Origin of the sequence: Nocardiopsis sp. NPDC006832 (assembly GCF_040635885.1) — a bacterium.
GTDB lineage: Bacteria > Actinomycetota > Actinomycetes > Streptosporangiales > Streptosporangiaceae > Nocardiopsis.
In genome coordinates this window covers 1-56185 of sequence record NZ_JBEYLC010000044.1, presented here as the reverse complement: position 1 = coordinate 56185, position 56185 = coordinate 1, and the positions used below count along the sequence as shown (strand labels likewise).

General features: G+C 69.3%; 56 protein-coding genes. 29 read left to right on the top strand and 27 right to left on the bottom strand.

The genetic code is table 11. The features are described from left to right. Positions 1-988: Gfo/Idh/MocA family oxidoreductase (locus ABZ717_RS20055; RefSeq protein ID WP_358512749.1), on the bottom strand; the 988-nt coding region annotated here is incomplete at its 3' end. Further along, entirely contained in the window at positions 985-2298 is a 1314-nt protein-coding gene (locus ABZ717_RS20050) for a Gfo/Idh/MocA family oxidoreductase (protein ID WP_358512746.1), read from the bottom strand. The genes ABZ717_RS20055 and ABZ717_RS20050, both read right to left, overlap by 4 nt. Positions 2299-2715: 417 nt before the next feature. On the opposite strand from ABZ717_RS20050, the gene ABZ717_RS20045 reads away from it, so the two are divergent. The 4 genes from ABZ717_RS20045 to ABZ717_RS20030 all read left to right on the top strand — a co-directional run bounded on the left by ABZ717_RS20045 (position 2716) and on the right by ABZ717_RS20030 (position 7281). Continuing rightward, positions 2716-3684, top strand: coding sequence for a sugar ABC transporter permease (locus ABZ717_RS20045; protein ID WP_358512744.1), 969 nt, complete (start codon positions 2716-2718; stop codon positions 3682-3684). After that, complete coding sequence (locus tag ABZ717_RS20040; protein ID WP_358512741.1) at positions 3674-4549, top strand: carbohydrate ABC transporter permease; 876 nt, start codon at positions 3674-3676, stop codon at positions 4547-4549. Before ABZ717_RS20045 ends, ABZ717_RS20040 begins: the two co-directional genes overlap by 11 nt. A 78-nt stretch (positions 4550-4627) precedes the next feature. After that, the gene (locus tag ABZ717_RS20035) at positions 4628-5893 is read left to right on the top strand and encodes an ABC transporter substrate-binding protein (protein WP_358512761.1); all 1266 of its coding nucleotides are present in this window, start codon (positions 4628-4630) and stop codon (positions 5891-5893) included. A 74-nt stretch (positions 5894-5967) separates the two neighbouring features. After that, positions 5968-7281 carry an extracellular solute-binding protein gene (locus ABZ717_RS20030; RefSeq protein ID WP_358512738.1) on the top strand — a complete coding sequence of 438 codons (1314 nt, stop codon included), beginning with the start codon at positions 5968-5970 and terminating at the stop codon, positions 7279-7281. A gap of 141 nt (positions 7282-7422) precedes the next feature. Here ABZ717_RS20030 and ABZ717_RS20025 read toward each other — a convergent pair whose 3' ends face one another. Further along, positions 7423-8553: a hypothetical protein gene (locus ABZ717_RS20025; protein WP_358512735.1), complete on the bottom strand. Its 1131-nt coding sequence runs from the start codon at positions 8551-8553 to the stop codon at positions 7423-7425. Between the two features lie 160 nt (positions 8554-8713). Continuing rightward, on the bottom strand, positions 8714-10003 hold the full coding sequence (locus tag ABZ717_RS20020) for an MFS transporter (protein WP_358512732.1): 1290 nt from the start codon (positions 10001-10003) through the stop codon (positions 8714-8716). Positions 10004-10189: 186 nt separating this feature from the next. Here ABZ717_RS20020 and ABZ717_RS20015 point away from each other — a divergent pair, with 186 nt between their 5' ends. After that, positions 10190-11062, top strand: a complete 873-nt coding sequence (locus ABZ717_RS20015) for a helix-turn-helix domain-containing protein (protein ID WP_358512729.1) — start codon at positions 10190-10192, stop codon at positions 11060-11062. Between the two features lie 66 nt (positions 11063-11128). Here ABZ717_RS20015 and ABZ717_RS20010 read toward each other — a convergent pair whose 3' ends face one another. The 3 genes from ABZ717_RS20010 to ABZ717_RS20000 all read right to left on the bottom strand — a co-directional run bounded on the left by ABZ717_RS20010 (position 11129) and on the right by ABZ717_RS20000 (position 14275). Beyond that, the gene (locus ABZ717_RS20010; protein WP_358512726.1) at positions 11129-11980 is read right to left on the bottom strand and encodes an alpha/beta fold hydrolase; all 852 of its coding nucleotides are present in this window, start codon (positions 11978-11980) and stop codon (positions 11129-11131) included. 280 nt (positions 11981-12260) lie between these two features. Then, positions 12261-13448 carry an MFS transporter gene (locus ABZ717_RS20005; protein ID WP_358512723.1) on the bottom strand — a complete coding sequence of 396 codons (1188 nt, stop codon included), beginning with the start codon at positions 13446-13448 and terminating at the stop codon, positions 12261-12263. 188 nt (positions 13449-13636) lie between these two features. Continuing rightward, positions 13637-14275, bottom strand: a complete 639-nt coding sequence (locus tag ABZ717_RS20000; RefSeq protein ID WP_358512720.1) for a helix-turn-helix domain-containing protein — start codon at positions 14273-14275, stop codon at positions 13637-13639. Between the two features lie 111 nt (positions 14276-14386). On the opposite strand from ABZ717_RS20000, the gene ABZ717_RS19995 reads away from it, so the two are divergent. Then, positions 14387-15328 carry an NAD(P)-dependent alcohol dehydrogenase gene (locus ABZ717_RS19995; RefSeq protein ID WP_358512759.1) on the top strand — a complete coding sequence of 314 codons (942 nt, stop codon included), beginning with the start codon at positions 14387-14389 and terminating at the stop codon, positions 15326-15328. 6 nt (positions 15329-15334) lie between these two features. On the opposite strand, the gene ABZ717_RS19990 is transcribed toward ABZ717_RS19995, so the two are convergent. Further along, positions 15335-15817: a hypothetical protein gene (locus ABZ717_RS19990; protein WP_358512717.1), complete on the bottom strand. Its 483-nt coding sequence runs from the start codon at positions 15815-15817 to the stop codon at positions 15335-15337. Positions 15818-15997: 180 nt separating this feature from the next. Between ABZ717_RS19990 and ABZ717_RS19985 the strand changes: the two genes are divergently transcribed. Further along, a complete protein-coding gene (locus ABZ717_RS19985) occupies positions 15998-17602 on the top strand; it encodes an alkaline phosphatase D family protein (RefSeq protein ID WP_358512715.1) in 1605 nt (534 codons plus the stop codon). 99 nt (positions 17603-17701) lie between these two features. On the opposite strand, the gene ABZ717_RS19980 is transcribed toward ABZ717_RS19985, so the two are convergent. Together ABZ717_RS19980 and ABZ717_RS19975 are read right to left on the bottom strand one after the other, a co-directional pair. Then, positions 17702-18502, bottom strand: a complete 801-nt coding sequence (locus tag ABZ717_RS19980; RefSeq protein WP_358512712.1) for a class I SAM-dependent methyltransferase — start codon at positions 18500-18502, stop codon at positions 17702-17704. 122 nt (positions 18503-18624) lie between these two features. Further along, entirely contained in the window at positions 18625-19320 is a 696-nt protein-coding gene (locus ABZ717_RS19975; protein WP_358512709.1) for a metal-dependent transcriptional regulator, read from the bottom strand. A 536-nt stretch (positions 19321-19856) separates the two neighbouring features. On the opposite strand from ABZ717_RS19975, the gene ABZ717_RS19970 reads away from it, so the two are divergent. After that, positions 19857-20795 (top strand): bacteriocin fulvocin C-related protein, encoded by a 939-nt coding sequence (locus ABZ717_RS19970; RefSeq protein ID WP_358512706.1) that lies wholly within the window; start codon positions 19857-19859, stop codon positions 20793-20795. 144 nt (positions 20796-20939) lie between these two features. Here the strand turns inward: ABZ717_RS19970 and ABZ717_RS19965 are convergent, their stop codons facing one another. Then, positions 20940-21641, bottom strand: coding sequence for a type 1 glutamine amidotransferase domain-containing protein (locus ABZ717_RS19965; protein WP_358512703.1), 702 nt, complete (start codon positions 21639-21641; stop codon positions 20940-20942). 184 nt (positions 21642-21825) lie between these two features. Between ABZ717_RS19965 and ABZ717_RS19960 the strand changes: the two genes are divergently transcribed. Next, on the top strand, positions 21826-22764 hold the full coding sequence (locus tag ABZ717_RS19960) for an NADP-dependent oxidoreductase (RefSeq protein ID WP_358512757.1): 939 nt from the start codon (positions 21826-21828) through the stop codon (positions 22762-22764). Positions 22765-23068: 304 nt separating this feature from the next. Here ABZ717_RS19960 and pabB read toward each other — a convergent pair whose 3' ends face one another. After that, entirely contained in the window at positions 23069-25090 is a 2022-nt protein-coding gene (gene pabB, locus ABZ717_RS19955) for an aminodeoxychorismate synthase component I (RefSeq protein WP_358512700.1), read from the bottom strand. Positions 25091-25316: 226 nt separating this feature from the next. On the opposite strand from pabB, the gene ABZ717_RS19950 reads away from it, so the two are divergent. Together ABZ717_RS19950 and ABZ717_RS19945 are read left to right on the top strand one after the other, a co-directional pair. Continuing rightward, on the top strand, positions 25317-25565 hold the full coding sequence (locus ABZ717_RS19950) for an SHOCT domain-containing protein (RefSeq protein WP_358512697.1): 249 nt from the start codon (positions 25317-25319) through the stop codon (positions 25563-25565). A gap of 276 nt (positions 25566-25841) precedes the next feature. Continuing rightward, positions 25842-27509, top strand: a complete 1668-nt coding sequence (locus ABZ717_RS19945) for an ABC-F family ATP-binding cassette domain-containing protein (protein ID WP_358512694.1) — start codon at positions 25842-25844, stop codon at positions 27507-27509. A gap of 75 nt (positions 27510-27584) precedes the next feature. Here ABZ717_RS19945 and ABZ717_RS19940 read toward each other — a convergent pair whose 3' ends face one another. From ABZ717_RS19940 to ABZ717_RS19920, 5 genes are all read right to left on the bottom strand, one after another. Further along, complete coding sequence (locus tag ABZ717_RS19940; protein WP_358512691.1) at positions 27585-27983, bottom strand: VOC family protein; 399 nt, start codon at positions 27981-27983, stop codon at positions 27585-27587. Beyond that, positions 27980-28855 (bottom strand): helix-turn-helix domain-containing protein, encoded by an 876-nt coding sequence (locus ABZ717_RS19935; protein ID WP_358512688.1) that lies wholly within the window; start codon positions 28853-28855, stop codon positions 27980-27982. Before ABZ717_RS19935 ends, ABZ717_RS19940 begins: the two co-directional genes overlap by 4 nt. Before the next feature lie 103 nt (positions 28856-28958). Beyond that, positions 28959-30383, bottom strand: a complete 1425-nt coding sequence (locus tag ABZ717_RS19930; protein WP_358512685.1) for a sugar porter family MFS transporter — start codon at positions 30381-30383, stop codon at positions 28959-28961. Positions 30384-30663: 280 nt separating this feature from the next. Continuing rightward, entirely contained in the window at positions 30664-30951 is a 288-nt protein-coding gene (locus tag ABZ717_RS19925; RefSeq protein ID WP_358512683.1) for a YiaA/YiaB family inner membrane protein, read from the bottom strand. Between the two features lie 119 nt (positions 30952-31070). Next, complete coding sequence (locus ABZ717_RS19920; protein ID WP_358512680.1) at positions 31071-32189, bottom strand: FAD-dependent oxidoreductase; 1119 nt, start codon at positions 32187-32189, stop codon at positions 31071-31073. A 145-nt stretch (positions 32190-32334) separates the two neighbouring features. On the opposite strand from ABZ717_RS19920, the gene ddaH reads away from it, so the two are divergent. Next, complete coding sequence (gene ddaH, locus ABZ717_RS19915) at positions 32335-33129, top strand: dimethylargininase (protein ID WP_358512677.1); 795 nt, start codon at positions 32335-32337, stop codon at positions 33127-33129. Here ddaH and ABZ717_RS19910 read toward each other — a convergent pair. Next, the gene (locus tag ABZ717_RS19910) at positions 33126-33668 is read right to left on the bottom strand and encodes a CGNR zinc finger domain-containing protein (protein WP_358512674.1); all 543 of its coding nucleotides are present in this window, start codon (positions 33666-33668) and stop codon (positions 33126-33128) included. The genes ddaH and ABZ717_RS19910 overlap by 4 nt on opposite strands. Before the next feature lie 55 nt (positions 33669-33723). On the opposite strand from ABZ717_RS19910, the gene ABZ717_RS19905 reads away from it, so the two are divergent. The 5 genes from ABZ717_RS19905 (at position 33724) to ABZ717_RS19885 (ending at position 37950) form a co-directional block, all read left to right on the top strand. Continuing rightward, positions 33724-34923 carry an MFS transporter gene (locus ABZ717_RS19905; RefSeq protein ID WP_358512671.1) on the top strand — a complete coding sequence of 400 codons (1200 nt, stop codon included), beginning with the start codon at positions 33724-33726 and terminating at the stop codon, positions 34921-34923. A gap of 25 nt (positions 34924-34948) precedes the next feature. Continuing rightward, positions 34949-35923 (top strand): YafY family protein, encoded by a 975-nt coding sequence (locus ABZ717_RS19900; RefSeq protein WP_358512668.1) that lies wholly within the window; start codon positions 34949-34951, stop codon positions 35921-35923. A 75-nt stretch (positions 35924-35998) separates the two neighbouring features. Then, the gene (locus tag ABZ717_RS19895; protein WP_358512665.1) at positions 35999-36457 is read left to right on the top strand and encodes a Clp protease N-terminal domain-containing protein; all 459 of its coding nucleotides are present in this window, start codon (positions 35999-36001) and stop codon (positions 36455-36457) included. A gap of 79 nt (positions 36458-36536) precedes the next feature. Continuing rightward, positions 36537-36932, top strand: coding sequence for a DUF2784 domain-containing protein (locus tag ABZ717_RS19890; protein ID WP_358512662.1), 396 nt, complete (start codon positions 36537-36539; stop codon positions 36930-36932). A gap of 103 nt (positions 36933-37035) precedes the next feature. Then, entirely contained in the window at positions 37036-37950 is a 915-nt protein-coding gene (locus ABZ717_RS19885) for a GNAT family N-acetyltransferase (protein WP_358512659.1), read from the top strand. On the opposite strand, the gene ABZ717_RS19880 is transcribed toward ABZ717_RS19885, so the two are convergent. Then, complete coding sequence (locus tag ABZ717_RS19880; RefSeq protein ID WP_358512656.1) at positions 37928-38944, bottom strand: Gfo/Idh/MocA family oxidoreductase; 1017 nt, start codon at positions 38942-38944, stop codon at positions 37928-37930. The two genes, ABZ717_RS19885 and ABZ717_RS19880, sit on opposite strands and share 23 nt — an antisense overlap. Positions 38945-39053: 109 nt before the next feature. Between ABZ717_RS19880 and ABZ717_RS19875 the strand changes: the two genes are divergently transcribed. After that, on the top strand, positions 39054-39440 hold the full coding sequence (locus ABZ717_RS19875; RefSeq protein WP_358512653.1) for a hypothetical protein: 387 nt from the start codon (positions 39054-39056) through the stop codon (positions 39438-39440). A gap of 83 nt (positions 39441-39523) precedes the next feature. Here the strand turns inward: ABZ717_RS19875 and ABZ717_RS19870 are convergent, their stop codons facing one another. Genes ABZ717_RS19870 through ABZ717_RS19860 form a run of 3 tightly spaced genes read right to left on the bottom strand, consistent with a single transcriptional unit; the run spans position 39524 to position 42485 of the window. Continuing rightward, entirely contained in the window at positions 39524-40495 is a 972-nt protein-coding gene (locus tag ABZ717_RS19870) for a DUF4097 family beta strand repeat-containing protein (RefSeq protein WP_358512650.1), read from the bottom strand. Between the two features lie 44 nt (positions 40496-40539). Beyond that, entirely contained in the window at positions 40540-41241 is a 702-nt protein-coding gene (locus ABZ717_RS19865; protein WP_358512647.1) for a response regulator transcription factor, read from the bottom strand. After that, entirely contained in the window at positions 41229-42485 is a 1257-nt protein-coding gene (locus ABZ717_RS19860) for a histidine kinase (protein WP_358512755.1), read from the bottom strand. Before ABZ717_RS19860 ends, ABZ717_RS19865 begins: the two co-directional genes overlap by 13 nt. A 281-nt stretch (positions 42486-42766) precedes the next feature. Here ABZ717_RS19860 and ABZ717_RS19855 point away from each other — a divergent pair, with 281 nt between their 5' ends. The 6 genes from ABZ717_RS19855 to ABZ717_RS19830 all read left to right on the top strand — a co-directional run bounded on the left by ABZ717_RS19855 (position 42767) and on the right by ABZ717_RS19830 (position 47054). Beyond that, positions 42767-43528 (top strand): (2Fe-2S)-binding protein, encoded by a 762-nt coding sequence (locus ABZ717_RS19855; protein WP_358512644.1) that lies wholly within the window; start codon positions 42767-42769, stop codon positions 43526-43528. 66 nt (positions 43529-43594) lie between these two features. Continuing rightward, positions 43595-44050 carry a hypothetical protein gene (locus tag ABZ717_RS19850; RefSeq protein WP_358512641.1) on the top strand — a complete coding sequence of 152 codons (456 nt, stop codon included), beginning with the start codon at positions 43595-43597 and terminating at the stop codon, positions 44048-44050. Positions 44051-44143: 93 nt separating this feature from the next. Continuing rightward, entirely contained in the window at positions 44144-44578 is a 435-nt protein-coding gene (locus tag ABZ717_RS19845; protein ID WP_358512638.1) for a helix-turn-helix domain-containing protein, read from the top strand. A 65-nt stretch (positions 44579-44643) separates the two neighbouring features. Further along, positions 44644-45474 carry a class I SAM-dependent methyltransferase gene (locus ABZ717_RS19840; protein WP_358512635.1) on the top strand — a complete coding sequence of 277 codons (831 nt, stop codon included), beginning with the start codon at positions 44644-44646 and terminating at the stop codon, positions 45472-45474. Positions 45475-45536: 62 nt separating this feature from the next. Then, complete coding sequence (locus ABZ717_RS19835) at positions 45537-46508, top strand: pyridoxal-phosphate dependent enzyme (RefSeq protein ID WP_358512632.1); 972 nt, start codon at positions 45537-45539, stop codon at positions 46506-46508. A 138-nt stretch (positions 46509-46646) separates the two neighbouring features. Beyond that, positions 46647-47054: a MarR family transcriptional regulator gene (locus ABZ717_RS19830; RefSeq protein ID WP_358512629.1), complete on the top strand. Its 408-nt coding sequence runs from the start codon at positions 46647-46649 to the stop codon at positions 47052-47054. Between the two features lie 19 nt (positions 47055-47073). Here ABZ717_RS19830 and ABZ717_RS19825 read toward each other — a convergent pair whose 3' ends face one another. Together ABZ717_RS19825 and ABZ717_RS19820 are read right to left on the bottom strand one after the other, a co-directional pair. Continuing rightward, positions 47074-47643: a GNAT family N-acetyltransferase gene (locus ABZ717_RS19825; RefSeq protein WP_358512626.1), complete on the bottom strand. Its 570-nt coding sequence runs from the start codon at positions 47641-47643 to the stop codon at positions 47074-47076. Between the two features lie 46 nt (positions 47644-47689). Beyond that, positions 47690-48343: a TetR family transcriptional regulator C-terminal domain-containing protein gene (locus ABZ717_RS19820; RefSeq protein WP_358512623.1), complete on the bottom strand. Its 654-nt coding sequence runs from the start codon at positions 48341-48343 to the stop codon at positions 47690-47692. A gap of 62 nt (positions 48344-48405) precedes the next feature. Here ABZ717_RS19820 and ABZ717_RS19815 point away from each other — a divergent pair, with 62 nt between their 5' ends. Both ABZ717_RS19815 and ABZ717_RS19810 read left to right on the top strand, forming a co-directional pair. Continuing rightward, positions 48406-49089, top strand: a complete 684-nt coding sequence (locus tag ABZ717_RS19815) for a GAP family protein (protein ID WP_358512620.1) — start codon at positions 48406-48408, stop codon at positions 49087-49089. A gap of 120 nt (positions 49090-49209) precedes the next feature. Further along, positions 49210-49914: a sensor domain-containing protein gene (locus ABZ717_RS19810; RefSeq protein ID WP_358512617.1), complete on the top strand. Its 705-nt coding sequence runs from the start codon at positions 49210-49212 to the stop codon at positions 49912-49914. A gap of 101 nt (positions 49915-50015) precedes the next feature. On the opposite strand, the gene ABZ717_RS19805 is transcribed toward ABZ717_RS19810, so the two are convergent. Next, entirely contained in the window at positions 50016-50441 is a 426-nt protein-coding gene (locus ABZ717_RS19805; RefSeq protein ID WP_358512614.1) for a MerR family transcriptional regulator, read from the bottom strand. A gap of 125 nt (positions 50442-50566) precedes the next feature. Between ABZ717_RS19805 and ABZ717_RS19800 the strand changes: the two genes are divergently transcribed. Then, positions 50567-51472: an NADP-dependent oxidoreductase gene (locus ABZ717_RS19800; protein WP_358512611.1), complete on the top strand. Its 906-nt coding sequence runs from the start codon at positions 50567-50569 to the stop codon at positions 51470-51472. 17 nt (positions 51473-51489) lie between these two features. Here the strand turns inward: ABZ717_RS19800 and ABZ717_RS19795 are convergent, their stop codons facing one another. Further along, entirely contained in the window at positions 51490-52329 is an 840-nt protein-coding gene (locus tag ABZ717_RS19795; RefSeq protein WP_358512608.1) for an alpha/beta fold hydrolase, read from the bottom strand. A 155-nt stretch (positions 52330-52484) separates the two neighbouring features. Between ABZ717_RS19795 and ABZ717_RS19790 the strand changes: the two genes are divergently transcribed. Next, a complete protein-coding gene (locus ABZ717_RS19790) occupies positions 52485-54389 on the top strand; it encodes an ABC transporter ATP-binding protein (RefSeq protein WP_358512605.1) in 1905 nt (634 codons plus the stop codon). A 226-nt stretch (positions 54390-54615) separates the two neighbouring features. Here ABZ717_RS19790 and ABZ717_RS19785 read toward each other — a convergent pair whose 3' ends face one another. Next, positions 54616-55146, bottom strand: a complete 531-nt coding sequence (locus ABZ717_RS19785; protein ID WP_358512752.1) for a sugar O-acetyltransferase — start codon at positions 55144-55146, stop codon at positions 54616-54618. A gap of 86 nt (positions 55147-55232) precedes the next feature. On the opposite strand from ABZ717_RS19785, the gene ABZ717_RS19780 reads away from it, so the two are divergent. Continuing rightward, the gene (locus ABZ717_RS19780; protein ID WP_358512602.1) at positions 55233-55937 is read left to right on the top strand and encodes an SDR family NAD(P)-dependent oxidoreductase; all 705 of its coding nucleotides are present in this window, start codon (positions 55233-55235) and stop codon (positions 55935-55937) included. The last annotated feature ends 248 nt before the right edge of the window (positions 55938-56185 follow it).

Sequence of the window (56185 nt, the reverse complement as noted above, 5' to 3'; positions counted from 1 at the left end):
GCCCGGCATGATGGAGACCGTCCTCAACATCGGCCTCAACGACGAGTCCGTCGTCGGACTGGCCATCCAGGGCGGCGACGAGCGCTTCGCCTGGGCCGGTGCGCGGGTGGGTGGTGGTGTGCGGGTCCTGTCCGGGCAGGTGCACCGTGACCCGGTCCAGGGTGTATTCGAAGGTGATGTGCCCGTGTTCGCCGTGCAGGTGGAGTGTGGGGGGCAGACTGCGCGGCGAGCACAGGGTCACGGCCAGACAGACCGGGGTGCCCTGGTGGGTGCGCAGCCGCAGGCAGGAGGTGTCGTCGGCCTCGATGGGGTGGGCGTGGAAGAGCTCGGGGACGATCTCGTTCGGGACGTGGTCGCCGCCGTCGGCCAGGGCCAGGGCGGTGGCGACCATGTGCGCGAAGGGGTTGGTCAGTGCCCCGTCGATCACGTCGTGTCCGGCCATGCGGCGGCGGCCGGCCCAGGGGGCGCGGTCGTAGTAGGCCGAGGTGCGTTTCCAGGTGCCCGCGCCCCCGATGCCGCGCAGCCGGCCCACGACGCCTTGGGCCAGTAGTCCACGGACGTGGTCGATGGCGGTCGATCCCAGGCTCTGGAAGCCCACCTGGCAGACCATGCCGGAGGCGGTGACGGCGTCGGTGAGTTCGTGGAGTTCGGCCAGGGTCGCGGTGGTGGGCTTCTCCAACAGCAGGTGGGAGCCGTGGGCGAGCACGGTGCGGGCCAGGGGCAGGTGGGTGTGGATGGGGGTGACCAGGACGGTGATTCGGGCTCCGGTCTCCTCCAAGGCCCGGGACAGGTCGTCGAAGTGGGGCAGGGGGCCCTGCCCCTCCAGGTCGTCGTCGGGGGCCGGCGGGCGGGGGTCGCACACACCGACCAGGCGCACCAGCCCCTGTTCGACCATGGGGCGCAGTGCGCGCAGGTGGGAGCGCCCGTGCCCGTGCAGGCCCACCAGGAGCACGGGCACGGGCCCCTCGGGCAGTGGGCGGGCGCTCACCGGTCCTCCCGCGCCAGTAGTTCGGCCACGCGCACGGGGCGCCCCGAGGCGATGGAGGCGTTGGCGCACAGTCCGGTGATCAGGGCGTTGCCGCCGTCGGCGTGATCGGGACGGACACCGTCGTCGACCCGGCCGAACAGGGCGGTGAGCATGGCGACGTCACCGCCGCCGTGTCCGCCCCCGCCCACGGTCACGGGGATCTCCTCGGGTTCTTGCCAGTGACGGCGCAGCCACAGCCGGGCGACGCTGTTCTCCTTGGGGGCGGGCATGCCGCGGACGGGGTGTTGCTCGTCCTGTTCGGGCGAGGTGTGCGCGAACTCGGTCATGTCCAGCTCCAGGCGCCCCTTGCTGCCGGTGATGGAGATCCGGTAGCCCTCCCAGGGCGCGTAGGCCACCAGGTGGTAGCTGAGCCGTACCCCGCTGTCGTAGCGCACCAGCACCGACATGTCGTCCTCGATGGTGATGCCCTCACCGAAGACGTTGAGGTCGCGCCGGTAGCCGTCCTCGTGTTCGGCCTCCAGGTACAGGGCCGTCAGGTCGGGGCTGTCGGCCATGTGCAGGGCGAAGGGGTCCTGAGCGGCCTGGGGTGAGGAGTGCCCGCGCGCGTAGTCACCGGCCACACCGTGGCGGTGGCCGTTCTCGGCGCCGTAGAAGAACAACCGGCCCGAGGCGTAGACCTCCTCGGGGCGAGCACCGATCCACCAGTTGACCAGGTCGAAGTGGTGACTGGCCTTGTGTACCAGCAGACCACCGGAGTTGGCCTTGTCGCGGTGCCAGCGGCGGAAGTAGTCGGCTCCGTGGCGCAGGTCGAGCAGCCACTCGAAGTGCACCGAACCGACCTCGCCGATGACGCCGGAGGCGATGAGTTCGCGCAGCTTGAGGTGGACGGGGTTGTAGCGGTAGTTGAACCCGACGGTGACGCGACGGCCGGTACGGGCCTGGGCCGCGTTGATGCGCTTGAGCCCGTCCAGGTCCGCGGTGAGGGGTTTTTCGGTGATGGCGTCGACGCCGGCCTCCAGGGCGGCCACGACGTAGTCGGCGTGGGTGTGGTCGACCGTGCACACGATGACCTCGTCCACCTTCTGCTCGTGGAGCATGCTGCCGAAGGACTCGGCCGCATAGGTGGGGACGGGGTCCAGCCCCGCCTCGGTGACGATCCGGTTGTGCACGGCCATGCGAGTGGCGTTGGTGTCGCACAGGGCCACCAGGAGGCCCAGGTCCCGATGGGTGTCGGTGAGGGCGCGGGTGTACATGCGCGCCCTGGACCCGGTGCCGACGATGGCGAACCTGCGTGGAGAGGTGTCGTTCACGCCGCCAGGGTAAACGCTTTCCAGAGTGAAACTCAATGTTCGCCCATGGTTTTCCCTTGGGCGCGAAGGCGGGAAAAGCGGCTCGGACCGGCCGGAACGCGGGTTCCGGAGTTGTTTTTTCGGCTTCGCGAGGCCGCCGGGGGCGAAGATAACGATCCGGAGAGGGGGTTTCCCGTGGGGCGATCGTCTGTTGACACCCATCTGGCCCGGTGCTAGAAACTGAACATCTTAAACTATGGATAGCGCTTACCAGGCCATAACCTGCGAGTTCGCCACGTGTTCTCGGCCACGTCAGCGAAGACGGCCCCACGTCCTCCGCATCCGCCCTGACCAGATTGGTGGTCCCCCGACCATGAGCCCCCTCAGTCGCCGCCTGTGCCCGGCACGGTCTCAGGTGTGCCCCGGGAGTGGTGCGCCGTGAGCGCACTGCTCCAGCGAAGCCCCAAGAAGGTCGATCCCGCCCCGTCCAAGGCCCGCGTCGCCAAGGGGTCCGCGGGACGCGGCACCGGCCGGCGCCGCCAAGAGAACCTGGCCGCCTACGCCTTCCTGGCGCCCTGGTTCCTGGGCCTGATCGTCATCACCGCGGGCCCATTGCTGGCCTCGTTGTACTTCTCCTTCACCGACTACAACCTCATCGGTGACCACCAGTGGGTGGGACTGGAGAACTACGAACGCATGCTGAGCGACGATCGTCTGTTCAGCGCGCTCCGGGTCACCTTCGTGTACGTGTTCGTGTCGGTCCCGCTCCAGTTGGCGTTGGCGCTGGCGCTGGCGATGGTCCTGGACCGAGGGGTGCGCGGCCTGCCCCTGTACCGTTCGGTGTACTACCTGCCCTCGCTGCTGGGCGGCAGCGTGGCCGTCGCCATCCTGTGGCGGCAGGTCTTCGGCGCCGAGGGGTTGGTCAACCAGGTCCTGGCCTTCTTCGGGGTGCAGGGGTACGGCTGGGTGTCCCACCCCGACTACGCCCTGGGCACGCTCATCGTGCTCAACGTGTGGACCTTCGGCGCCCCCATGGTCATCTTCCTGGCCGGGCTGCGCCAAGTCCCCCGCATGTACTACGAGGCCGCCGCCGTGGACGGGGCCGGTCCCCTCCATCGGTTCTGGAACATCACCGTTCCGATGCTCACGCCCATCATCTTCTTCAACCTGGTGCTGCAGATCATCAACGCCTTCCAGACCTTCACCCAGGCGTTCATCGTCAGTGGCGGCACGGGCGGCCCCTCGGACTCCACCCTCTTCTACACGCTCTACCTGTACCAACGCGGTTTCGGGTCGTTCGACATGGGCTACGCCTCGGCGATGGCCTGGCTGCTCCTGATGATCATCGGGGGGTTCACGGCCGTGAACTTCCTGGCCTCCAAGTACTGGGTTTTCTATGGCGACTGAGACCAAGGCACCGGCTCCCACCCCCACTCGGACCCGGTCCGCGCGCACACGACGACTGCTCACCCACATCGGCTTGATCGGCTTCGGCCTGATCATGCTCTACCCGCTGTTGTGGATGCTCTCCAGCTCCTTCAAGCCCACCGCGGAGATCTTCCGCGAACCCGGGCTCATCCCTTGGAGCTTCACCCCGAGCAACTACACCGAGGGTTGGGGCGCCCTGCAGTTCCCCTTCCACCACTACCTGCTCAACTCCGCGATGGTGGTGGCCGGCTCCATCATCGGCAACCTCATCGGGTGCTCCATGGCGGCCTACGCCTTCGCCCGCCTGGAGTTTCGGGGCAAGCGCCTGTTCTTCGCGATCATGCTGGCCACGATCATGTTGCCCATCCACGTGGTGATCGTGCCGCAGTACATCCTGTTCGCGCAGCTGGACTGGATCAACACCTTCTACCCGCTGATCGTTCCCAAGCTGCTGGCCACCGACGCCTTCTTCATCTTCTTGATGGTCCAGTTCATCCGCGGGCTGCCCCGTGACCTGGACGAGGCGGCGCGTATCGACGGATGCGGGCACGTGCGGATCTTCTGTCAGATCATCCTGCCGCTGTCGTTGCCGGCTCTGGCCACCACCGCGATCTTCACCTTCATCTGGACCTGGAACGACTTCTTCAGTCAGCTGATCTTCCTGACCAGTCCCGACATGTACACCGTTCCGGTGGCGCTGCGCACCTTCGTCGACTCCAGCTCCCAGACCTCCTGGGGGCCGCTGTTCGCGATGTCGGTGGTGGCCCTGGGGCCGGTGTTCGGTTTCTTCCTCGCGGGTCAGCGTTACCTCGTCAAGGGCATCGCCACCACCGGCATCAAGTAGAGCCGCACCACAGAAGGGATCCCCCCCGTGCCGCCCCTCACCCGCGTCCGTTCCACACGACGACACCCGCGTCCGAGCATGGTCGCCGCGGCCACCGGTGCCTTGGTCCTGGCCCTGGCCTCCTGTTCCGGATCCGGCGACTCCGGGGACGTTGTGGAGTTGCGGTTCTCCTGGTGGGGGTCGGACGAGAGGCACGCCAACCTGCAGGAGGTCATCGAGGTCTTCGAGGCCGACAACCCCGATGTGCGGATCAGCCCCGACTACACCGACTGGGACGCCTACTGGGACCGGTTGGCCACCGGCGTCGCCGCCAACGACGCCCCCGACGTGATCATGCAGGACGAGTCCTACCTGAGCGAGTACGCGGAGCGGGGCGCCATGGCCGATCTGAGCACCTTGGAGGGGTTGGATCTGTCGGGCCTGGACCCGTTGGTGGCCCAGAGCGGGGTGGTGGACGGGGCGGTCTACGCCGCTCCCACCGGCGTCAACGCCTCGGCGATGCTCGCCGATCCGGAGGCCTTCGCCGAGGCCGGGGTGGAGATGCCCGACGACACCACGTGGACCTGGGACGACTACGTGGAGATCTCCATCGAGATCAGTGCGGCCACCGACGGTGAGATCGTGGGAACCCAGGGCTTGACCAACGAGAACGCCTTCCACATCTTCGTCCGCCAGCACGGGGAGAACCTCTTCGACGAGGACGGTGAGGTCGCCTTCTCCGAACAGACCCTGCGGGCCTGGTACGAGCTCACCGATCGGCTCTTGGAGGGCGGTGGGCAACCGGACGCCTCCCAGAGCGTGGAGATCGCCGCCGGTGGCCCCGACCAGTCGGTGCTGGCCACCAACACAGGTGCCACCGCGCACTTTTGGAGCAACCAGCTGGGCGCCATCGTCCAGGCCTCCGGGCGCGACATCGAGCTGTTGCGTTTTCCCGGAGAGACCGAGAACGAGCGCACCGGCACCTACTTCAAGCCCGCCATGTACTACGCGGTCTCGGCCGGGACCGACCACCCGCAGGAGTCGGCCCGGTTCGTCGACTTCCTGCTCAACAGTGATGCGGCGGGCGAGATCGTACTGGCCGACCTGGGGCTGCCGGCCAACACCGAGGTGCGTGAGCACATCATGTCCGACCTACCCGAGGCCGAGACCCGGGGTGCCGACTTCCTCGCCGACATCGAGGACGAGGTCGTCGATGGCAACCCGCCCCCGCCTGTGGGCTCGGGCGAGATCGTCGACATCAACCGGCGCGCCTACCAGGAATTCAGCTTCGGCAATCTCACCGCGAGTGAGGCGGCCGAGCAGTTCGTGTCCGAACTGCGCAGCGCGGTCGGTTCGGGCACCTGACCCGAACGACCCCCGGCGTGGCCCCGCCCGCGCAACCCTGCCCACCCGATCAACGAGACCTTGAGGACCCCCCGATGAACATCCCCTCCGGCGGCGTACGCACACGCCGCACGGCCGCTCCCCTGGCCTTGGCCGCCGCCGTCACACTGCTCGCCTCCGCCTGCGGGAGCGGCTCCTCCGCCGAGGACGGTGTGGTGGAACTGCGCTTCTCCTGGTGGGGAGCGGACGATCGACACTCGAACATGCAGCAGGTCATCGAGATCTTCGAGGCCGACAACCCCGACATCCGGATCAGCCCCGACTACACCGACTGGGGCTCGTACTGGGACCGGTTGGCCACCAGCACCGCAGCCGACGACGCCCCCGACATCATGATGCAGGAGGAGCGGTACCTGCGTGAGTACGGTGACCGGGGTGCGCTGGCCGACCTCAACGAGTTCTCCGATGAGCTGGACCTGGCCAAGATCGACCCACTGATCGCCGACAGCGGTGACCTGGACGGTCAGACCTACGGGGTGGCCTCCGGTGTGAACGTCTACGCCATCCTCGCCGACCCGGAGGCCTTCGCCGAGGCCGGGGTGGAGATGCCCGACGACACCACGTGGACCTGGGACGACTACGTCGAGATCGCCACGCAGATCACCGAGGCCACCGACGGCGAGGTCGTTGGGACCCAGAGCATGTCCTACAACGAGAGCGGTTTCCAGATCTTCGCCCGTCAGCACGGGGAGAACCTCTACGGCGAGGACGGTGAGCTCGCGTTCTCCTCCGAGACCCTCGCCGAGTGGTTCCAGATCACCGAGGACCTGCTGGAGAGCGGCGGGCAGCCGGGCGCCTCTCAGAGCGTGGAGATCGAGGCGGGTGGCCCCGACCAGTCGGTGCTGGCCACCAACACCGGCGCGATGGCGCACTTTTGGAGCAACCAGCTGGGCGGGCTGACCGCGTCCTCCGACCGTGACCTCGAACTGCTGCGCTACCCGGGTGAGAGCGATGGCGAGCGTACCGGCATGTACTTCAAGCCGGCGATGTTCTACTCGGTCTCGGCCGGGAGCGAGCACCCGCAGGAGGCGGCCCGGTTCGTCGACTTCATGATCAACGACAACCAGGCGGCCGAGCTGATCCTGGCCGACCTGGGGCTGCCCGCCAACATCGACGTGCGGGCGCACATCCTGAGCTCGCTGCCCGAGGCGGACGAGCGCAGCGCTATCTTCCTGACGGACGTGGAGGGCGACATCGTCGACGGCAACCCGCCGCCGCCGATCGGCGCCGGTGAGGTCGTGGAGATCACCAAGCGGGTGTCCGATGAGCTGGCCTTCGGCAACCTCACGCCCGAGGACGCGGCGGAGCAGTTCATCACCGAGGTGGAGTCCGCCACCGGTTCCTCCTGAGGTGGTACTCGATCCGCATGACGTGGGCCGGGCCCGGTGGGAGCGTTCCCCCGGGTCTGGCCCCTCTCCTTTGTCGGAGCGCACATGAAGGTGCCCCGCTCCCCTTGGGTGGGAGCGGGGCACGGTGTCGGTCGGTGGCGGTTACTTGGGGAATCGCAGGGTGGCCCCGGCCTCGCCGCTGGGTTCGCCCTCCTCCAGCAGCTCACTGAACCGGGCGTCCGACATCACCGCCGAGCGCAGCATCAGGGCGCTGGCCGGCGCCTGGAAACCGGAGTTCGGATCGTCCAGGCCCCGGGGTGAGGTGTCCACCAGGATCGGGGAGGTGGTCGAGCCCCACAGGTGTGGTTCGTCCTCCCTGTCGGCTCCCAGTAGCAGGGTGTCCACCCGGCCCTCCGACAGCATCGGCAGGGTGGGGGTGGTGCCGCGAACCGCCTGGTCGTGGGCGAGTTTGCGGTGGTAGTCGTCGATGGTCTGTTCCTGTTCCTGCTGCACCAGTTCGCGCAGGCATTCCTCAGCGCTCTCCTGCAGGCGCTCCTCCGCGTCGATTCCTCCGCGGCCACCGGCCACCACCCTGATGGGGATGGTGAGTTGCCGCGGGCCGAGGTTGTCGCGCAGGTAGGCGATGGCCTCGTCGTCTCCGCCCACGATGATGGCCTGGGCCCCGACCTTGGCCACGGCCTTGCGGACCAGTTCGGCGACCCCTACGGCGTTCTCACGCCAGATGTCCTGAGCGGTGCCGGTGTCGGCTCGGCGTCCACCCGCGTCCCCGCGCTGACCGGGGAAGATCCGGGTGGCCCCGTCGATGTTCTGCATGTTCTCGCCGACGTTCTCGGATTCGAGGACGGGCCCTTCGGTGGGATGGCCGGCGTAGGCGTACACCTTGGCCTTGACCCGGTCCAGGGCCACCAGGACGTAGGGCCGCCGGCGGCCGCGGTCGATGGCCAGTGGAAGGGCGTCGGGGACCGGAAGGAACGAGGCGCGGTCCTGCCCGGGTGGCGAGGTCAGCGTGTACTCGCCCAAGAGTCGTCCTTGGGAGGCGTAGGCCGCCTGGCCGTGGTCGCCGTAGGCGCGGGAGTTTCCCTCCCCGATGGCCTCTTCCAGGACGTCGAGGGTGGCCTCGTCGGTGCCCAGCGCCGCCAGTTCCTCGCGTAGGTGGCGCCAGCGCAGATCGATCTTCTTGTCGGCGTCGGTGGTGTCCCGGCTGGTGTCCAGGTGCACCGATGCCACGGGGCCGTCGCTCTCGTACAGAGGTCGCAGAAAACCAAGATCCATCAAGTTCGCGGGACGCGTGTACCCCCGCCCCGCCCACCTCCTTCTCGGGGTCGGCCTGTCGACGATCCTGAAGGTCCATGGTGGTTTCCGAAAGGGCGCCACGTCGAATCAGACACGGAAGTTGCCCGGAGATTTCCAGTCTTTTCCTGTTCGTCCTAAGTCAGGCCGGTTCGACTTCGTCCAGCGCTCGGTCGATCACTCCCCGTGTGAGCCTCAGAATGGCGACCACGGCCAGGATCAGACCGATCGTTCCCGCCACCAGGTAGGGGACTGCCAGGGCCCATTCGCGACCCAACGTCCCTTCCAGGGCGGAGGCGAGTGCGCCGCCCAGGGCCATGCCGATCGAGAGCATCCCCCACGACAGGGTCCGGTGGGCGCTGAAGGCCCGTGAACGCAGCCGGTCGGGGGTCAGACGTTGGAAGAGGCTGATCAGCGTGATGTTCCACCAAGTGGCGGCGAACCCGGTGAACAGGTAGCAGAGCACGAACATCGGAACGTCGCGCGTGAGCCCCACGGTCAGAGCGGTCGTGCCCAGGATCACCAGGACCACGGCCAGGGCGGTGGCCGGGTGTACCCGGTGGGAGAAGGAGGGCACCACCAGTGCGCCCAGGACGGCGCCCACCGCGGTCACGGTCATCAACAACCCGTAGCCCTGGGGCCCCACCCCCAGCACGTCCTGGGCGAAGAGCACCAGGACCGCCGCCATCATCGCCGCGGCCAGGTTGGAGGCCCCACTGACCAGGGCTGTCAAGCGCAGCACCGGGTGGTGCCACAACCACGACAGTCCTTCGCCCAGCATGACGCGAATTCCGGGGCGTCGCCGTCCGTCCGTCGCCGGGCGGTGATCGCCGCTCAGACCCAGCAGACAGACCAGGGCCGACAGGATGAGCGCGGCCTGCGCGCCGAAGGCCCAGGCGGTGGAAGCGGCCAGCAGCATGCCGGCGATCGGGGCGCCCAGGAACTTGTTGAGCACCCGCTCCACTCCCTGCAGGTGGCCGTTGGCCCGCTCCAACCGTTGATGGGGGACCAGGGTGGGCACCATGGCCTGCGCGGTGTTGTCGAAGAACACTTCGCAGGTACCCACCAGCAGCGCGACGCCGACCAGCAACGGGATCGAGCCCGCACCCAGGGCGATCGTGGTGGTCAGTCCCACCAGCAGTACCGTCTTGACGCCCGCCGCGGCCACCATCAGTCGGCGGCGGTCGACCCGGTCGCCCACCACCCCGGCGATCAGGGCGAACAACAGCCAGGGCAGGCGGGTGGCGGCACCCACCAGCGCCACCTGGAAGGGGTCGTCGGTGAGGGTGGCGGCGTACCAGGGCAGCGCCACCACCGCGATCCCATCGCCCAGGTTGCCCAGGCCCATGGCGCCCAGGAGCATGCCGAATCGGCGGCCCAGGGGTTGGCGGGGGGAATGTTCGGCACCGGTTCGGATCGGCTTTTCGGTCATGGAGTCCTTCGATGAGGGGGTCGCCGATCAGACTGGCACAGGGTCGGTGGGCCGGACAGGTCCTTTTCCCGTGGGCGGAAACGGCGGTGCGGAGCGTGCCTCGACCCGATCGAAGCCGCACCGCAACTGTCGGGTCGGAGTGGGTGGGGCGTCCGTAACTTGGGGGTGCGAGCAAGGGAGGAACCGATGCTGGACCGGTTGAACGAGGCGCTGGAGCGGGTCGAAAGAGACCTGGGCGAGCCCGTGGACGTGGCCGCGATGGCGCGTTCGGTGTTCGTCTCCGAGCAGCACTTCCGACGGATGTTCTCGGCGCTGTCGGGGATGCCGATCTCGGAGTACGTGCGCCGGCGACGCCTGACCCTGGCCGGGGCCGAGGTGATCCAGGGCAGGGACACCTTGCTCGACATCGCGGTGCGTTACGGCTACGGCTCGGCCGAGGCGTTCGGTCGGGCGTTCCGGTCCGTGCACGGGGTCGGCCCTGGCGAGGTTCGCCGCGGCGGCGCCGTGCTCGGCTCCCAATCGCGATTGACCTTCCACCTGACCATCGAAGGGAACACCATCATGCGCTATCGGATCGTCGACAAGGACGCGTTCGCCGTCACCGGACCAAGGGCACGGGTACCGCTGGTCTCCGAGGGGCCCAACGAGGCCATGATCGAGTTCGTCAAGGGCATCGACGAGGCCACCCACGAGAGGATCGAGGAACTGTCCGACCAGGAACCGAGCGGGACGCTGGGTGTGACCCACGCTCTGGAGCCGGGTCGTGGGGAGGGAAGCGCCATCGACTACTACCAGGGAGCCGCCACCTTCGCCACGGAGGTTCCCGAGGGGATGGAGTCACTGCGGGTGCCGGCGGGCACCTGGGTGGTCTTCCCCTTCGAGCGGTACACCTTCCCCGAGCAGATCCAGCGGATCTGGTTGTACGCCTTCTCCGAGTGGTTCCCCTCCAACCCCGCCTACCAGCACGGGCAGGGGCCGGACATGCTGAAGCTGGACTACGACGAGCAGGAGGAGGGCCTGGTCTCCGGGGAGCTGTGGATGCCGGTGGAGAAGGTCTGATCCGGGCGTGTACATGTGTGCGCCCGCTCTGGGGTGGTCTTCCGTCCGGGGTGGTCGGGGACGCGCTCAGCCGACCCCGGAGGGGCGAGGGCGCAGGCGGTTCTGTTCGAGGAAGCGCCGCAGTACCTCGTTGAAGCGGCCGGCGCGCTCCAGGTTGGGAAGGTGACCGGCCCCTTCGATGATCTCCATGATCGAGTCCGGGACGCGCACGTGCATGAGTTCGGCGCCCTTGGGCGGGGTGAATCCGTCGTGTTGGCCCACCACGAGCAGGGTGGGGGCGGAGATGTGCCTGAGCAGCGGGGTGTGGTCGGGGCGCCGGGCCCGACCCAGTTGGGCGGCGGCCACGCCCTCGGGAGGTGCGGCGCACATCATGTCGCGCACGTGGTCGGCGACCGCGGGCAGGTCACGGACGTTGTCGGCGGTCATCATGCCCACGAGCATGTCGTCGGCGTAGCCGCGCATGCCCTCCTCGCGCAGCCGTGCGGCCAGCCGCTCACGGGCCAGGCGGCCCTGTTCGGTCTCGGGCAGGGGGTTGGTGGCCACCAGGGTCAGGGAGTCGACCCGGTCGGGGAAGAGGCGGCACATCTCCAAGGCGACCTGGCCGCCCATGGACACACCCACGACGTTGACCACGTCCAACCCCAGGTGGTCGAGCAGCGCGGCCATGTCCCGCGCGAAGACGTCCAGGGGGGTGACCCCCGGCACGACCGTGGAGCTGCCGTAGCCACGCAGGTCGGGAACGATGGTTCGATAACCACGTCCGGCCAGCGCTCGGACCTGGGGTTCCCACATCGTCCGATCGAAGGGGTGCCCGTGCAGGAACAGCACGGGGCATCCCGCCCCACGATCGGTGTAACCGACGCTGATTCCGCGCACGGACGCGGTGTCCAGGTCGTCCTGGTTCGCGGTGTTCGTCATCTGGTGAGCCACAACAATCGATGTTATTCATCGGGTCAAGGGGAGCAATAGGGTGCACCTTGAAAAACGGCGGGCCGTAGGTGGTCCCTCGACACCTACGGCCCGTGCACCACGGCCCGCCGTCCTCGGGCATGGTGCGGCACGGTGGGCCTTGCCACTCGTACCGGTGACCGGAGCGCGAACGCCCCGGCACCTGGGGAGACGCTCGTCGGAGCGTTCGAGTTCGGACGGAAGTCCCAAGGAACGGGAAAATCTGTACAGAACTTCGTAGGATCGGCTTTCAGTCGTCTCGACGGGCCAGGAGCAGGGCGGCGAGCAGGTGGTGCACGGCGAAAAGGGCGAAGGCCGCGCCGTGACCCATGGCGGTGAACACCCCCGCGTACACCAGGAACGTGGTGATGCCGAGGGTCTCGGTGCCAAGGTCCGCCAACGAGGTGACCGTGGCTCGGCCGGGGCCGGTGATGCTCTCTTGTAGACGGGCATCGGCCACCACCATCATCGCCTGGCACACCCCGAATCCGAAACCGAGCAGCGCCCAACCCGCCGGGCCGGTGAACAGGGCTCCGGCCGCGATGGCCACCGAGGCCAGGGTCATCAGCGCGGCCAGAGCCCGGCCGGGGAGTCGGGAGAGGGGGCCGGCGGAGAGACCTCCCAGGGTCACCCCGACCCACACCACCAGCACCACCAACGGCACCGATTGCGCGGGGACCCCCGCGTCACGGGCCAGCAGTGGAACGTACTCCTCCAAAGCCCCCCAAAAGGCGCTGACCAGCACCACCAACAGCAATGCCGGACGCACCCCAGGGTTGTGGCGTACCTCGGCCAGGCCTGAGCGCAGGGTCTGGAGGTAGCCCGGTTCGTCGCCGGGGTCGCGCTCACGCACGCGATGTTCGGGCAGGGCCAAAGCGCACACCGAACACAGCAGACAGGCGGCCACGCTGGCCAGGCCGATGACCATGTAGCCGCCATGGGTCATGGCGGGAACGGCCACCAGGGTGGCCACGCCCACCGCGGCCACACCCAGGGCCCGGGTCAGGCCCATCACGCGGGGATAGGCGTCGGTCCCCCCGCGGTGGTCGAGTTCGGTGTACACCAGTGCCTCGAAGGCGCCGGAGGACAAGGCTCCGGCCGCGCCCCAGAGCACGAACCCCAGGGCGAACGCCCACGGGGAGGGTAGGAGCAACCACAGCGCGAACGCGGATCCGGTCAGAAGCGGGGCGGTCGCCAGCAGGTGGCGGCGCGGCACCAGATCGGCCAGGGCACCGGCCGGCACGGTCAACAGCACCGAGGTCAGGGACCACAGCACGAACAGCGCGCTGATGTGGGTGACCGTCAGGCCGTTCTCGGCGAACAGCAGGGCGTAGAGCGGGTAGAGGAGGATGAACTCCTCGAAGAAGGCGTAGCCGTAGACCGGCCAGGTCAGCCGGATCAGACGCGTGCGGGGCACACGTGGGTTCACGGTGGTCATGGAGGCCTTTTCCGTCGAACGGGTCGGGGACACCGGATGCGTTCGGTGCGTCCGGCGGTCCTCGGACGTTCGCCGCGGATCGACCTCTGGCTATGACTTAACATCGCTTGCGCATGTCACCAGGCTAGAACAGTGGATCGGTTCGGCGCGAGTGGATTCTCGACCCGTGGGCCAAGGCCCTTGCGACGTCAGCGGCCGGTGGGCAGGTCCGGGTGCGGCCCCAGACGTGGCACCGGAGGCAGGGGCGCTCGCCCGGGTCGGGCCTCGAAGGCCTGGATCAGGTAGGTGCTCAGCCGGCGAGAGGCGGCCATGGCCTGGGCTTCGGTGGCGGCCGTGATCCCCCTGTTGGCCATCATGACCAGGGTGAGGTCGTCCCGGACGAAGTCGGGGCGCAGCCGCCCGGCGTCCTTGGCCCGGCGGGCGAGTTCGGCGAAGCCGTTCTCGGCGCGGATCCGCTCGGCCTCGAAGAGCGCCGGGTCGGGCAGGACCTCCAGGAAGATCGCGCTCAAGCCGCGGTCCGTGGCCTGCATGACGCATGTCTTCTCGATCACGGTGGTGAAGCCCCGCCAGGGATCGGGGTCGGCCAAGGCGTCGTCGATCACCGCCACGCATTCGGCGACCTGGTCGCGGGAGACCTCGGCGAGCAGTTCCGACTTGGTGGGGAAGTGCCGGTAGAGCGTGGCGACGCCGACCCCGGCCCGGCGGGCGATGGCGGTCATGGACGCTTCCATGCCCTGCTCGGCGAAGATCGTGTGCGCGCTGTCCAGGACACGGCGGCGGTTGTGCAGCGCGTCGGTACGAGGTTTCCGAGAGGATCCGGTCGTCATGTCTCCCACTTTAGCGTTAACCGGAGGGCCTACTCCATTTCGGTCGTTACCTTTGACGACGGCGGTGCGAGCCGCCCGCCGCAAGAGGAAACGGGGACGATCTTGGAACGCATGCGCATGGCCCGCTACGACCGTTACGGCCCTCCGGAGGTGCTGTACGTGACCACCGTGCCACGGCCCGAACCGTCCCCGCACCAGGTCCTGGTGCGGGTGCGTGCGACGAGTGTCAACGGTGGTGAGCTGCGCATGCGATCGGGTGAGCTCGCCCTCCTGGGCGGTCGACGGTTCCCCAAGACCCTCGGGATCGACTTCGTCGGCGAGGTCGTCGCCAGGGGCGCGAAGATCTCCACCGTGACCGTGGGGGAACGGGTGTGGGGTGCCCTGCCGCGCCTGGCCACCGAGTCCAACGCCGAGTACGTGGTGGTCGATCCGGGCCGACTCTCCCCCGCCCCGGCCGATCTGGATCCGGTCGAGGCGGTCACCCTGCTCGCGGGTGGCACCACCGGCATTACCGCGCTACGCGACCACGCGCGCCTACGCGCGAATGAGCGTGTGCTGGTGCGCGGCGCCGCGGGAGGGGTCGGGAGCGTGGTGGTGCAGTTGGCCAAGGCCCGGGGCGCGCACGTCACGGCCCTGGCTCGGGAGGCCAACCTGGACTTCGTGCGTGGACTGGGCGCCGACGTCGCCTTGGACCATCATGCGCACGGCCCCGCCGACCTGGGCTCCTTCGACGTGATCATCGACTGTGTGGGCACCGACGTGCCCGCCTACCGGGCCCTGCTCGCTCCGCGTGGGCGGATGGTGGCCATCGTTTTCGGTGCGGTGCGCGACCTGGGCCACATCGTGGGTTCGATCGTGTACGGGCGTGGGAGGGTGCGCTTCTTCAGCGGCAACCCCAAGCGGCCGTTGCTGAGCGAACTCGCGGGCTTGGTCGAGGGAGGACGGGTGCGTCCGGTGGTGGACACCGTGTACGAACTCGACGACGTCGCCGCCGCCCATCGGGCGTTGGAGGCCGGGGGCGTGCGGGGCAAGCACGTCATCCGCGTCGACTGACCCGGCTCAGTCGGAGGCGTGTTCGGCCCAGTCCTCGGTGTGGCGGTGGGCGCCCAACCCCACGGCGGTGAACTCGTCCCGGTCGTGGGGGCCCACGATCACGCCCAATCGGCGCAGAGTGCGGGAGAGCAGGAATCCGTCGGCGGGAGCCGGTTCGTCCGCGCCCACGCGCAACGGTCCCAGGGTGAGCTCGCCGTGCTCCCACACGGCGGCCGCCTGGGTCATGGCTCCGCCGAAGGAGTCGATCTCCACATAGGCGAGGGGCCCGCCACGCGACCACTCGGTCGCCCATCGTGACAGCCACGCGGGCAACAGGTGGAACTCGCGAAAGGGACGCTCGCCCAAAGGCCCGGAATCGTGTAGCGCGTCGGTCAACGGAACCAGGGCCAACCCCTGCAATAGTCCGAATCGTTGGGCTCGGGGTAGGTCGACCGTCGCCTCGCGTATCAGCGCGGCATCGGCGATGACGGCTTCGAGCGTGTATCCCACGAAAGGGCTCCCATGAGGACGAGGGGCATTGAGGATCCTGCGGACCAAGATCGTTACTTTAAGTCACATGATGAATACGGAAGGTCGCCAGATGTTCATTCTCCGGTGGTGGGAACCTTCCCGGACTCGTGGCGAGATGGTCAACGGTCCTTTTCCCCCGATGCCCCCAGGAGCCCTCGCATGCCGGATACCCCCCACTTCAGTACCCCTTCCGTTTCCTCCCCCGAACCAGGTGTGATGGCGACCCGACGGCAGGCGCTCATGGGAGCCGTCACGTTGGGTGCCGCGGCGCTGGGTACGACCCTCGGTGCGTCATCCGCGTCAGCGGCCACCTCGACCCCCCGAGGCCCCATGATCTCCGACCCCTTCACCCTGGGAGTCGCCTCCGGCGACCCCTTCCACGACAGCGTCGTCCTATGGACTCGACTGGCCCCCGACCCCCTGGCCGAGGACGGCCTGGGCGGCATGCCCGACCGTGTGGTCGAGGTCCAATGGCAGATCTCCCAGGACGAGAACTTCTCTCGTACGGTCGCCGCCGGAACGGTGGAGACCGGCCCCGATCAGGCCCACTCCGTGCACGTGGAGGCACAGGGCCTGCGTCCTCGCGCCGACTACTTCTACCGGTTCCGCGTCGGCGGTGAGATCAGCCCCGTGGGACGCACCCGCACCGCCCCGGCCCCGGGCGCTCGCCTGAACCACTTCGCGTTCGCCATCGCCAGCTGCCAGAGCTACGCACAAGGGCACTACACGGCCCAGGCCCATCTGGCCCAGGAGGACCTGGACCTGGTGGCCTTCCTCGGCGACTACATCTACGAGACCGAGGACCAGGGCGATATCGGTCGCGGCCACCTGCCCCCGGTGGAGGTGCGTTCCCTGGCCGAGTACCGTCTGCGGCACGCCCAGTACAAGACCGACCACGACCTTCAGGCCGCACACGCGGCCTTCCCCTGGGCGGTGGTCTTCGACGACCACGAACTCGAGAACAACTGGGCCGACGACACCTCCTACGGGGAGGACGTCCCGCCCGAGGAGTTCATGCGGCGCCGAGAGAACGCGCTGAAGGCCTACTATGAGCACATGCCCCTGCGCGCAGCCCAACGCCCTGCTGGACCCGACCTGCACCTGTACCGCCGGCTCGTGTTCGGAAACCTGGTCGACATGCACCTGCTGGACACCCGCCAGTACCGGGACGTGCAGGTGGCGGATGAGGAGCGCGGGGACCCCGACCGCAGCATGCTGGGCGCCGACCAGCGACGTTGGCTCTCCCAGGGGCTGGGCGATTCCACCGCCACCTGGAACGTGTTGGCCCAGCAGGTGTTCTTCTCCCAGCGCGACTTCGCCGAGGGCGCGCTCACCGACTTCAGCGACGACGCCTGGGACAATTACCGGTTCGAACGCGACGCGGTGCGCGATGAACTGGCCGAGGTGGGCAACGCCGTGGTGCTCACCGGGGACGTGCACGCCAATTACGTGGTCGACGTCAAAGCCGACTTCGACGACCCCGACTCGGCGACGGTGGCCACCGAACTGGTGGGGACGTCCTTCACCAGCGGCCGCGACGGCGTCGAACAGAACAACCCGGGTGACGCGGTCCAGCTGCGGGAGAACCCCCACATCAAGTTCATCAACCGCAAACGCGGATACGTGCGCAACACCGTCACCCCCACCGAGTGGACGGCCGACTACCGGGTGGTGGACCGGGTGAGTGAACCGGATGCCCCGATCCGTGACCGGGCACGGTTCGTCATCGAGTCCGGCGAACCCGGCGCCCACCCCCTGGCCTAGATCGCACCCGATCCGGGGTCGGGCGGGATCTTGCGTCCGACCCCGTGCGCTCCGGCGGTCTGGGCCGGGACGGCCCCGGCTCCGTCGGCGATCGCCCGTTCAGAACCTGTAATGGGACACACGCATCGACGCACGTGTGGGACCCCAGGCGTTGAACGCCCGGTACATGGTTCGGTAACCCCACTCGGGGACGTCGGCGTACTCGGCCACGAGCGGATACTCCCCCACCAAGCGCAACCCGGGGTTCCACCGTTCGGGGGTGCGGGGGTCGTTCATGCCGAACATGGCCACGCCGTGGGCACGGGCCGTCGCACTCACCCACCCGGGGACCGTGTCGAAGACGATCTCCCCACCCAGGGGGAAGTGCTCGACCAACCGGTCGAGCAACTGTCGTGTCCGGTCCGGTGGCAGGTATTCGATCAGGCCCTCGGCGATGATCAGCACCGGTGCGTCGGAGGGGACATCACCCGCCCAGTCGGGCTCGGTGACCGAACCGGACAGCAGGTGATAGCCCTGGGGTTCGGGCAGTAGCCCTTGCCGTAGTTCGACCACGTTGGGCAGGTCCAGGTCGAACCAGCGGCCGCCCGTCGGCACCCCCAGGCGCAGGGCCCGCGCGTCCAGGCCACAGGCCAGGTGCAGCACGGTGCCCCCGGGGTTCTCGGCCATCCAGCGGCGTGCCCGTTCGTCGATGCGTCGGGCCCTGAGGAGTACGAGGTTGCGGTCTCCGCCCACACCCCACAAGACGCGCCGGTCGAACTCCAGGCGGTCGAAGACGTCCACTGCCCAGACGTCGCCCAGCAACGGTGGGTCGTTCCGAAAGTCCAGGACCTTGATGTAGACGGTCCACAACAGCGTCTTCTCGATCGCGCCCAATCGGACCCCGTGTGTCTGTCCGCCCATCGCGTCCCCTTCACTCGTGTGGGCGGGTTCCTACCCCGACGATCGTTCGACGGACCGGGGTTTCTCGCGCTTCGCGGGTCGTCGAGGACGAAACGATCGGGGCGCGACGGAGTTCGGTGCGGTCAGTCCTCGGGACTGATCCACAGGGCTTCGGCCGCGACCAGCCCCAGGGCCTGGTCGCGTTCCTGGCCGCCCTTCTCCGGGCGCACCGAGATCTGGATCGAGCCGGCGAAGGGTTGGCGCTCGACCACGGTGACGCGCATGCCGATGCCGAGGTCGATGTCGGCCAGGTAGCGCAGCAGTTCGGGGTCGATGTCGTTGACCCGCACGATCACCCCTTGGGTGTCGGCCTCGGCCTCCGACAACAACACCGTCTCGCGCTGGACGATGGTGCCCTCGCGGGTGGGGATGGGGTCACCGTGCGGGTCCACCACCGGATCTCCCAGGTGGGAGGCGATGCGGTCGACGAACTTGTCCGAGACCACGTGTTCGAGGATTTCGGCCTCGTCGTGCACCTCGTCCCAGGAGTAGCCCAGCTCGGCCACCAGGTAGGTCTCCAGCAGTCGGTGCCGGCGCAGTACCGCCAAGGCGGCCTTGGTTCCGACCTCGGTCAGGCTCACGTTGCCGTAGCGCTGGTGTTGGACGAACCCGAGTTCGTTGAGCTTGCGCAGCATCCCCGAAACCGAGGAGTTGGACACCGCCAGCCGCTCGGCCATCCCGGAGATGGTCACCGGTCCGGTGCCGCGCTCCTGGAGGTCGTAGATGACCTTCACGTAGTCCTCGGCCGATGTGGACGGCCGTGCCGGTGTGTGCCCCATGCCCGTAACCGTATCGTGTACCGCTTCGGCGCCACGATTTCCGCGCCGTCGCCCGTGGACGACGCCGTTCCGTTCATAAGACGGCGCGGGGCGGATTCCGCGGGTGCGGGCGGTGCCTCCTCGGGTCAGGATCTCGGGCTCCGGAGATGCCGGTGCTTCGGGTGCGGTTGGACGGAGTCGGAACGTCCGGCGTTTCCCCGTGGTGGCATGACCGGTCCCGCCCTCGACCCGATTAGCCCGCCTCCACGAACCCGGGGCCCGGCGACCTCCCCGACGGTTCAGGTGAGGTGTGCGCCCGAGGTGGGTGCGGGGCACGTTCGGGCGCCACTGGATTTCGCACTGTGCCGGTCGGGGATCCAGGGACCGACCGTAACTCGGAAAATCATTCTCTCGAGAACAGAACGAGCGCGAATTGGTCCGAGTTCGCGCCGTTTTGCACTTGAGGCGTTATCGATTGTCGAAGTCGAGTTCCGAAAACCTGCACCAAGCGGCCTTCCTGGCCACAAGACTGTGAGGTGACGCTAGGAAGGGAGCAGATGGACGACGTTCGGGTTCGGTACGTGTTGGCGTTCGACTCCTCGTGTGAGCGGTGCGCGAGTATCTCCACCGCGGTGGCGAGGGCCTCGGCGGGCAGGTTGGAGACCCTGCCGCTCACCCACACCGACGTGCGGGCCTGGCGGGCCAGGCAGTGGGGACCGACGGCCCCGTGGGTGCCCACACTGATCTGCAGGTACGGGCGGCGGGTGCGCTGTTGGCGCGGGGCGGCGATGATCGCGCCGCTGGTGCGCGGGCTGGGTGCGCGGGCGAGCCTGCGGGTCGTGGAGGTCCTGGGCGAACTCGGTCGCAGCCGGCGGGCGCCCCATGAGGACCACCACCGGTGGGGGCGGGTGGTCGCCGGACTGCGCGCCGTGTGGGATCTGACCCTGGCCCGGCGTACTCCGGACCTGGCCCGCTCGGACCAGGCGCTGGCCCGCGAGTGGGTGGAGGAGCACCGTTCCCGGCTGCCCACCGACTTCGACGAGTTCGCCGTCCATCCCCTGGTGCGACGCAGGTTGATCTTCGCCGAACTCTCCCCCGAACAACGACGCGACCTGTGGGCCGAACACCTGCGCCGTTTCGACCTGGCCAACCCGGACCTGACGCGGGATCAGCGCGCCGCCCTGGACCTGGCCGTGGTGACCTTCTCCGAGGAACAGGTCTTTCGGGACGGGCTGGGCCCGGTGCTGGAACAACGGTTGCGCGACCGTGCGGTGGCCGCATTCGGCTCCTACCGGGCACACGCGCTGCTGGCGACCCTGGGCCCGGTCGAGACCGACCCCGAATGCGTGGCCGCCCAACCGTTGGTCCCCCGCCGTCGTTCCTGGGCGCCCTGCCTGTCCAAGGGGTGTGTGGAGATGCCCTTCACCTGCGGGGTGGCCTGGGTGTCCACGCACGATCGCAGTGCCTCTCTGGCCATCACACGGGCCCATCCTTGACCCTTCCTCCTGGCCTGGCCCGTCCTCCCACGTCGATCGGCGCTTCGTGGGTGGATGGACCGGGCCGATGCCCTGGCCGCCGGGCGTGGGCGCGCCAGGGCATCCTCTTGGCTTCCCGTTCCGCTTCGGCGCGGGTGGGCGCCCTCAGCTCAGGCGTTCGAGCAGCTTTCGGGCCAAGGGCGCGGAGGAGGCCGGGTTCTGGCCGGTGACCAGGGTGCGGTCGACCACGACGTGGGGCGCCCACGGTTCACCCTCCTCGACCTGGACGCCGGCCTCGGTGAGGCGGTCCTGCAACAACCAGCGAGCCTTGTCCGCCAGGCCGGCCTGGGTCTCCTCGGCGTTGGTGAAGGCCGCCGCCCGGTAGCCGGCGAAGGTGTTGGTGCCATCGGGGCGCTCGGCGGCCAAGAACGCGGCCGGGGCGTGGCAGACCACGCCCAGCGGTTTGCCCGACTCCAGGGCGGCGGTGAGCAGGTCACCGGAGACCGAGTCGACCGCCAGGTCCTCCATGGGTCCGTGCCCACCGGGGTAGTAGACGGCGTCGTAGTCGTCCAGGTCGACCTCCTCCAGTCGGATCGGTGCGCCCAACTCCGTCATGGACGCCAGGGTGGAGGCGACGCGCTCGGCGCCCTCCACGCCACCGTTGGCGTCGGCGGTCAGACTGGCCTCATCGACGGTGGGTTCGACCCCTCCGGGGGTGGCCACGACGACCTGGTATCCGGCCTCGGTGAGGATCTCGTAGGGGGCCACGGCCTCCTCGGCCCAGAAACCGGTGGGGTGTCGGGTTCCGTCGGCCAGGGTCCAGTGGTCGACGCCGGTCATCACGAACAGGATCTTGGACTTGGGCATGGTTGCTCGCACTCTTCCGAACGTGTGTTCTGGTGTGTGGTTCGGGCGGTTGTGCCACGGATTCCCGAACGTAGCGGTGCGGGCCCATCGATGGCCAATGGGATCGCCGGAGATCAAGGTCATGGTGTTCGCGCGGGTGCGTTCGGGCAGTCTGGGGAACATGAGCGAGCACACCACGGCGACCATGTTCGCCAACAGACAGAGCATCTATGGCGGCCCCGAGGTGCTGGAGTGGACCAGGGTGCCTCGGCCCGACCCCGGGCCGGGGCAGATCCTGGTCGCGGTCCGGGCCGCCGGGGTCAATCCCACCGACTGGAAGCATCGCGCCCAAGGCGTGTTCTTGAACCGGCTTCCCCTCGTCCTGGGTTGGGACGTCTCCGGTGTGGTCGAACGGGTGGGCTATGGCGTCACCCTGTTCGAGCCCGGTGAGGAGGTCTTCGGGATGTTGCCCTACCCGCACGGGGTGGGTTCGCACGCCGAGTACGCGCTGGGTCCGGCGCGTGCCTTCACCCACAAGCCCTCCGAGATCGACCATGTCCGGGCCGGGGCGCTGCCGTTGGCCGCGTTGACCGCCCACCAGGCATTGGTCGACACCGCCCGCGTCGGTGCCGGGCAGCGGGTGCTGGTGCACGCGGCCGCCGGCGGGGTGGGCCATTTGGGCGTACAGATCGCCAAGGCGCACGGGGCGCACGTCATCGGCACCGCGAGCGCGCCCAAGCACGACTTCCTGCGCGAGTTGGGCGCGGACGAGGTCGTGGACTATCGCGAGGTCGACTTCGCCGAGGTGGTCGAGGAGGTGGACGTGGTCCTGGACCCGGTTTCGGGCCAGACCCGAGCCCGTTCCCTGGACCTGCTGCGCCCGGGTGGAGTCCTGGTCTCGCTGCTGCCCGGCCAGGACCCCGACGAGGCGGCCAAGGTCGAAAGGCTGGGCGTGCGGGCGAAGACGATGTTGGTGGAGGCCGACCACGAGGGGATGCGCGCCATCGCCGACCTGGTGGCGCGGGGCGCCCTGCGACCGCACGTGGAGGCGACCTTCCCGATGGACCAGGCGGCCAAGGCGCACGCCCTGGGCGAGAAGGGGCACACCACCGGCAAGATCGTCCTGGTCGCCGAGAACGCCTGAACGTCCTGGGCCGGACCGAGGTCTCCCCCGCGTGGGGGAGGTGTCCACGCATGATCCCCTGTCTGCGGGAGGCGTGCTCGGGGTGCCCGGCGAAGACCGGGGTGTATGGACACACCACCCGGTGTCGAACGCACCGAACCCCACCACCGAACACGTGCGCGATGGGCCTGGGCTGCCGCGGTCCTTACGACGCTGCTTCGTCGGAGGAGTTGAGCGAGGCGGGCAAGGGCACCCCGGTGGGACGGCGGCGGGCGGCCCGGGGCGGGCCTGTTCCGGCCGGGCGGCCAGGCGCGGCAGCGTGTCCTCACTGGCCGCGGGCCGGGACCCGGGCCTTCAACAGCATCTCCTCGTACTCCTCCTCCGGATCCGAGTCCAATACGATCGCCCCGCCCGCCCCGATGGTCAGTTCCCCGCCGGCGCGCACGGCCGTGCGGATGACGATGCTCAGATCCGCCTCACCGGAGTGCGACACATACCCCAGCGCCCCGGAGTACACCCCGCGCGCCGAGGACTCCAGCCGGTCGATGATCCGCATGGTGCGCACCTTGGGCGCGCCCGTCATCGAGCCGCCGGGGAAGCAGGCGCGCACCGCCGCCATCGTCGACACCTCCGGCCGGAGTCGGCCCTCGATGGTGGAGACGAGCTGGTGCACGGTGGTGTGGGACTCGGTGTACATGAACGCCGGCACCCGCACCGAACCCACCTCGCACACCCGCCCCAGGTCGTTGCGGAGCAGGTCCACGATCATCAGGTTCTCGGCACGGGTCTTGGCGTCGGTGCGCAGCCGCTCGACGACACGCGCGTCGACCCGCGGGTCGGGGTGACGCGGCGCGGTGCCCTTGATGGGTCGGCTCTCGGCCACACGGTCGGAGTCGACACGCAGGAAGCGTTCGGGGGAGGCGCTGAGCACGCTCACCTCGCCCAGGCGCAGGTAGGCGGCGTAGGGGGCGGGGTTGGCCGCGCGCAGCCTTCGGTAGAAGTCCAGGTCCTCGCCCTGGTCGGGCAGGCGGACCCGGTTGGTCAGACAGATCTCGTAGCTTTCGCCCTGGGTGAGGTGGGCCAGGCACTCCTTGACATCGTCGACGTATCCGGCGTGGGGGCGCTCCAGCAGGGCGGGCAGGTCCACGGGGTCGGCGGACGGCGAGGGTCGGGGCGGGTCTGGAAGGTCGAGCAGCTCCGTGCGGGTGCGCTCCACCCAGGAGCGGGCGTCGGGTGCCCCGTCGGCGCACACCACGTAGGTGCGTCCCCGGTGGTGGTCCACTGCCACGAAACGATCGCAGCGCATCCACACCGCGTCCGGGGTGGGTGCGCTGTGGGTGCGTTCTCCCCCGGTGTGTGCCTTGAGTTCGTAGCCCAGGTAGCCCACGTAGCCGCCGGTGAAGTCGAAGGGCAGTCCGTGCTGGGAGGGGGCGGCTCCGGTGCGGCGCTCCAGGGCCTCGAAGACGGTGCCCGGTTCGGTGCGGGTTCCGTGGGCGTCGCGCACACGGACGCCCTCCCTTCCCACGTCGTAGGTGAGCACCTCGGCGGTGGGGCCTTGGGGTGCGCCCAGGAAGGAGAACCGGGCCGCCCCCTCGGGCCGGGAGCTGTCCAGCCAGAACGCGTACTCGGCGTCGGCGTACAGGTGGACGAAGGCCTTTTCGGTGTCGACCGCCCGATTGACTTCGGCCACCACGTGTTCGACGCCATGGGTGGGCCGTCGAGGCTCAAGCGCGGGTGACGGCGGTATGGGGAGGGTTCGCGAGCGTGTGTACGGGCGGGCCAGGTCCAGGAAGTTGGCCACCAACTCCGCGCCGTGTTCACCGGCCACCGACTCGGGATGGAACTGCACCCCCCACCGAGGCAGTTCACGGTGCGCCAGCCCCATGATCACGCCGTCTTCGGCCCGCGCGGTGACCCTCAACGTGGTCGGCGGGGGGTCGGCCACGGCCAGGGAGTGGTAGCGCACGGCGGTGAAGTCCTGCGCGATGCCGCTGAAGAGCCCGTGGCCGTCGTGTCGGACCCGGCTCAGATGACCATGTCGGGGCTGGGGCGCGGAATCGACCGAGGCTCCGGCCAGGTGGGCGATGGCCTGATGACCCAGGCACACCCCCAACACCGGCAGGTGGGAGTGGGCCAAAAGGTCGGGGACCCGGCCCAGGTCACGGGTGGTCTGCGGGCGCCCGGGGCCCGGTGAGACGACCACGGCGTCCACCGTGCCCGGGTCGAACCCGGCCCAGTCGGGGTCGTCGTTGGTCAACACCAGCGGCTCTTGGCCCAGGACACGGGCCAGGAGCTGGAAGACGTTGAATGTGTAGGAGTCGTGGTTGTCCACGAGGAGGACCCGCATCCCGCCCTTTCGTTCTCAGTAGGCGCGGCGTTCTCAATCGGCGCGGTGTTCGCGGCCGGTGCGGCCGGATTGCGACATTCCAGGTTACGGCGGTCGATGTCGTCACCTGCGCGCGGTGTCGGTTGTCCACAGATCCCGCCGACCCCTGGTGCGCCGCCCCCTGTCCGGGTACACAGGAAGAAGAGGACGAGGGGTCCGGCCCCTCGTGCGGACCAGGGAGTGGCACATGGCCGTCTTCACCGCGATGATCATGATCCTGATCATCCTGCCGCTGGCCTTCTTCTTCGTACTCACCGTCGGAGAGGTCGGGCGGGTCACCCAACATCACCAGTCCAGGCGGGCCGCGCGCACGCGTCCGCACCCGCCCGCTCCCCCACCCTTGGACGCGGCCGAGAACGAGCTGCGGTTGCGCTACGCCAGGGGCGAGATCGATCGTGAGGAGTTCCTACAGCGCAAGATCGACCTGGAACGCTGAGGACCCATCCGCCACCGCGAAAACGGTTGACACCCACCGGCGGATGGGTAAGGTACGAACGTCCTGTCGTCGACGAATGAGGTGGACGTTGCGCATCTGAGGTTCGCGATCATCACGCGGTACGGCCCTTGGCCGTCTATTCAGCGTGGTTGCAACCTCGGTGCATGAGCCGTCCCCGTTCCACAGGACCTCTTCCACCTTCTGCCCGGCCCCAGGCCGCGTGGTGCTCGCATACGAAGCCCTTTTCCACAACGCTTCCGACTGCGAGAGAAAACCATGTCTCAACCCGTCACCACCGACGTCTCGGTGGCCTGTTCCGACCTGACCTTCGGCTGGCCGGAGGGCACCACCGTCTTCGACGGATTGTCCCTGTCCACGGGCCGAGGGCGCATCGGCCTGGTCGGTGCCAATGGTTCGGGCAAGTCCACCCTGCTCAAGCTCCTGGCCGGACACCTGCGCCCGGCCCGCGGCTCGGTGACCGTCCACGGTCGCCTGGCCTACCTGCCGCAGAACATCACGCTCGACACCGAACCGACCGTCGACCACGCCCTGGGCATCGCGGACAAACGCGCCGCGCTCAACGCCATCGAGTCCGGCGACGCCTCCGAAGCCAACTTCGAGGTCATCGGTGAGGACTGGGACGTGGAGGAGCGCGCACTGGCCACCCTGGGAACGCTGGGGTTGGACGGCATCGGTCTGGACCGCACCGTCGGCGAACTCTCCGGTGGGGAGACCGTCCTGCTGCGCCTGGCCGCACTCCTCATGGAACGCCCCGACGTGTTGTTGCTGGACGAGCCCACCAACAACCTGGACCTGTTCGCCCGCCGGCGCTTGTACGAGGCCGTGGACTCTTGGCGCTCGGGAACCCTGATCGTGGTCAGCCACGACCTGGACCTGCTGGAGCGCGTGGACCGCACCGCCGAACTGCGCAAGGGCGAGGTCACCTGGTACGGCGGCGGATGGTCGGCCTACCAGGAGGCCCTGGGCGTCCAACAGGAGGCCGCCGAGCGGACCCTGCGCGCGGCCGAGTCCGACGTGCGCAAACAGAAGAAGGAGCTCGCCCAGACCCAGATCAAGCTGGCACGACGTCAACGCACCGCGAAGAAGGCCGCCGCGGAGAAGGGGATCCCCAAGATCGTCCAAGGTGCTCTGAAGCGGGCCGCCCAGGAGTCGGCGGGAAAACTCAAGGGGACGCACGAGGACCGCCTCCAAGAGGCACGCGAACGCAAGGATGAGGCCGCCGAAGCGGTCCGCGACGACGCCGAGATCAGGGTGGAGTTGCCGCACACCGCCGTACCCAACGGGCGAGACGTGGTGCGCGTCAGGGGGTTGCGTCCGGCCCATGGCCGGTTGCGCGGCGCGGACCTGTTGGTGAGCGGCCCCGAACGGATCGCCCTGGTGGGCCGCAACGGTGCGGGCAAGACCTCCCTGTTGCGCACCCTGGCCGGGCTGCTCGACCCGTTGGAGGGTGAGGCGAAGGTGATGGTGCCGCTGCGATTCCTGCCCCAGCGCCTGGACCTGTTGGACGAGGAACGGTCGGTGGTCGACAACGTCGCCGAGGCCGCACCCGGTGTGTCGGGGCAGCACATCCGCGCCCGGTTGGCCAAGTTCCTCTTCCGGGGGGCGCGTGCCGCGCAACCGGCCGGCACACTCTCGGGCGGGGAACGCTTCCGGGCGAGCCTGGCCATGACCATGCTGGCCGCTCCGGCCCCACAACTGTTGATGTTGGACGAGCCCACCAACAACCTGGACGTGTCCAGTGTCCGGCAGCTGACCGGTGCCCTGTCCGCCTACGAGGGCGCCCTGTTGGTGGCCTCGCACGACCTGCCGTTCCTGGAGTCGGTGGGGATCACCCGCTGGCTGTTCCTGGACGAGGAACTACACGAGACCACCGCCGAGCAGGTCCACGACCTGTTGGAGGGCCGTGAGCCCGAACAGGGCTGACGGTGAGGCCGGCGCTCACACGCCCGAGTGTCGCGGTGCCCGGTCAGGACACCGCGACACTCGGGCGGTGTTGGGTCAGGGCACGGGCTCGCCCGGGTAGGTGCCGAAGGACCACAGGTTGCCCTCGGGGTCGCGAACCGTGAACTCGCGGGATCCGTAGTCGGTGTCGGCCAGGGGCCTCGTGACGTCGGCGCCCCGCGCCCTCACCCGCTCGAAGAGGGCGTCGGGGTCGGTGGTGACGACGTAGGCGCCCATGGTCCCGGGCTCGCGGGTGTACTCCCTGCCGGGCTGGTGACTGCCCAGCATCAACCCGCCCCGGCCCTCGGGCCAGTTGAGCTGTGCGTGGTGGACGATCTCGCCTTCGCCGTACCGGGCGGCGACCACGAAACCGAAGGTCTCGACGTAGTAGTCGATCAGCTTGGGTGCGTCGGTGGCCTGTAGGGTCACCCACACGCTCGGATTGTTCTCGCTCATGGGGCCCACTGTGCTCCAGGCGTGTGGGCTCCGTCTTGAATGTTTCGGAACTCCCCGGCCGACCAGGCACCCGGGGACAGGCCGGTGAAACCAACGAACTCCCTGCTCAGGTGGGCCTGGTCACTGAAACCGGCCTGGGCGGCGACCTCGGCGAGGGAGGCGCGCCCGGTGGTCTTGACGCTTTCGGCGATCCTGGCCCGGGCGTGTTCGAAGCGCATCAACCGGGCCACCGTCTTCGGGGAACGTCCGCACTCGTTGTGGAAGAGGTTGCCCAGGTGACGTGTGCTCACCCCGACCTGCCGGGCGAGCGCGCCGATGGGGATCCTCCCCCGGGTACGTTCCAGCAACGTCCAGGCGTGCACGAGCGCGGCGGGCGGGGCGGCCACCTCCAGGTCGCGGTAGCGCCGGACCAGGTGGTGGCGCACCAGCGTGAAGGCCTCGTCCCAGCCCCGGCTCCCGGACAGCCGGTCCAGGACCTGTGATCCTTCACGGCCCAGGAAGTCGGCCCCGTCGAAGTCGTGTACGTCCAGCTCCGCGCTGGGGACACCGAACAGTGCCCGGGAGCTCAGTGGGTGCACCGCGATCTGGACCCCGGCCTGGCCGGGGCGTTGGCGAACATGGCCGGCCCTCACATGCAGCCCACCGAGGATCACCGGGTTGGGGCGGGCCTTGGCCAGTCCCTCCGGGGTTCGGGCGGCCTCCACCCCCTCGTCCAGGCTCAGGATGAACGTGAGCGTCGCGGAGGGAAGACCGAGGTGGACGGTGTCGGGCACGTCGAGCCCTCGGTAGCCGACCATCGAGGCCACCCCTGGAGCGCTGTTTGGTGCGGCCGTGGCGAAGTCCCAGGCCGCGGGTGGTTCCGTACTGCCCACGGCACCCACGCTAACAGTCCGGGGGTCGCCGTTTCGAGTGATGCGCGAGGGGGTGACCGATGTTCGGTCACCCCCGTCATCGCACCGGATCGGGCCGCGCGCCTCAGCCCCGCATCTCCTCCAGGGTCTTGCCCTTGGTCTCTTCGACGAACTTGAGCACCAGGAAGAACGAGATCAGCGCGAACGCCGCGTACATCAGGTACGCCCCCGACAGGTTCCAGTCGCGCAGCGAGGGGAAGCTGACGGTGACCAGCCAGTTGGCCAACCACTGGGTGGCGGTGGCCACGCCCATGGCGGCCGCGCGGATGCGCAGCGGGAACATCTCCCCCAACAGCACCCACACCACCACACCCCATGACAGGGCGAAGAAGAGCACGAACGAACTCGCGGCGACCAGCGCCGTCGCGGCCCACCCGAAGGCCAAGGTGACCTCGTCGCCCTCCACCCGGGCGTTGCTGAAGGCGAAGGCCGCACTGGCCAGCGCCACCGTCATACCGGCCGAACCGGTCAGCAACAACGGCTTGCGGCCGATCTTGTCCACCAGCATGATCGCGATCACGGTGCCCACGATGTTGACGATCGAGGTGAACAGGCTCAACAACAGGGAGTCGGACTCCGCCACACCGACCGACTGCCACAGCGAGCTGGAGTAGTAGAAGATGACGTTGATGCCCACCAGCTGTTGGAAGGCGGAGACCGCCATGCCGATCCACACGATGGGCAGCAGGCCATAGCGTCCGGTCAGGTCGCGCAGTTTGGGCCGCACCTCCGAGCCCAACGCCTCACGGATCTCGTTGATGCGCCCGTCGATGCGGTCGTCTCCACCGCCCTCGACCTCGGCCAGGATCTTGCGGGCCTGGTCGGTCTTGCCGACCCGCACCAGGTATCGGGGCGATTCTGGGATGACCAGGCTCAGCCCCAGGTAGACCAGGGCCGGCAGTGCCTCCACGGCCAGCATCCACTGCCAGGCCTGGATCGGTCCGATCGGGTTGTGCGCGCTGCCACCGGCTCCCGCGGCGATGGCGTAGTTGACCAGTTGGGAGGCGGCGATGCCCAGCACGATGGCCAGCTGTTGCAGTGAGGCCAGACGACCGCGGTAGGCCGCGGGGGAGACCTCGGCGATGTAGGTGGGCGCGATCACCGAGGCCATGCCGATGGCCACACCGCCCACGATCCGCCAGGCGGTCAGGTCCCACACACTGAAGGGCAGCGCCGAGCCGATCGCGCTGATCGCGAAGAGGACGCCGGCGATCTGCATGACGCGGATACGGCCGAGACGGTCGGCGATGTTGCCGGCCGTGCCCGCGCCCACCACGCATCCGAGCAGAGCTGCGGCGATGGTGAAGCCGAGGACCCCCGGACCCACCTGGAAGCGTTCCTGGATGGCGTCGACGGCGCCGTTGATGACGGCGCTGTCGTAACCGAACAGGAAACCGCCCATCGCGGCGGCCGCCGCGATCATGGTCACGTGGGCGAGGTTGGCACCACCGTCCTGGTGGCCCACCCCTCCCGTGCTGGCATGGCTCACTTGGAGCTCCTTCCCCGGGCACACCTGAGTGCCCGTTGGGCACCACGGTGCCCAACGGGTCCAGGGCATGCGAGAGCGCAACGCTGACGTGGCCGAACACGCTCCGATGTTTGGCCTTCAGCAGACTGCGGGGATTTACTACGAATACTTTCCATAACCGTGCAGAGGGTGGTCCTGACCTGCCTGATGGTGATCTCACCGGCGGTCCTTGTGGGTGCCCCCTCCCAGGACACACAGGTGGGCACCGCGGTTTCCCCACGGTGCCCACCACTCGGACCTCTCAACCACGCTGCTGGGCGGGGTCCGGCTGCCAGATCGGCATCTGCTGGTACAGCTGCGCCTGCTCGGCCGCGATCTCGTCGTCCTGGCGGTCCCGTACGCACTTGGCCAGGGTGAACGCGGACGTGATCACGAACAGCACGCTCATGCCCAGGAAAGCGCGCATCCACAGGTCGACGGGCAAGAAGATGATTCCGGCGCCGACACCGACGGTGGACACCGCGAAGGCGACGATCGACTGGAGGTAGAACTGGGAGGTGGACCGGGGTGGGGGCGGGGGTGTGTTCATGCCTTCCATGGTGTGTGAACACCCGACCGTCGGGCTTGAGTACACCTACTCAAAACCCGGCCCCGTTGATTTCCTCCCCACGGCTGAAGCCGGGGGCTGCGCCGCTAAGAAATGATCACTCAGCCCGGTTGTTGCGTCCGGTCGGGAACGAAGTCCGACAGGTCCAGGCCCGGGTCCTCCCCCATCGCCAGCCGGGCGGCGACCGTCCCCTGGAACGGCCCGAAGGTCAGCCCCTGCGAACCCAGGCCGGTGGCCACCAGCACCCCGGGTAGCCCTTCGATCGGCCCCAACAGCTGCGCGCCGTCGTGGGTGCCCGGACGGAACCCCACCCGGGTCTCGACCACGGTCGCCTCGGCCAACTCCGGCAGGACCTCCAGGGCAGTGGACAGGTTGCCCAGCAGCCCCGAGGCCGTCACCCGATGGTCGAACCCCGCCTCGGGCTCCCAGGTGCCGGCGGTGATCACTCGGTCGGGGGCGGCGGCGCTCACGAAGTAGTCGCGTTCTCCGAACCGCACCACCGGCCAGGAGCGGGTGCGGTGCCCGGGAAGGGCGAAGTGCGTCGACTGTCCGCGCACCGGACGCACGCCCACCCCTACCCCGACCCCCGCCAGCAGGTCCGCCGACCACGCCCCGGCCGCTACGATCACCGTGTTCGCCGTCAACTCCTCGGAGCCCACCCCCACACCCGTCACCCGCTCACCGTTCCACAGCAGGCGCGCGTCGCCCTTGTAGTGACGCAGGCCCCGCTCCTCGGCTGCGTCGAACAGCGCCGACCTCGCGGAGTGGCCGTTCACCCGGGCCATGCCCTCGATGTGGACCCCGCCGTAGTCGGCCGGTATCAGGGGGAAACGCTCGCGCGGCTCCCCCGCGGCCAGGCGCTCCACCCGTCCCATGGTGGCGAACTCCGAGCGTTGCGAGAGCGTGCTGAACAGCTTGAATCCGGCGTCGTCGCCCTCTCGGTCTACCGACAACCCACCGACCACCTCGAAGCCGGGGTCGTGTCCATCCTCGACCAGTTCGGTCATCAAGCGTGGGTAGTGCGCCGCCGCGGCGGCCTTGAACGCCTGCTCGGCGGGTGAGTCCCAGGGGAAGGGCCAGGGGAAGACGATGCCCGTCCCCGCTGCGGTGGCCTGCCCCGGGTGGGAGGCGTCCACCAGCGCCGTGGACACGCCCTTCTTCGTCAGGTGGAACGCCGCGCCGGCCCCCACGATGCCGCCGCCGACCACGATCACGTCCATGGCCCCCACCCTGCCCCGACCACCGGCCGGGCACAAGCCGTTGGACCCGCGTGCCGCTCACCTGATCCGGGTAAGGGCGCGCGATAGGCTGCGGCTCCTCCCAGGAAGCCCGGCTCCCTCACCCATTCCTACGCAGGAGGTCGAATTGAACGGATACACCACCCACGGGGTCGCTCTGACCCGGCCGCCCGGACCGCACCTGGCCGATGGGATCGTCACCCACATCGCCCGCTCGGCGGTGGATCCGGTGCTGGCCGCCCGCCAGTACACGATCTACCAGGAGACGCTGGCCTCGGCGGGGTGGCGGGTCGTGGAGGTGGACGCGGCGCCCGAGCTTCCGGACTCGGTCTTCGTGGAGGACACCCTGGTGGTGTGCGAGGACCTGGCCGTGGTGACCCGGCCCGGCGCCCGGGAGCGTCGCGGGGAGATCGAGGGCGCCGAACGGGCCGCGCGTTCCCTGGGGCTGCGGGTGGCCCGGATCGAGGAACCCGCGACCTTGGAGGGCGGGGACGTCCTGCAGGTGGGGTCCACCGTCTATGTGGGGGTGGGCGGGCGCACCGATGTGGAGGGTGCCGAACAGCTCCAGCGGTTGCTCGCCCCCTTGGACCGCAAGGTGTGTCAGGTGCCCTTGGGGCGGGTGCTGCACCTGAAGTCCGCGGTGACGGCGCTGCCCGACGGCTCTCTCGTGGGTCTGCCCGATCTGGTGGAGACCTCCGGTCTGCCACCGATCCGTCGTGCCCCCGAGGAACCGGGAGCGCACGTGGTGCCCCTGGGCGGGCGGGACGTGCTGGTCAGCGCCGCTGCGCGGGAGACCGTGCAGCTGTTGGCCGCCGAACACTGGCGGGTGCTGCCGGTGGACATCTCCGAGTTCGAGAAACTGGAGGGCTGTGTGACCTGCTTGAGCGTTCTGGTGCGGGATCGCACCGAAGGTGCCTCCTAGGCGTGGGCGCGGCGGTGGGCGGCCACCCGCGAGCGGGTGGCGCAGCGGCGGGAACAGAATCGTCGTGCGCCGCCGTGGGCGGTGTCGACGAACACTCGCTCGCACGCGTGCGCGGCGCACACCCCGCCGGGGTGGCGTTGGCGTTCGCTGATCAGGCGGGCCAGGAACAGGCCGGTGGAGGCCACGAACCATTCGTCCCAAGGTGCCTCGTCGTCGCTGTCCACGTGCAGGTGCCAGGGGTGGGTGCCGGCGTGGTCGGTCAGCCGGGGCGGGTGTGTCTCCCGGGCGAGTAGGACGTTGACGCGCCTGGCGGCCTGGTCCAGGGTCGGGGCGGCCAGGACGTCGCGCAGTTCGACGGCGACCTCGCGCAGGGCCCTGACGTCCTCAGGGGTCAGGGCCGGGTCGGTCTCGCCGTGTTCGGTGAACAGGTCGGAGATCCGCCTTGTGTCCACGTCCTCCTCGGCGAGGGCGTTGAGCAGGTCGGTGGTGCGTTCGGCCAGTGCGCGGGTGGAACCCACCGGGTGCGGTGCTGTGGTCATACCTCCAAGGTAACGCCCATGGTGTGTTCACTGGTTACTTTGTAGCGTCTTGTGGATGAATGACCGTTACTCTCTGGTGCGTTACCTGTGCGGTGCGGCCGCCGCCCGCACCGGGGATGAGGCCTCCGGGCCGGCCCTTCTGCTGTTGGGGGTGGCCGTCACGGGGAGCGCCGCCACCGGTTCGGCCCTACTGGCGGGGGTCACCGCCACCGCGGCGATCGGCGGGCCCACGGTGGGGGTGCTGCTGGACCGTGCCGTGCGCCCGGGTCGACTGCTCTGCGGCATCTTGGTGTTGAACGCGTTGGGTCTGGCCGCCGTCGCCCTGTTGCTGGAGCCCCTGCCGTTGGCTCCGGTGCTGGCCTTGGCGTTGGCCGTGGGGCTGCTGGGCCCGGCCCTGTCGGGTGGGTGGACCGCCCAGCTGCCGCGCCTGGTCGCCCCCACCCACCTGAGGCGGGTGAGCGCGTTGGACGCGATGACCTTCAGTACCGCCTCCCTGCTCGGGCCGGCGCTGGCCGGAGCGGTGGCACTGGGGGCGGGTGGCGGCGCCGCGGTCGTGGTCGCGGTGGCCCTCATCGTCTTGGCCGCCCCGGTGGCCTGGTCCCTGCCCGCCCGGAGCACACCACCCCCACCATCCCCGGTGCTCACCGATCTGGTCGCGGGGACGCGCATGGTTCTGGGCAACCGGGCGTTGCTGCGCGTCACCGTGGTCTCCACGGTCTCCATCGCCGGGACCGGGGTGTTGGTGGTGGCCGCTCCGGCGCTGGGGGAACGGTCGCTGGGCGGGGCGGCCCAGGGCACGATGTTGTTGTCGGTGATGGCGGTGTGCGCACTGGTCGCCAACCTGGTGTTGGCCCGCCGCCCGGCCCGACTCCCCCCGGACTCGATGGTGCCGCTGTGCGTGCTGGCACAGGCGGTCGGCGTGACGGGCGCCCTGGTGGCTCCCTCCGCGTCGTGGCTGCTGATCGCGGTGGCGGTGGTGGGCGCCGCGGAGGGGCCCCAGTTGACCGCCCTGTTCACGGTCCGCCACCGGGAGGCCCCCGAGCGTCTGCGCACCCAGGTGTTCACCACCGCGGCGAGCCTGAAGGTGAGCGCCTTCGCCGCCGGCGCCGCGTCGGCCGGCCCCTTGGCCGACCACTCACTGACACTTTGTCTGGCCCTGGCGGTGGCGCTACAGGTCACCGCGGCCCTGGCCCATCTGTTCCTGCCCGGGCCCCGTCCCACACCGAATCAACCGGCGGTGAAGGACCGTTCCTGACCGCCACTGCCGGCACACTCACATCATGAAGTCGACCTCGGCCCGACTGCTCCAACTCCTGTCCCTGCTCCAGACCCGCAAGGACTGGCCCGGCAACGACCTGGCCGAACGCCTGGCGGTGAGTCCGCGGACCGTGCGCCGCGACGTGGACCGCCTGCGCGAGCTGGGTTATCCCATCCACGCCATCATGGGCACCGGCGGCGGATACCAGCTCGGTGCCGGCGCCTCCCTTCCCCCGCTGCTGCTGGACGACGACGAGGCCGTGGCGGTCGCGGTGGGGTTGCGCACCGCCGCCCAGGGCGGTGTCTCGGGGATCGAGGAGACCTCGGTGCGCGCCCTGGCCAAGCTCTTGCAGGTGTTGCCCTCCCGGCTGCGTCGCCGGGTGGACGCGCTGGGCACCTTCACCGTGCCGATGCCCTCCGAAGGACCCACCGTGGACGCCGACACCCTGGCCTTGGTGGCGGCCACCTGCCGGGACAGCGAACGACTGCGGTTCGACTACGAGAGCCACCAGGGCGCTCCGAGTCGACGGATCGTGGAACCGCACCGCCTGGTCTCCCATGGGCGGCGCTGGTACCTGGTGGCCTGGGACACCGCGCGGGAGGACTGGCGGACCTTCCGGGTGGACCGGATGCGCCCCCTGACCCCCACCGGCCCCAGAGTGCCCCCGCGCGACCCACCCGGGCGAGGGGTGGCCGCCTACCTGGCCGAACGGATGAACCTGCACATGTGGCCGATCAAGGCGAGGGTGCGACTGGCGATGTCGGCACAGGAGGCCCTGCGCGGTCGGGCCGCCCACTACGGCCCCATCGAGGCCGTGGACGAACACTCCTGTGTACTGCTGTGCGCCGGTGAGGACATGGGCGCCATGGCCTGCTACCTGGCGATGTTGGACGTGGACATGGAGGTGGAGGAGCCCGCCGAGCTACGCGAGGCGATGGCCCACCTGGGCGGGCGTCTGCTGCGCACCGCCGGAGAGGACCGAGCACCGAGGAACTGAGCCCTTCGGCCCGCGGGCTAGGGCCCATCGCGGTGTGTTATCGCTGAGGATCCGACCCTCGACGTGGAGGCGCCCGTGTCCGAGAACCCACCCGATCGACCCGAACCCTCCCCCGCCGCGCTGCGGGCCGTGGAACTGGCCGGGCGTGAGGCCATGGCCCTGCGTCACCCGTTCCTTGGCACCGAACACCTGGTCATCGGAGTGGCCGGTCAGGCGGAGGAGACGGGGCGGCGCATCGCCTTGGAACCGGCCCCGCACCTGCTGCGACGCGAGGTCGTGCGCGTCATCGCACCCGGTGGCGCCCCTCGCGCGCAGGCCCCGACCTTCACCCCTCGGGTGCGCACGGTGCTGCGCCTGGCCCGAGAGGAGGCCCGGCGCCGAGAAGGACCACATCTGGGCCTGCACCACCTGGTGTGGGCTCTGGTCCGGGTCGAGGAGGGGACGGCCCTGCGGGTGCTGCGGGCACTGGACGTGGACCTGCCCGACGCACGCGAGCGCGCCCGCGCCTTCCTGGACCGGGAGACGCTCGATTGAGTCCCTGAGTACTCCTACTCACCGATACCGGGTAGGAACACGGATGTAGGGCCCTACCATCCATCCCTAGGTTCTGAGAATGGACCACTTCGGCATCCTCCTCATCGGCCACACCGCCATGGTCGTGCACTACCTGTTCTTCGCCTACGTCGTCTTCGGCGGCTTCCTGTCGCTGCGGTGGCCGCGCGTGTTCTGGCCGCACCTGTTCGTGGCCGCCTACGCCCTGGGCATCGTCACCATCGGCTGGCCGTGCTTCCTGACCGACATCGAGAACCGGTCAAGGGAGGCCACCGGGCGCGAGGTGATGGAGAACGGGTTCATCGATCACCACCTGACCGGGGTGATCTACCCCGAGGACCACCTGATGACCTCGCGGTTCGTCATCGCGGGCATCGTCGCGCTGTCCTACGCCGCCTTGGCCTGGAAGCTGTACCGTGCGCGCGTCGAGCGTGACCGGGGAGCCCTGTCCCGATAGCCGGGGAAACCTCCGAATGAGGGAACCCGACCCCCGAAACCCCCCGAGGCGCTACGTTAAGGAGTCGTTCACTTTCGAAGAGTAATGAAAGTAGGGCTTCCGCGTGCCCGAACAGACCCGAACCCTCAGCCCGGACCTGCGTGACCTCGGTGCTCCCCCCACCGTTCGACCCCTGGTCAACGGCTACCAGGTCGCCCGCTGGGACACCCCGGCCGCGCTCACCGGGCCCGGTCGCCAGAGGATGCTGACGCTCCTGCGCGACCTGGCCGCCCGGTCCTTCGGCGCCGACCACTCCGACTACTGGCATACCCGGGTCGACTCCGGGTTCTTCGACCACATCTCCTGCCTGGCCCTGATCCTGGACCCGGCCGGCACTCCCGTGGGCTGGGGCGGCTACCACCGGCACCGTTTCGCCTCGCGCCGAGCCCTGTACCTGGACGCCGCGGGCGTGGTCCCCGCCCACCGCAGGTTCGGGCTCTCCAGCGCTCTGATGACCCACTTCCTGACCCGTGAGCTCATCGCCCGTCCCTGGGGCAACACCTACGTCGTCCTGCGCACCCGCCACCCGGCCGTCTACTCCGGTTGGCGCAAGGGGTTGGGGCGGACCCGTGTGCACCCCCGACGCGACCGACCCGTGCCCGCCATGATCGCCCGCATCGCCACCGACGCCGCCCACTGGCTCGGTGACGGTCCCCGCCTGGACCCGCGCACCCTGCTCGTGCGCGACGCCTACCGCATGTTCGAAGGTCGCGTCTACGGTGTCACCCCGCGTAGCGGCCACATCGACCTGGACACCTACTTCGCCGAACAGGTGGGGCCCAAGGACGCCGTGTTGATGGTGGTGCGCATGAGCGCCCTGCCCCTGGCCCGCATTCTGCTGGGCCGCTACCTGGGCGGCCCCTCCCCCGCCCCTACGGGTGGCCGGCCCCCACGTGGGGCGGTCCCGGTGAGGTCGACCGTTCAGGCCGCCCCCACCGGGGCCGGAGCCTCCGGACTCATCCCAGGGGAACGGCCTTGACCGTGGGTCGGGTGTAGGCCAGGGCGCCCATGTCACGGACCTGGTCCATGACCCCGGCCAGGCTCAGGCTCTCCGACCAAGGCATTCGTGGACTCTCCCGCTCCTTCGAGGCGATTCTGCGCGCGACCTCCTCGGCCTCGTACTCATAGCCGTTGGCGCGGAAGGGCCGGTGGAACCGTTCGGGTTCGTGACCATCCCGGTGCAAGACCAGGTCGGTTCCGGCCCAGAACCGTTCGATCTCAAGCCATCCACCCGTACCGGAGAGCACGGCCCGGCCCGGCAGGGCGGTACGCGAGGCGCATTCCACCGTGGCGCTCACCCCGTTCTCGCCACGCACCAACAAGGTCGTGTGCACGTCCACCATGCGATCCGGTGACAGCCGTCGGGTCGCCCCCACCACGGTCAGCTCTCCCAGGTATTGGGAGGCCAGCGCCAGCGGGTAGATCCCCAGGTCGAGTAGGGCACCACCGCCCAGGTCGGCGTTGAACAAGCGGTGATCGGGGTCGTAGGGGACGTTGATGCCGAAGTCCGCCGAGAGCGCGCCCAGCTCCCCGATGGCGCCCTCGGCCACCAGAGTGCGCGCCAACTCGTGCACGGGCAGGTAGCGCGTCCACATCGCCTCCATCAGGAAGCGGTCGTTGGTTTTCGCGGCGGCCACCATCTCGGTGACCTGCAGGGCGTTCATCGCCATCGGCTTTTCCACCAGCACGTGCTTGCCGGCGTGGAGCATCTGCAACGTGACCGTGTGGTGCCAGGGGTGGGGGGTGGCCACGTAGACCACGTCGACCTCGGGGTCCTCGGCCAATGACTCATAGCTCGCGTGGCGGTGGGGGATGTCCCAGGCGGCCCCGAACTCCTCGGCGCGTTCGGCGGTCCGGGAACCCACCGCCACGACCCTTGCGGAGGGGACGGCCCGCAGGCCCTCCAGGAAGGCGTGGGCGATGCCTCCGGTACCGACCACGCCCCAGCGTGGTCCACCGTTGTGTTGTGTCATGAAGACATCCTAAAAACACGGTCTTCTCCGGGACCAGGCGGGGAAGGTACTCGGTTTCCGTGTCCGGAAAACATACGGTGGCCGGGCAAGGAACGTGAACGGAGGAGGAATGTCGTCCACACTCGCCCAGAGGTTGGGGGTAGGGGCCGGAGACCGGTTGCTCGTCCTCAACGCGCCCGAACGCTATCTGCGTCTGCTGGAACCCCCGCCCGACGTCCACATCGACCTGGGGGTGATCGAGGGCGTGGACTACGATCACGTGCACCTGTTCGCCCTCGATCGGGGCACGGTGGACCGTGAGGGGCCGGCGGTGTCGAACCTGGTGGGACCCGCCACCCGGTGGTGGGTGTGCTTCCCCCAACGCGGCGGCACCATCATCACCGACCTGACCGTGGACAAGGGTTGGGACTCCCTCACCGACGCCGGGTGGCGCTCCACCGCCCAGGAGCCCATCGACTCGGACTGGGCGGCGTTGCGCTTCGAACGCGAAAGCTGAGGAGTGAGCCGCCCCTGGCCCGGGCCAGGGGCCCGGGCCTGCCGGGGCGCCGCGCGACAGGGAACGTATTCGCCGAACACGCCCTAGCGTCCCACCCGCACCGAACCGCTGGTGGTGTTCACCTCGATGCGGCTGTCGGACTCTGAAGCGGTGTCCACATCGAACTCACGGTCGCCGGAGGTGGACTCCCCACCGATCTCGTAGGTTCCCGCCGGCACCCTCGCCTCGACGCCGCCGCTGACGGTCTCCACCTCCATCAGTTCGAAGGGGGTGTCGGTGGTGACCTCCACTCCGCCGGAGGTGGTCTCGGCCTCCAAGGTGGTGAACCCGCCGCCCAGTTTCAGGGAGCCGCTCACCGACTCGGCCACGACCTCCTCAGCGGTGAAGTCCTCCACGTCCACGCTCCCGGAGGTGGTGGACACCTCCAACCGCTCTCCCTCACCGGTGGCCTCGATGTCACCGCTGACGTTGTGGGCCCGAACCGAACCGGTGACGTCGGACAGGGAGATCATGCCCGAGGTGGCCTCGGCATCGACCGACCCCTCATGGTCGAAGACCTCGATCGTCCCGCTGACGGAGTTCACCGACAGCTCCGATGCCAGGTCGCGCACCTCCACGTTCCCACTGTTGTTCTCCAAGGTGACCGTGACGTCCTCGGGCACCTGGATGGTGTAGTCGATGGAGCAGGTGGAAAAGAGCGGGAAGCCTCCGCAGCGGCCGTCGACGTCCAGGCTGTCACCGCCCTCGTCGACGCGCTCGGTCGGTTCGGACAGCGGCCCTCCCCGCAGGGTGCGTTCGACGACGATCTCGTCGCCCTCGGCGGCACCGACCTCGATGTGCCCACCGGTGTGGTTGTTCACGTTCAGCGTGCTCGCACCGCCGTAGGAGTCGGTCTTGTCGCTCTGATGGGCCACCACGTTGCCCAGCACGGACACCCCTGTGAGTACCACCAGGAGCACCACGAGCACTCCGCCCAGGAGCATCCACGGGCCCCATCGGAACCGCCTCGATTCCTTGCTGGACGAGGCGTACAGACCCCGTGCCCTGAAAGTCACGTCGTTCTCCTTCCGGAAGGCGCGGCCCTCCTTGGTGTGGTCGGTCAGTCCCGGGCCGAACCGCGCAGGTAGCGCAGCACCGCCAGGACCCTGCGGTGGTCGTGGTCGTCCCGGCCCAGGTCGAGCTTGAGGAAGATGGAGCGGATGTGTTTCTCCACCGCCCGTTCGGTGATGGTGAGCCGGTCGGCGATGCCCGCGTTGTTGATCCCCTCGGCCATCACCTCCAGCACCTCGGTCTCGCGCGGGGTGAGCCGCTCCAAGGAGCGGTCACGGTTGCCGCTGAGCAACTGGGACACCACCTCGGGGTCGATCGCGGCCCCGCCGTCGGCCACCCGGCGCAGCACCTCGGTGAACTCCTCGATGTCGGCCACCCGGTCCTTGAGCAGGTAACCGACCTTGAAGGCGCCCGCTCCGAGCAGGTCCGCGGCGTAGCGGCTGACCACGTGCTGGGACAGCAACAACACCGCCACCTCCGGATGGGAGCGACGGATCCTCACCGCGGCCTGGATGCCCTCCTCTGAGTAGGTGGGCGGCATACGAATGTCCACCAGACACAGGTCCACGTCGGGGTGGGTCTCGACCGCGCCGATGAGCGCATCGGCGTCGCCCACCGAGGCCACCACCTCCACCCCGGCGTCCTCCAACAGCCGGGCCATCCCACTGCGCAGCAGCACCGAGTCCTCGGCGATGATCACCCGGGGCCCACTTCGCTCGATCTGTGCGGTGCTCACGGTCAGGCCTCCCATGGGATGTGTGCGGTCAGGACGGTTCCTCCGCCCTGGGGGCTGTGCACGGTCAGGACCCCATCGACGGCGTCCACCCGGTCCCACAACCCGTACAGGCCGGTACCCGCCTCGGGGTCGGCGCCGCCCACGCCGTCGTCGGTGACGGTCAGACGCAGGGAATCACCGTGTCGATCCGCGATCCGCTCCAGCGCCACCCGAACCTGTCCGGCGCGGGCGTGCTTGGCGACGTTGGTCAGCGCTTCGCTGACCACGTAGTAGGCGACCCCCTCCGCGCGCGGGGAGGGACGCTCCTCAAGTTCCAGGTCGAGCCGGACCGGTACGGGTGAGCGGCCCGCGGCCACCGGCAGGGCGGCGCCAAGACCGTGGTCGGTCAGCACCCGCGGATGCAGCCCCCGGGCCACCTGGCGCAACTCGGTCATGACCTCCTTGGACTCGCGCTGGGCCTCGGTGATGAGCTCGCGCGCCCCCTCGGGGTCCCGGGCCAGCCGGGTGCGGGCCCGGGTGAGGGTCAACGTCAAGGCCAGCAGGCGCTGTTGGGCACCGTCGTGCAGGTCGCGTTCGATGCGTCGACGCTCGGCCTCGGCCACGTCGACCATGCGTTGGCGGCTGTCCTGGACGTGCAGCAGACGGCGCCGCATGCGTACCTCGGGTGCGTCGAAGAGCAGGGTGCGCAGCAGCAGGACCTCGGAGGAGACCACCATGCGTGCGATACGCAGACCCACCAGGACCGCCACCGGGCCCAACAACACCAACCCGAGGGGGCCGAGCAGGTCGACCGGGGTGGCGCCACGCGCCAACACGTACACGATCCCGAACAGGGAACCCAACGCCGCGGCTCCCCCGCACACCACCAGCACCGCCACCAGTCCACCGGCCAGGAGACCGTGTAGCCCGGCGACGGTGCTGTAGACCACCATCGACCACGCCTCACGGCCGAACACGGTGGCCAGGCCGCGCGCCCAGCGGCCGGAATCGGCCAGTGGGTCGGGTGGTCTGGTCTCCACGATGCCGAACACGTTGGCCAGTCGGGAGCGCTGGGTGTAGCAGGCCAGCCGGGACAGCACGATGGCCATGACGGGGAAGACCACCATGAACAGCACGATGTCCACCAGCAGGTGGCCCGGGGCGAGTTCCAGGGGGAAGCCGCCCAGGGGAACGTAGAGCCGCAACCCCAGCCAGGTCGCCGAGGTCACCAACAACACCGCCGGGACCAGGTAGAACACCGCCAGGGCCAGGGAGGTCATCAGGTGTAGGACCTCGACCAGGCGGACCCGCCAGGTGTCGCTCCGGGTCTCATGGAGGAAGGGCACGGTGATGGCGGCACCCGGCCTCGCCGTGATGCCCGTACCCGTCTGCTCCGTCCCCGCGCCGCTCACAGAGACCAATCTAGATTCGCGGACCCCCGCGGCACGAGGTCAGCAGCACGAGAGTGGCGGGTGGTGCCAGCACTACCCGGTCGGGTGCGGGACCATACCCAGGGCATCGCCGTCGGGTCGGCGGGCTGTGGTGGGGGGAAGGGGAACGTGTGGGGCGCGAGCGCGACATCGCCGGGGACGTCGAGGGGCCGGCTTCCCTCTTGGCCCCGGTCCTTGAGGACATCGCCGGGATCAACATGTTCTTCGCGTTGGAGACGCGCGGCCCCGAACAGGGGTGGGTGGCGGCGCTGGGCGGTGGATTGTCCCCAAAGCTCCTGACGGCGGAGGTGGAGGCCGTACGGAGCCGACTGGCCGCGCCCTTCGGCGGCGGGGCCGAGGACGTGGAGTGGCGGGTGGGCGCCTCCCTGTTCCACCAGGGCCTGGCCTCACGGGTGCTGTCCCCGGTACTGGCGGCGGCCCTGTACCACGGGGTGCGCCTGGACCCGTGGCGGCTGTTCGTGCGCCCGGGCGGACCGATGGTCGTGCGCACCACCCAAACCGGGGCACGCCCCCTGGCCTCCCCGGTTCCACAGGAGATCGCCCGGGGCCCGGTCGAGGAAACGGTGACGGGTCTGGAAGGGGTCGCCGCCGCGCTGGGAGGGGTGGGCGGTATCGCTCCGGGCCTGTTGCGCGGCAACACCGCGGCGGCGCTGGCCGGCGCCGCCCTCTCCCTGGGCAGGGCCCGCCCCGAACACCACGAAAGCGCCGAACAGGTGGTGCGCACACTGCTGTCCAGGCCCTGCCTGAAGGGCACCGGAACCTACACCGGGACGAAGGAGCAGGGACGTGCGGGTTTCCGACGCACCACCTGTTGCCTGTACTACCGTCTCCCCGAGGGCGGGCTGTGCGGAGACTGCGCCTTGCGGCCCTGACCGGCGCCTTGACACCTTCGACGCCACGACGAGGCTGAGACGGCTCTCTTTGGGCACCAATGGGATGTGACCTCTGCGAGCGGCGGCCCCGGTGATTCCCCCCGACCCCGGCCGAACCGCGACAACCTGTGGGGACCCCTGGCCTGCGCGGCGGCGTCCGCCGTACTCGCCCCCGTCCTGGCCCTGTGCCTGCTGATGGTGCCGGCCCTGTTCGCCTTCGCCGGGGTCACCCGGGGACTGGGCGAGGTGTGGCCGTTGGCGCTCGCGGTGGCCGCCATCGCCTTCCTACTGCTGTGGGGCTACAGCCGGTTGCTGCGTTTCCTGGGGGAGGACTTCCCCTGGCCGGTGGCGGTGGCGAGCCTGGCGCTCGGGGTCGTCCTGGGCATGCTCTACCGCCCCGGTTCGCTGGGCTACACCGACTGGATCCAGGTCCCCACGGTGCTGTGGGCCTTCCTGGTGGTGTGGCTGCGCCTGACCGGACGGATCCGATGGCGGCGCACCACCCCGACCGAAGCCGCCTGAACCACGGAGCTTCCCCAAACCGCCCTTCCATCGCCGATCAGGGGTGGTTGGGGGTAACGTCGGGGTGGTTCAGGGATGTTCGGGGAGGTTGGTGTGGCCCAGCAGTACTACTCGGTGGATCAGGTCGCGGAGCTGTTGGGCCTGCACGTGAAGACCGTGCGTGCCTACGTGCGCCAAGGACGACTGGCGGCCACGCGGATCGGTAAGCAGTATCGGATCCACCGCAAGGACCTGACCGAGTTCACCGGCGGCGAGCCCGAACAGGACGGGACCGGTGAGGGTGGTCCCCGGGTGGAGGTCTCCACGGTCCTGCAGGTGGAGGACGTGGACCGCGCGATGGCCGATCGGATCAGCACCCTGGTCACCTCCTCCACCACCGGGGCCTCGGGAGGCGGAATCCCGGCCCAGTCCCAGGTGGTGTACGACCCCGAACGGGCCCGGCTACGTGTGGTCCTGGTGGGCGGCTTGGAGGAGACGGGCAGGATGCTGGACTTCGTCCGCGCCCTGGTCGGGCAGGACCACACCTGACCATCTTCAGGAGACCTGAAGGGGTGTGGAACCACCCCCGGAGTTGCGACGAAGGACGGCACGCGATGGCTCGTTACACCCATGGCCAACATCCCACGGTCACAGGCTCCTACCTTTGGCGCGACGCCGAGAACTCCGCCGCTTACGCGCTGGCCGAGATGCTCCCGGGGCGTTCCCTGTTGGACGTGGGCTGTGGGCCGGGAAGCATCACCTTGGACCTGGCCCGACGTGTGGCGCCCGGGCCGGTCACCGCCTTGGACGCCTCCGCCGAGGCCGTCGAACAGGCCCGAGCCTTGGCCGAGAAGGAGGACGTGACCGGCATCGACTTCCGTGTCGGCGACGTCCACGACCTGGCTCTGCCCGACGACTCCTTCGACGTGGTCCACGCCCACCAGGTCCTACAGCACGTGGCCGACCCGGTGCGGGCCCTGGCCGAGATGGGCAGGGTGACCCGCCCGGGTGGGGTCGTGGCGGCCTGTGACAGCGACTATTCGGGGATGTACTGGTATCCGTTGCTGCCCGAACTGGACGCGTGGATGGACCTGTACCAGGCGGTGGCGCGCGCCAACGGCGGCGAGCCCGAGGCCGGTCGGCGCATGCACGCCTGGGCGCGCGCGGCCGGTTTCGAGGACATCACCTACGTGTCCGAGGTGTGGAACCACTCGGCCCCCGACCGTCGCACCTGGTGGGGACACATGTGGTCACGGCGGATCCTGGAGTCGGATCTGGCCCGCCAGGCCGTGGACGAGGGGTTCGCCACCCGCACCGACCTGGAGGAGATCTCCCGGGGGTGGAGGCGCTGGAGCGAGCACCCCGACGGGGTGTTCGTCGTCCCCCGCGGCGCCGTCCTGTGCCGGGTGTCCGAGGGGACCTTCGGCGGCCCGACCCGGGCGTAGTGGCCCGGTGCGGGGCACACATGAACGACCCGTGTTCTTCCAACACATCTGGGAAGGTGCCCATGCACGCCACGGACCTGGACGTCGCCCGGATCGAAGAGGCCACGCGCCTGATCGACCCGGTCTTCCTGAACAGCCCGCAGTTCTTCGAGGAACAGCTGTGCTCGGTGCTCGGGCGGCGGGTGCTCACCAAGGTCGAGACCCTCAACCCGCTGCGCAGCTTCAAGGGCCGCGGGGTCGACCTGCTCGCCCGTGAGTTCTCCCCCGGCACCGAGCTGGTGTGCTCCTCCACTGGAAATTTCGGGCAGGCCATGGGTTACGCCGCCGCCCGGCACGGCATGAGCGCGCACGTGTTCGTTCCGTCGGGCACCAACCCGGTGAAGATGAGGCGGATGGTCGCGCTGGGCGCGTACGTGCACGAGATCGAGGGCGACCGGTTCAAGCATGAGGCCCGACGGTTCGCCGACCGGGACCCGAACCGGGTGTTCGTCGAGGACGGAGAGCACCCCAGGGTGGCCGAGGGGGCGGGCACCATCGGGGTGGAACTGCTGGAGGTCGAGGGCATGGACACGATCGTGCTGCCGGTGGGCGACGGCGCACTGATCACCGGGGTGGCACGGTGGACCAAGGAGCACGCCCCGCACATCCGCGTCGTGGGGGTGTGCGCCACGGGCGCGGCGAGCATGGTCGACAGCTGGAAGGCCGGGCGAGCGGTGTCCACCGAGGTAGCCGACACCTTCGCCGAGGGCATCGCCATCAACCGACCCATCGCCGCCTCGGTGGAGCGCATGAGGGCATTGGTCGACGACATGGTGGTGGTGGACGACGTCGACATGCTCGACGCGATGCGCCTGGTGTTGGAGACCGTCGGTGTGCTGCCCGAACCCGCGGGCGCGGCCGGGATCGCCGCCCTTCGGGTGCACGATCTGCCGGGTGCGACGGTGGCGACCGTGATCACCGGAGCCAACGTCCCCACGGCCCTGCTCCCCGACGTTCTCGCCCACGACACGGGTCCCTCTCAGCCGGTGTCGTAGGAAAGAGGGCGAGTCGGACATGCTCGCGGGCGGGCGAACGGGTACGACACCTTGGAGGAATGCCGGCCGCGCCCCTCGGCGGCGAGATAGCGTCGAGGAAGCGCCGTCGCGGGCGCCGTCGTCCCCACCGGAGGAAGCATGTCCGACCTGCCGATCGGTTACTGGCTCAAACACCTGGACCGGCTCATCGAGAGCGACCTGGACCGGGTGCTGGCGGCGGACTCGCTGGGGCGCCGCCAGTGGCAGGTGCTCAGCTCACTGCACCGCGAACCCGCCACCCTGTTGGAACTGGACCAGCGCCTCCTGCCGTTCCTGGAGGAGGGCGAGGACGGCGTGGGGCCGGTGGTGGAGGCGTTGCGGCGGCGCGGTTGGGTCAGCGGCCTGGTCTCTGTGGAACTCACCGAGGAGGGCACACGCGCCCACGACGCGTTGTTGGAACGTGTTCAGGGCACTCGGGCCCGGCTGATCGCCGGGATCAGTGATCAGGAGTACCGGGCCACCGTCGACGTGCTGGAGCGGATGTCGGCCAACCTGGAACAGGGCTGAGCCCGTTCCAGGGGTCGGCTCACAGCGGTAGTTCGCGGGTGAGCTCGACGAAGGCCAGGTCGTCGCGCCTGGGCAGCCCGAACTCCTCGTGCCCGTAGGGGAAGGGTTCGATCTTGCCGGTGCGGGTGTAGCCGCGCCGTTCGTACCAGGCGATGAGCTCGGGGCGCTGCTTGAGCACCTTCATCCGCATCAGCCGGCTGCCCCACTCGCGCACGGCCATCTGCTCGGCCGCGGCCAGTACGGTCCGACCCAGGCCGGCGCCCTGAAGGTCCGGGCGGACCGAGAACATCCCGAAGTAGGCCCCGTTGACCCCGCGCTGCAGTTCACAGCAGGTGATGACCCCTTCCCGGGTCTCCCCCACCAGGACCAGGGTGTTGCTGCGGGCGAGCAGTTCGCCCATGCCTTGGGCGTCCATCCGCTGACCGTCGAGCAGGTCGGCCTCGGTGGTCCAACCCTGCTGGGGACCCTTACCGCGATAGCAGGAGTTGACCAGATCGACCAGGGCGGGCACGTCGGCCTGCGTCGCGGACCGAAAGTCGATGCGGCCCGCCGCGGTGGACGCGTCCTGGGCGTTCGGAATGGTCGTCACGCGCACTTCCCCCTCGTGTCCGTTCCGTCCCACAGTATGCCTCTCGTCACGGTGCGGTGCCCACTCGGTTCCCCTCCCCGGCCGGTGGACGGACGGATTCGATGTGGGCCAGAAAGGACCGTAGGCGGGCGAGGGCCGTCCGCGGATCGATCTGCTCGGGGTTGGTCATCAACTGCAGGGACAGCCCGTCGATGAAGGTGTGCAGGAACTCCGACCAGCTCTCCAACCAGGGGTCGGGGTGCACCAGGCCGGGGTCCTCAGGGGGTTCGATTCCGCCCAGGGCGGCGACCAGCCGTCGGTAGAGCCGGCGCTGTTGGTGCCAGCGGTGTTCGATCTTGGGGTCGAGGTAGTCGGGGTCGCCGGTGGCCTGCCAGGCCCGGTACTCGGCCCGTCGAGCCTGGTCCAGGGGCAGCATCTGTTCGACGAAGCCCATTACCCGGTCCACCAGGGACATCTCGGGGTCGAGGGCGTGCGCGTGCTCGGTCATGCGCTCGGTGACCCGCTCCTCGGACAGGTCGATCGCGTAGGTGAGCAGCTCTTCACGGGTCTGGAAGTAGTGGCGCAGGGCGCCGGTGGACAGGCCCGCCTCGGCCGCGACGCTGCGGATGGAGACCGCCTGTGGTCCGGACTCGGCGATCACCCGCCACAGGGCCTCGGCCAGGGCGCGGCGGCGTTCTTCATGGTCGACGATCTTCGGCACCCTTCCTTTTTAGCACACCTGTGTTATTTTATTTAGCACAGACGTGTGAAAAAGGAGGACGCATGCCGCCCCTGGACGTACTCATACCGGTCGCCGGCCTGGCGCTGCTGGACACCCTGAGCCCCACCACCCTGGGAGTCTCACTCTTCGTGCTGCTCAGCGGCGCCCGCGACATCGCCAGGCCGCTCTTCGCCTACCTGGGCACGGTCGCCCTGTTCTACTTCGTGCTGGGCTGCGCGATCATGCTCGGTCTGGGAGCCGCGCTGTCCCACCTGTCGCACCTGACCGACAGCCCCGCGACGGGCTGGGTCATGGTGGTCCTTGGCGGAGCCCTGTTCGCCTACTCCTGGGTGATGCCCACCAAGAAACGCGCCCCGCGCCGCCCCGCCACCCTGCGCACCACCACCATGATCGGCCTGGGCCTGGCCACCGGCCTGTTGGAGGCCGGTACCGCCTTCCCCTACCTGGGCGCGATCGGCGTCATGGGCACCGCCGGACTCACCGCCACCACCTGGGTGCCGATGCTGGCCGGCTACAACCTGATGATGGTGCTGCCGCCCGTTCTGCTCTACGTGGGCCACCGGCTCTTCGGTGAGCGCCTGCGCCCGCGCCTGGACCGCTGGCGCGAGAAGATCGATTCCGGCTCCCGGGAGGCGATGTCCTGGATCATCGGCATCGTCGGTGTGATCCTGGTGCTCAACGGCCTGCAGTTGATCGGCTTGGACGACCTGCTCAGCACCCGATGACCGTGTGGAGGGGACCCACCGCAACCGCCGGGGCGCCCACGCCCGGTGGTACCGGCCCCACCACGCTTACTCACCCTGACCACCCTGACACCGAGCGCCGCCGCGCGTAGCGTCGAGACCATGAGAACGCCCCCCTTCGTGCGCATGGTCCGTAACACCCGCTACCTGCTACTGGGCCTGCCCCTGGCGGTGGTCTCCTTCAGCCTGGTCCTGACCGGTCTCGTCGCCGGCGCCGGCACCTCGGTGCTCTTCGTGGGGCTGTTCCTGCTCTCGGGCACCCTGCTCCTGGCCCGGGGACCGGCGCACCTGGAACGCCTGCGCCTGTCCGACCTGCACGGACGAGCCGTGGTGCGCCTGCCCTACCGCCCGGCCCCCGCGGACGCCGGCCCCATACGCCGCCTGCTCAACCCCATGACCTGCGCGCGCAGTTGGATGGACGTCCTGCACGCGATCGTGGGCCTGCCCCTGGCCCTGGTCGGGTTCGTCCTGGCGGTGCTGTGGTGGTCCCTGGCCCTGGGCGGCCTGCTCTACCCGCTCTGGGGTTGGTCGCTCCACCTCATCCCCGGCTACACCGACGTGGGCAGCCACCTGCTTCCGGACAACCCGGCGTTGGCCACCCTGGTGGTGTACATGATCGGCGGCGCCCTGTTCGCCCTCACCCTGCCGATGGCACTACGCGTCCTGGCCGGGATCAACTCGGCCCTGGCCCGGATGTTGCTGCTGGCCCCCGAAGAGATCAGCGCACGCGTGCTCACCACCGGGAACACCATCGTCCCGACCCCTGAAGTGCCCGATCGGGAACGCCACTACGTCTCGCTGCGCTGACCCCGCCGGTGTGCCCCGGCTCTCGGGGCCGGCCACCAAGGCGGAGGTCCTTCGGGGGCACCGCTGAACCCCGTGGTGATCCGGTCTCGTACCCGAAGAGATCAACGCCCCTCGTGGGACCGCTTCCATATGGTCCCGGGCCGACCTCCGGGGCGAGTGTCGCCATGAGCGCAGCCCAGGTCCGGGTTTCGTGCCACACCGATGACTTCGTCGAGCCGGTCACGCACGGAGAGCAGGTCGGTGATCCGCTGCTCGATGAGCGCGCGTTCGTCCACCAACCGCTCCAACAGGGCAGGGGAGGTCTCGGTCTCACCCGAGTCCACGCACGGCAGTACCTCTCGGACGGTGGCACTCGTCAGGCCCGCGGCGTACAGCCGTTGAATCAACCTGACGCGTTCGACGGCGGATTCGGGATACCTCCGCTGGCCACCGGCGGTGCGGTCGGCGAGGAGCAGACGCTGTTCCTCGTAGTAGCGCAGGGCCCTCACGCTCACCCCCGACTGCTCGGCGACCTCACCGATCCGCACCTGTCCTCCTCCGGCCGAGAGACGGTCCCGGCTCGCCGATTTGCACCTCACGTCAACGTCAGGTTCTAGGGTAACGGCGATCGAACGAACACCTCGTCGAGGACCATCAAGGTAAGGCGGACATCATGCGCGCAGCACGCTTCCACGAATACGGCGGAGCGAAGAACCTGGTGATCGAGCAGGCCCTCGACCCCCACCCTGGCCCCGGAGAGATCCGTGTCCGTGTCGCGGCGGCCGGCGTCAACCCCATCGACTGGAAGCTGCGCACCGGCGCCCTGCACGAGGTGTTTCCCCTGGAGCTGCCCGCCATTCCCGGGCGTGAGGCCGCCGGGGTGGTCGACGAGATCGGTGACGGAGTGCGAAAGGTGAGCATCGGCGACCGCGTCTTCGGGCTGGGCGGTGTCACCGGAGCGACCGCCGAGTCGGTCGTCTTCTCGGCCTGGGCCCACACCCCCGCCACCTGGACCGATGAGCAGGCCGCCGGAGCCGCTCTGGCCTCCGTGACCGCGATGCGTGGACTGAACCCGCTCGGCTCCCTCCCGGGGCGAACCCTTCTCATCGAGGGTGCCGCCGGAGGCGTGGGCAGTGCGGCGGTCGAAATCGCCGCGGCACGAGGCGCCACCGTGGTCGGGACGGCGAGCGAACGCAACCACGAGTTCCTCACCTCTCTCGGTGCGATTCCCACCACCTACGGCCCCGGCCTCGCGCAGCGCCTCACCGCTCTCGCCCCGCGCGGCGTCGACATCGCGCTCGACACCGCGGCCTCCGGCTCACTGGAGGACCTCGTCGCGATCACGGGCGACCCGACTCGCGTCGCCACGGTCGCCGACCACGCGGGCGGGCAGCGTCTGGGCACGCACGTGGTCAACGCCGAGAACGATTCCGATCTCCTGTCCGCGGCCGCGGAACTGGGTCGGCAAGGCCACTACACACCCCGCATCGAACAGAGCTATCCCCTGAAGGCGATCGCCGACGCCCACGCGCGCGCCGAGCGCGGACGCACACGCGGAAAGATCGTCATCCTCTTCTGAGGGGGCAACGTCCCGGCTCAGGCGCGCAGGAACCCCAACACCGGTTCGGTCTGTTCCAGGACGGCGTGGCCCACACCGGGCAGCACTCGCACCTGGGCCTTCGGCGCCAGGGCACGCATGCGGCGGGCGGTACCGGCCGAATCGAACATCCGGTCCCGCCCGCCCACGATCACCGACACCGGCATGCTCAGGGCACGTAGTCCCTGGTCGGTGAAGATCGGTAGTCGCTCGGTGCGAGGCCGGAACCCGGAGAAGTTGTCCAGCACCGCTTCCAGCATCGTCCGGCCCGCGGGACCGTCCAGTCCCGTCAGGTAGCTGGTGGCGGCCACCCTGCCACGCCGACCGAACAGCATCAGCAGCCCGGCCCCCAGGATCCGCCATCGGCGCTGTGCGCCCACTCCTCCGGGGCAGACCACCACCAGCCGCGAGACACGTCCCGGGCGGCGGATCGCGTAGTCCAACGCCGTCCACCCGCCCAGCGACATCCCCGCCAGGGCCACACGCTCCAGGCCCAGCCCGGAGAGCACGTCGTCGAGCCACAGCGCGCTCGACTCCGTGGCCAGGTCCGGGCGGGAGGGGGCACTCAGCCCGGGTTCGCCGACCAGGTCCACCGCATGCACCCGAAAGTGCTCCGACCAGGCCGCGATGTCCGCGCGCCAGGTGGTGGCGTTGGCCCCCGATCCGTGTAGCAGTACCAGTGGCGGTGCCTGTTCGGGTCCGGTGACCAGGACGAAGGTCTGACCCTCCCGGGTGGGCAGGTGGCACCGCTCGGCCGGTACCGGCCACCGCTCCAGTTCCTGTTCGTATCGGTCCCGGATCCTTCGGGCCGTCTCTTCGTTGCGGTAGATCTTCTCCACTCGGACTCCCCTGTCCATCCTGAAACGACCCTAATCCTCCCTTAGTAAAGAAGTAAAGGGAATGATGAGGAACGCCACGTGCATAGATTGACCTCAATCAATATTGAGGTTCTACGGTTCAGGGAAGCCCGAACCCACGACCGATCGGCGGACCCATGAGCATGGAAATGGCCGCGTGGAACTCCATCTACCACGCGATGCACGCCAAGGAGGACCAGCGGCCCTTCTCCTTGCCCGTCCTACGTAGGATCGCCGGCTTCGCCCGCCCCCACGCCCGCCCGCTCATCTGGTTCCTGATCCTGAGCGTGGTCACCGCCGCCTTGGCCGTGGCCACACCACTACTGGCCGGACGCGTGGTCAACGCCATCATCGATGGTGGCGCCCTGCGCCCCGTCCTGCTCCTGGCCGGTCTCATCGCCGCCATCGCCGTCGCCGAGGCCGTCCTGGCCCTCATCGTGCGTTGGCTCTCCTCCCGCGTGGGCGAAGGACTCATCCTGGACCTGCGCACCACCGTCTACGACCACGTCCAACGCATGCCGGTCGCCTTCTTCACCCGCACCCGTACCGGAGCGCTGGTCAGTCGCCTCAACAACGACGTCATCGGCGCCCAACGCGCCTTCAGCGACGTGCTCTCCGGGGTGATGAGCAACCTGGTCACCCTCATCCTGGCCCTGGCCGTGATGATCACCCTGTCCTGGCAGATCACCCTGCTGTCGCTGCTGTTGCTGCCCGTCTTCGTCATCCCCGCCCGCCGCATGGGCGCCCGCCTGGCCAGGATCGAACGCGAACGCGCCCTGCACAACTCCGCCATGGGCACCCAGATGACCGAACGCTTCTCCGCGCCCGGCGCCACCCTGATCAAGCTCTTCGGGCGCCCCGCCGACGAGTCCGCGGAGTTCGCCCGCCGTGCCTCCCGGGTTCGCGACATCGGCGTGCGCACCGCCATGGTCCAAGAGGTCTTCTTCACCGCCCTGACCCTGGTCTCGGCCATCGCCCTGGCCCTGGTCTACGGGCTGGGCGGCTTCTACGCGCTCAGCGGTCGTCTGGACGCCGGAACCGTGGTGTCCATGGGCATGCTCCTGACCCGTCTGTACGCACCCCTCACCGCACTGGCCGGCGCCCGCGTGGAGGTCATGAGCGCCCTGGTCAGCTTCAGCCGTGTCTTCGAGGTACTCGACCTCAAACCGCTGGTGGACGAAAAGCCCGACGCCCGACCCCTGCCGGCCGGCCCGGTCTCCCTGGAGTTCGACGACGTCACCTTCGCCTACCCCACCGCCGACAAGGTCTCCCTGGCCTCCCTGGAGGAGGTCGCCACCTTGGATCCGGCCGATCACGGGCCCGTCCTGCACGGGGTGTCCTTCCACGTCGAACCCGGTCAGACCGTGGCACTGGTCGGCTCCTCCGGCGCGGGCAAGTCCACCATCGCCCAACTAACCCCGCGCCTGTACGACGTGGACACCGGTTCGGTACGCCTGGGAGACACCGACGTACGCGACCTGACCTTCGATTCCATCCGCGCCACCCTGGGCATGGTCACCCAGGACGGGCACCTGTTCCACGAGTCCATCCGCGTCAACCTCACCCTGGGCGCACCGCAGGCCACCGAGGAACAGGTCTGGGACGCCCTGCGCCGCGCACGACTGGACACCCTCGTCGCCGCCCTGCCCGACGGTCTGGACACGGTGGTGGGCGAGCGCGGCTACCGCTTCTCCGGTGGTGAACGCCAACGCCTGACCATCGCCCGACTACTACTGACCGACCCCGAGATCGTCATCCTCGACGAGGCCACCTCGGCGCTGGACTCCACCTCCGAGGCCGCGGTCCAGGCCGCCCTGAGCGAGGCCCTGCGTGGGCGCACCGCCCTGGTGATCGCCCACCGGTTGTCCACCATCCGCGCCGCCGACGCGATCCTGGTGGTGGAGGCCGGCCGGATCACGGAACGGGGAACCCACACCGAGCTGCTCGCCCGCGGTGGTCGCTACAGCGAGCTGTACCGCACCCAGTTCGCCCAGGAAACCGCCTCCGCCGACGACGGCGACCCCGTGCACGTGGCGGGCTGAGCCCCGCCGCCTCCGACCCCGTCCCCCGGTGGCGCCACACCGGGGGACGGATCACCCTTTCCACCGTCCAAAGGCATCGAGGTCCCTGCTTCCGGACGGTCGCGGTCCAGGAGCAGAAAGAGGAAGTTCCTCTTCACCTCGGAGGTGGTGGGCCAAGGTGTGACACCTTGGCCCTCACTCCGCCGTTGTACCGCGCGGGTACGACATTTCCCCGAGCCCGCCGAGGTCAGATCCGCTTGATCACCCTGGCGGGGTTGCCGACGGCGACCACACCGGCGGGCAGGTCCCGGGTGACCACCGCTCCGGCACCCACCACGCTGTTGTCGCCGATGGTCACACCGGGGCAGACGATCACGCCACCGCCCAGCCACACGTTCTCACCGATGGTGATGGGCTCGGCGGACTCCCAGCCGGCCTTGCGCTCGGCGGGATCGAGAGGGTGGGTGGGGGTGAGCAGTTGGACGTTGGGGCCCATCTGGGTGTGGGCGCCGATCCGGATCGGCGCCACGTCCAGCATCACCGCGCCGAAGTTGACGAACACCCCCTCGCCCAGGGTGATGCGGTGGCCGTAGTCCACGTACAGGGGCGGGCGCACGGCGGCGTTCTCACCCACTTCGCCGAGCAGGTCGCCCAACGCCTTGACACGCCCCTCATGGTCGTCGGACGCGGTGGAGTTGAAGACGTCCATGAGCTTGTGGCACCGGACGGCCTCGGCCGCCAACTCGGCGTCGACCCGGTAGGGCTCACCGGCGAGCATTCGTTCCTTGGCGCTGGTCACAGCGGTCCTTTCCGTGGCTGAAAACTCCGTCGAGCCTAACGCCACGCTCTGCGACAATGCCCATCATGCGATCCCCCACCCCCACGGTCCTGGTGAGCGGAGCCACCGGCGGCATCGGCGCCGCCCTGGTCGACGAACTCCTGCGACGCGAACGCCACGTGGTGGCGATGGGCCGTGACCTGGACCGTCTGGCCGACCTGGCCCGAACCCGGACGGGTGTGCGGACCGTGCTCGCCGATCTCGAACACCCTCAGACCCTGGCCGAGACGCTGGAGCCGCTGACCGAGGAGATCGGGGAGCTGTCGGCCTTCGTGCACTGCGCGGGACTCTCCCCGGTGGCGTCGGTGGCCGACTCCCCCGCCGCCCTGTGGAACCGGGTGCTGGCGGTCAACCTGATCGCCGCCGCCGAACTCGTCCGCCTCGTGCTGCCCGCCTTGCGCACCGCCAAGGGCCACGTGGTGCTGGTCAACGCCGCCCCCGGCCTACACGGGGTGCCGCGCTGGTCGGCCTTCGCCGCGAGCAAGGCGGGGCTGAGCGAGCTGGCCGGCGCCTTGCGCGCCGAGGAGGCCCAACACGGGGTGCGGGTCACCTCTGTCCACCCCGGAGGGACCGCCACCGAAACCCTGCGACGGGTGCGCGCGGACTTCGATCGGCCCTACGACCCTGAGGCCTGTATTCGCCCCACCACCTTGGCCGGGGCGATCGCGGACGTGCTGGATCTGCCCCGCGACGCGCTGGTCACCGAGCTGCACCTGCGCCCGGGTCCCTGAACCGGTACGGGGCCGCCTCGTCCGCTCGGTGCGGATGAGACGGCCCTTTCATTCCATTTTCCCGCGTAGCGGGACAAAGGCAGCCGAACCGCCGCTAGGCGGTCCGGCGTCCACCACAGGACACAGAAAGTAGACCCGTGTCGCCTGTATACCACTCTCGTGTCTGTGACTCGCAAGGTTCGCCGGTTCTCCGGTGGCGTGTACGACCTCGGACTCCACGTCGTGTGGTGTTCGAAGTACCGCCGACC

Excerpts from the sequence above, each read along its gene's own strand:
- ABZ717_RS20015 (WP_358512729.1), top strand. The coding sequence starts at position 10,190 with ATGCTGGACCGGTTGAACGAGGCGCTGGAGCGGGTCGAAAGAGACCTG.
- ABZ717_RS19975 (WP_358512709.1), bottom strand. The coding sequence starts at position 19,320 with ATGGGGCACACACCGGCACGGCCGTCCACATCGGCCGAGGACTACGTG.
- ABZ717_RS20010 (WP_358512726.1), bottom strand. The coding sequence starts at position 11,980 with ATGACGAACACCGCGAACCAGGACGACCTGGACACCGCGTCCGTGCGC.
- ABZ717_RS19865 (WP_358512647.1), bottom strand. The coding sequence starts at position 41,241 with ATGGGAGGCCTGACCGTGAGCACCGCACAGATCGAGCGAAGTGGGCCC.
- ABZ717_RS20000 (WP_358512720.1), bottom strand. The coding sequence starts at position 14,275 with ATGACGACCGGATCCTCTCGGAAACCTCGTACCGACGCGCTGCACAAC.
- ABZ717_RS19815 (WP_358512620.1), top strand. The coding sequence starts at position 48,406 with ATGCCGCCCCTGGACGTACTCATACCGGTCGCCGGCCTGGCGCTGCTG.
- ABZ717_RS19810 (WP_358512617.1), top strand. The coding sequence starts at position 49,210 with ATGAGAACGCCCCCCTTCGTGCGCATGGTCCGTAACACCCGCTACCTG.
- ABZ717_RS19985 (WP_358512715.1), top strand. The coding sequence starts at position 15,998 with ATGCCGGATACCCCCCACTTCAGTACCCCTTCCGTTTCCTCCCCCGAA.
- ABZ717_RS19780 (WP_358512602.1), top strand. The coding sequence starts at position 55,233 with ATGCGATCCCCCACCCCCACGGTCCTGGTGAGCGGAGCCACCGGCGGC.
- ABZ717_RS19945 (WP_358512694.1), top strand. The coding sequence starts at position 25,842 with ATGTCTCAACCCGTCACCACCGACGTCTCGGTGGCCTGTTCCGACCTG.
- ABZ717_RS19830 (WP_358512629.1), top strand. The coding sequence starts at position 46,647 with ATGTCCGACCTGCCGATCGGTTACTGGCTCAAACACCTGGACCGGCTC.
- ABZ717_RS19900 (WP_358512668.1), top strand. The coding sequence starts at position 34,949 with ATGAAGTCGACCTCGGCCCGACTGCTCCAACTCCTGTCCCTGCTCCAG.
- pabB (WP_358512700.1), bottom strand. The coding sequence starts at position 25,090 with ATGCGGGTCCTCCTCGTGGACAACCACGACTCCTACACATTCAACGTC.
- ABZ717_RS19980 (WP_358512712.1), bottom strand. The coding sequence starts at position 18,502 with ATGGGCGGACAGACACACGGGGTCCGATTGGGCGCGATCGAGAAGACG.
- ABZ717_RS19890 (WP_358512662.1), top strand. The coding sequence starts at position 36,537 with ATGGACCACTTCGGCATCCTCCTCATCGGCCACACCGCCATGGTCGTG.
- ABZ717_RS19790 (WP_358512605.1), top strand. The coding sequence starts at position 52,485 with ATGAGCATGGAAATGGCCGCGTGGAACTCCATCTACCACGCGATGCAC.
- ABZ717_RS19880 (WP_358512656.1), bottom strand. The coding sequence starts at position 38,944 with ATGACACAACACAACGGTGGACCACGCTGGGGCGTGGTCGGTACCGGA.
- ABZ717_RS19905 (WP_358512671.1), top strand. The coding sequence starts at position 33,724 with ATGAATGACCGTTACTCTCTGGTGCGTTACCTGTGCGGTGCGGCCGCC.
- ABZ717_RS20020 (WP_358512732.1), bottom strand. The coding sequence starts at position 10,003 with ATGACCGAAAAGCCGATCCGAACCGGTGCCGAACATTCCCCCCGCCAA.
- ABZ717_RS19965 (WP_358512703.1), bottom strand. The coding sequence starts at position 21,641 with ATGCCCAAGTCCAAGATCCTGTTCGTGATGACCGGCGTCGACCACTGG.
- ABZ717_RS19875 (WP_358512653.1), top strand. The coding sequence starts at position 39,054 with ATGTCGTCCACACTCGCCCAGAGGTTGGGGGTAGGGGCCGGAGACCGG.
- ABZ717_RS19835 (WP_358512632.1), top strand. The coding sequence starts at position 45,537 with ATGCACGCCACGGACCTGGACGTCGCCCGGATCGAAGAGGCCACGCGC.
- ABZ717_RS19840 (WP_358512635.1), top strand. The coding sequence starts at position 44,644 with ATGGCTCGTTACACCCATGGCCAACATCCCACGGTCACAGGCTCCTAC.
- ABZ717_RS19970 (WP_358512706.1), top strand. The coding sequence starts at position 19,857 with ATGGACGACGTTCGGGTTCGGTACGTGTTGGCGTTCGACTCCTCGTGT.
- ABZ717_RS19925 (WP_358512683.1), bottom strand. The coding sequence starts at position 30,951 with ATGAACACACCCCCGCCCCCACCCCGGTCCACCTCCCAGTTCTACCTC.
- ABZ717_RS19920 (WP_358512680.1), bottom strand. The coding sequence starts at position 32,189 with ATGGACGTGATCGTGGTCGGCGGCGGCATCGTGGGGGCCGGCGCGGCG.
- ABZ717_RS19995 (WP_358512759.1), top strand. The coding sequence starts at position 14,387 with ATGCGCATGGCCCGCTACGACCGTTACGGCCCTCCGGAGGTGCTGTAC.
- ABZ717_RS19960 (WP_358512757.1), top strand. The coding sequence starts at position 21,826 with ATGTTCGCCAACAGACAGAGCATCTATGGCGGCCCCGAGGTGCTGGAG.
- ABZ717_RS20040 (WP_358512741.1), top strand. The coding sequence starts at position 3,674 with ATGGCGACTGAGACCAAGGCACCGGCTCCCACCCCCACTCGGACCCGG.
- ABZ717_RS19910 (WP_358512674.1), bottom strand. The coding sequence starts at position 33,668 with ATGACCACAGCACCGCACCCGGTGGGTTCCACCCGCGCACTGGCCGAA.
- ABZ717_RS20030 (WP_358512738.1), top strand. The coding sequence starts at position 5,968 with ATGAACATCCCCTCCGGCGGCGTACGCACACGCCGCACGGCCGCTCCC.
- ABZ717_RS20005 (WP_358512723.1), bottom strand. The coding sequence starts at position 13,448 with ATGACCACCGTGAACCCACGTGTGCCCCGCACGCGTCTGATCCGGCTG.
- ABZ717_RS19950 (WP_358512697.1), top strand. The coding sequence starts at position 25,317 with ATGGCCGTCTTCACCGCGATGATCATGATCCTGATCATCCTGCCGCTG.
- ABZ717_RS19800 (WP_358512611.1), top strand. The coding sequence starts at position 50,567 with ATGCGCGCAGCACGCTTCCACGAATACGGCGGAGCGAAGAACCTGGTG.
- ABZ717_RS19940 (WP_358512691.1), bottom strand. The coding sequence starts at position 27,983 with ATGAGCGAGAACAATCCGAGCGTGTGGGTGACCCTACAGGCCACCGAC.
- ABZ717_RS19785 (WP_358512752.1), bottom strand. The coding sequence starts at position 55,146 with ATGCTCGCCGGTGAGCCCTACCGGGTCGACGCCGAGTTGGCGGCCGAG.
- ABZ717_RS20025 (WP_358512735.1), bottom strand. The coding sequence starts at position 8,553 with ATGGATCTTGGTTTTCTGCGACCTCTGTACGAGAGCGACGGCCCCGTG.
- ABZ717_RS19860 (WP_358512755.1), bottom strand. The coding sequence starts at position 42,485 with ATGACCTCCCTGGCCCTGGCGGTGTTCTACCTGGTCCCGGCGGTGTTG.
- ABZ717_RS20035 (WP_358512761.1), top strand. The coding sequence starts at position 4,628 with ATGGTCGCCGCGGCCACCGGTGCCTTGGTCCTGGCCCTGGCCTCCTGT.